Below are 57,671 nucleotides of genomic sequence, written 5' to 3'. Positions count from 1 at the left end.
TTCCAGCGCACCATCCAGTACTTCATTAAGGTCGGTGGGTTCATAGGCATCTACCTTATGCAAACGGGTAAAATTGAGCAAATCCCGCAGGGACTGGCTCATCCTTTTTGCAGTATCTTCTATTTTGGTAAGGTATTGCTTACCACTATCACTCAATTGGTCATACGATGTTTCCTTCAGGAGATCGCTGAATATCATAATTTTTCGCAGGGGCTCCTGCAGGTCGTGGCTCGAGACATGAGCAAACTGTTCGAGTTCACTTTTGCTTTCTTCCAGTGATAGGGTCCGTTCTCTTACCCTGCGTTCCAGCTCTTCGGTCTGCAGGATCTGATCATGAATATCCGTACAGGTACCTACCCAAAAGGCTACTTCCCGGGTTGATTTACGTACCGGAACGGCCCGGACCAGGTGCCAACGGTACGTACCATCATGTTTCCGATAACGGGCCGCCTGCTGAAGCATGGTACCATTGCGAAGGGCATCATGCCACCGATCATGGAGCTGCTGCAGATCATTCGGATGGATAACGCTTTTCCACCCCTCATTTAAGGCTTGAGCCATTGTCTGGCCCGTATACTGGATCCAGCTTTGCGTTATAAAGTTGATAGTACCTTCCGCATCCGTAGTCAAGGCCATCTGGGGAAGTGCTTCCAGAATAGCTCTGATCCGCAGCTCCTCCTGCTTACGTTCTGTAATATCGTTAATGAGCAGAATCCTGTACAGGTTGTCCTCCTCTCCATATACCTCTGACGTTGTTATTTCCAGGTACTTATTCTTGTTTTCAAGCGTGATACACCGGTCATTATGTTCTGATGAACTCAGCAGACTGGTCAACTCCTGCAGGGAAGTGGGTGAAAAGATAGTACGGATATCGGGTTTTGACGAGGCAAGATGAAACATACTCCGGGCGCGGGCATTGACAGCCAGTACCTGCTTGTCCTGATCCAGCAGAATAGCTCCAATCGGAGCCTGGTCCAGAAAAGAGCCCAGGTGCTCAATTTTTACTTTCTGGGAGCTGTGCAGCGAAGGCTTTTGTTGTACCTCCGCCTTAAGGTGATGGTAGCTCCTTTTCTGCAGGGTCCGCTGTATAGCGCTTTCAAGTACAGGCTTCAGCTCGGTACTATCCGTATAGGCGACGCAAAGGGCGTTCTTTCCAACAAAGGGTGCGAATAGCAACGACTGCTTAATACTGGGGTAGTGGATACGCGTAGCCAGAATAATAACTGATATATGTCTGTCCAGGGCGTAGACTTTCTGAACCGCAGCAACAGGATTGACAGGTTCAGGCCCAATCAGTACTAGCTCAGCCTGCTCCAGCGCCTCGCTTACCGACACTCCATCCATATCATCCATCTGCACAAAAGTGAACGTACCACTTCCGGTCAGATCTTCTTCCAGCTTTTCGGCCAGAAGTCCCAGGCCGTAACAGAGAATTGTTGACAAAATAAGGATTGGTTAGTCCGACAAGATAGGTTGGTCTAGCAGGGCTCGCCCAATCCAGGTATACAAGAGGTCAGTAGTAGGTGACATAACATGAGCCGCTCTGGCATCGCGCATCAACAGGCCCAAACGCGAATTAGACTCGTAGCCTCTTCCACCGGCCAGTGTCATGGCTTCATTTACTACATCTATCACACATCTGGCTACCTCTGCTTTGGCAGCCAGTATCTGTGGGAGGGCTCCGGGATCTCCTTTGTCACCATCCATTGCGGCATTATAAATAAGCCTCCGCGTACTTTCGACGCGTGCCCATATAGTACCCAGCCTGTGCTGCAATATAGATACCTCCGCCAGGTTGGTACCGTTGTGCGAGTACGTGCGGCTTGATAGCGTACGCTGGGCTTCTTCCAGGGCGGCATCGGCTATACCCAGATAGGTACCCGCCATTGACATCAGAAAGTAGGGCGCTACTACATTGAATATGTACCACAACTGGTCTCCCTTTTCACCCAGGATGTGCCGACCTGCAATTCTGATATTATTAAGTTGTAATGAGATAGATGAATTACCCCGCATTCCCAGTCCATCCCAACCCTTTCCCCACTGCATACCCATAGTATCCTCATCCAGTACAATGCAGGAAAACTGGTCCATACGGGCTTCATCGCTGGCTCCTACGGTGGATAATACATACGAGTCGGCTTTACCACCGTTGGTTACGAACGTTTTGCCGCCATTGATCAGAAAATCATCTTCATCAAGGGCAATCAGGGTAGTCTGGGGAAAGTAGAAATGGGAACCGGTACCCGGCTCACTTACGGCTAAGGTGGTAATGTGCTCACCGGCAGCGATAGGCTCCAGGTAGTTCTTCTTTTGCCACTCGGTAGCTTTGGCGGCAATGACAGCGGTACCTACACAATGCATGCCATAGCACAGACCAAATGAAGAGTAGGTTTTGCCTAACTCTTCACAGATACGTACCAAAGCATATAATCCCTGCCCGTGTCCACCACATTCGGTGGGTACTACCAGTCCGGTAAGCTTTTCGCTTTGCAGGGCTCTTAGTGTCTTCTCTACCCAGATACCATCTCTGTCAGCCACTGGTGCCTCCTGAGCACCTATGCTCCTGACTATATCGGAGGCTTTCTGAATCAGAGCATCTATATCCATTCTTTCTAGTTTATAATAGGGAGTATCCGTCACCAGCTAGTTAGTATACGTAACTACTGCCAAATTCCGTAAAAGTTTACTATTCAGGAAATTACCGGTAACATTGCCTTCCCCCTCACCGATATACTACAACACGAGGAAAATGTCGTATTTAGAAAGCCCTCAAACCCTGAGTGTCACCTCCCACGGATCGTATTACGGTGGCTGGCTTCTGTAGTTGCTCGGTCAGGCGAGCCATCAATTCCTTTGTAATCGGCTTTGACTGAAAGTCCAGTACCAAAGGGTAGCTTTGAGCCTTACGCTCATCCACGGGATCTACGGATGAAGATAGTACTACCACTTTGGTTTCTTTAAAAAGCGGATAGTAATCTCTTACGAATTCATCCAGAAACTCCCACCCTCCCATAACGGGCAGATACAGGTCCAGGAAAATCAGCCTGGGATAGTTGTCGCCCACCTCTTCTTTACGCTCAGCAAGCTGCCGGTAGTACTCAAGTGCCTGCTTACCATTACCAAAGGATAGGATATTCTGGGCGAAGGAGGCCTTTTGAATCACAATGCCGCTCAGCATCCGGGTGACCTCATCATCTTCAATTAAAACTACGCAGTCTACCATGAGTCATTTCTAAATGTAAGGGTTAGGCTGGTACCTTCATTTACTTTACTATCTATACTGATGGAGCCACCCAGGGCTTCCATCTGCGATTTGATCAGGTATAATCCCAGACCTTTGCTGTCAGGCCGGTCATGAAAACGCTGGTACAGGCCAAACAACCGGTCTTTATAGCGCTCAATATCTATTCCCAGACCGTTATCTTCAAACCTGAGCAGTACCGCCCCATCCGTATGATGCGTACTTACCCTGATCCGCAAAGGACGGGTACCAGATCGGTACTTGACAGCATTCGTCAACAGGTTAAGGAATATACTTTCCATATACGACCGGTTAAACCGGATAACGGGTGCTTCCTCAAAATTGGTCTCTAAGTCGGCATTTACCTCCTCCAGCTGCCCCCTGAACTGGTCCACGATCTGGTCAAATTGCTCTGCCACCAGTAATGGCTCCCGGCCAATTGCCGGATTGTCCTTAATGATCAGTACCTTGATCAGATCATTGATGGTATCGTTAAGGGCGTAAGTCGACTTTCTGAAGCCAATCAACATTTCCTGAAGTAGCGGGTCTTCTACTTGTTCCTCTTCCATCAGACTTAGGAGTCCCAGCAGATTGGAAAGAGGAGCCCGGAAATTATGGGAGGTTATGTAGGTAAACTGCTTGAGGTCGACGTTTGTTTGGGTCAGCTCCTCAATCAGCTTCTCACGTTCCTGCATCTGTACCACCCGATCCGTTACATCTCTGGAGTTGGTCACGATTCCGCCAACTGCGGGGTCATCGGTCAGGTCGGTAGCAACTGTTTCGATCCAACGATAGTTGTTTTCTGAATCTTTGAAACGAAAAGGTGCCAGCTTAACCCTTTTGCTAATCCTTACATCAGCTAACGCATTAAGGATCCGTTCATGGTCCTCTTCATGTACAAATCCTATGGCATGTTTCCCTATAAACTCTTCCGTTGAAAAGCCTAGAACCTGCTGTGTAGATGGACTTGCATACATGAAATATCCATCCACATTCATGATGCTAATCATATCACTACCATCCTGTACCAGCGCCCGGAACCGTTGCTCGCTAAGCATCAGAGATTGCTGCGCTTGTTTCTGTTCGGTAATGTCCCGGAAGAATATGGACAAGCCCACTTCGGATGGATAACCACTTACTTCCACCCATTTTTTTGTGAAGGGGGAGAATTCTTCGAAATATACAGGTACCTGTTCAGCAAAAGCCCGTTGAAACTCTGTATGGAATTGCAGGGCTTTTGCTTCAGGAAAGATGGCCCAGAGCAGTACTCCCAGCGCCTCTTTACGGGCTAGTCCTATAATTCGCTCCGCTTCCCGATTCCAGTAGGTTACTACCCACTGCCTGTCCACCATAATAAACCCTTCGGTAATGCTTTCCAGAATATTTATGATACGCTGGTTGTATTGGGCTACTTCCCCTTCCAGTTTCTTCCTATCGGTGATATTCCTGCCAATGGCAAAGATGATATCTTCATCTCCTACTGATGTACCTGTCCAGGCCAACCACCTCTCTTCTCCTCCCCCCGTAATATATCGGGTCTCGTAGTATCCTGTGGACTTTAAGTTTATCAGCCGTTCCACTGCTCTCTGTGTATTGTCCAGGTCATCCGGATGGACAAAAGATAAATAGGGTCTTGAAAGCAATTCTTCCTGAGAATAATCAAGTATGGTAGTGGCAGCAGCGTTGATTTTCTTAAAATATCCATCTTTGCCGAATACGCACAGAATATCCGGTGAATGGTTGAAGAAGCTATTCAGCTCATCCTCCGTTTTCTTACGCTGGATATTCAGGGCTGTCTGACCGGCTATGAGGCGCATCAGTTCTACCAGTTCCTGCGTATGCTCGATCTGCCGCTCAGCCATAAACGTCAGTACCGCTATGACCTCTCCCTGGTACTTGATGGGGAGGCCAATAGCCGAGTTAAGGCCGGCCTGGCGTACCTGCTCCGTGCGCCTGATCTTGTTATCATCCTGAATATCATTCAGGATCTGGAGCTGGCCTTTCTGCCAGGTGCTGCCCGGTACCCCCGCCCCATAGCTGATGCGCGTACTGTAGTTGTAGCTGAATATATCGGCTACTTTTTCGTCCAACCAGGCACTTTTACGGATCAGTTCTTTTTTATCATAACTTACCAGCCAGGCTTCCCCTACCTTGAAGTCCATAAAGCCTGAGATCAGGCGTAGCGTTTCGGCTAGGGCTTCGTCCAGGGTTTCCAGTTTGCCCAGCGCCGATACTATTTTATATATAAGTACATGCTCCTCCTGCTTCTTATACATCAGGGTCAGGTCCTTGCTGGTACCGGCTATACCAATTATGTTCTGATCTTTGTCGCGCAGGGGTACCTTGGTCGTTACGACACACAGCTTCTCCCCATTTGACAGTATGGTCTCCTCCTTATTGTAGATACCTTCGCCGGTCTGGAGTATCTTCAGGTCATCTTCCCGGATAGCCTCTCCTACTTCACCCGGAAAATAGTAGGAGGAGGGCTTGCCCAGGGTCTCTGCCTCGGTTTGGGCTCCAAGCAGTTTCAGGTTAGCAGTGTTGTTGACAACATGCATCAGATCAAGATCCTTGGCATAGATCATATCCGGTAGGCTATCAATTATGCCCCGGAGTACTTCGCACTTCTTCTGTAGTGCCTGCTCCTGCTCCTTGGCCGTGGTGATATCTTTCAGCGCACCTACGATACGGTTAGGAACACCTCCCTGATCACGAAGTATGATAATATTTTCGCGGACAAAGGCATAGGTACCATCCGCCTTCTGAAAACGGTACTCACCCGTCCAGTTAGGTACCTGGGTACTAGTAAGTGCTTCCTGAATGGAGGCCTGAATAGCGTTCAGGTCGTCGGCATGAACTTTGGATTCCCAGAAGTAGTCCGGCCACTTCTTTCCGAAAAAGTCGTACCCGTACAGGGTACTGTAGCCTTCGCTCCGGTACATACTCCCCTCCCTGATATCCCAGTCCCAGATGGCGTCGGCACTGGCCTGGGTAGCCAGCATGAGGCGCTCCGACAGCTTGAGTACCTCGCTTTCCTGCTTTTTACGACCTGATATATCACGTATAAATGCACAGAAAAACTCCTCCCCCTCATCCTGCTTAATGGGCAGTACCGTCAGCTCAACAGGGAAATCCTTCCCGTTCTTTTTGAGTGCCGAAAGCTCGAGCAGCACGTTGAGAGCAGGACCATGCCCCGTCTGATTGTACCGGTCTATCCCTTTGTCATGGCGTTTGCGGTATACCTGGGGAACAATGACATCCGAAATATTTAGACCCATCACTTCCTTGGCCTTCCACCCGAAAATCTTTTCGGACTGCGGATTCCAATAGGTAATGGAGCCCGCTTTATCAATGCAGATTATAGCATCCAGCGCGGCGTTCATGATGAGGTTAGTCTTCTCCTCATTCTTGATGATCTGCTCCTGAGCTTTCTTTTCAAGCCGGGTCTGATCGGTCACGTCTACCACCATGAGGCAGATGTATTCCACCTGACCATCGCTGTTCAGGACAGGATGAATGTCCAGATTCCAGAATCGGGTCTCGAATTCAGGGGTATCACCAACGGGTATATCGTATTTTTTATTGACGAACTTCTGAGTGGTCCGGCTCGTAACTACCTCCTCGAGTGCGGCCCTCAGATTACTTACCCACAGGCCATCCGGCTGCTCCGGATTAGCCGGAAAAGCGTCGAATATAGATTTATTTAATAAGCTGTCTTTCGAACATCCTGTAGTAGTGAGAAAGGACTCATTGACTTCCTCAATAGTAAAAAAAGGAGAATTGGCTTTTAAAACAAGAAAAGAAACGGATGAATTAGTAAATACTGAAACCCACTGTTCTGCACTCAACATACACGTAAATTAATTACATCAAGCTTCTAAATAACTATATACGAAGGAAATTACCAAAACCAGTAACTCACTAACAGATGACTATTGGGTCAAACAAGGCTTTGATTGAAAGAAGGCCGTGATTTAAAAAATTATTAAAAAATGAATAAAGTTTTCGATCAAGCACAACTACATCAATCCAGGTAAAAAGGTAAAGAAACCATGGTGACATAAACTACTATACTATCTTCAAATGATTATATAATTAGTATTTCAAACTAATCGATTACTCAAAGGTTATGGCTATATAATTTATGGTTTAACACTATGCATGATATAGTACTGGAGTACTTTGACAACGCTTCGGACGCACTACTTATTTGCCAGCTACCCAAAGAAGGTAGTTTTGGGGAATTTGAAGTGAAAGCCATAAACAAACAGGCTAAATCTATACTAGCCTGGACTAAACCTTTATTTGCTCCGGTACCCATTCAGGAGGTTATTCCCTCAAGGGTACTCCTAAATTCAATCGATCAGGCCTATACGTCAGGAGTCAGACAATCCGGAACCACCGAACCCTCACCCCTTCCCGACCGGGAAGCAACCTTCACCTATGAGGTAAAAAAGCTGGACAACACCTTGCTGGTACAACTCAAACAAAAGGAGCCCACCTCTCCCTTTGTCCAGTCACTGGGTGAACATATACTGACTACCAGCCTGACGGGTGTAGTGGTATTCGAAGCCGTCCGGAATGAGGCAGGCCAGGTGGAAGACCTGCGGCTGGTTTTTCGGAATAATACGGCTGAGACTAATCCCTTTCTGGGTTTTAATGCCCCGCTGGGTACCTTTATCATGGACTGGTACCCTGGTACTAAGCAGGTGGGATTATTTGCCCGCTACGTAGACGTCATCGAAACGGGGCGCCCGTTCGTGTCGGAGAAGTACTACCCCGATAAGGACCAGACCTTTCATGTGGCGGTTTCCAGATACGAAGATGGCGTAATCATCAGCTACTATAACCTCACTGAAAAGCAAAAAGCTGAGCAGAAGGTACATCAACATGCCTCCATCCTCCAGCAGATCATTGATAGTAGCCAGGATGCCATTGCCCTTTGGAAACCCGTACTTGATCCGGCGGGACAAATCGTCGACTTCAGGGCGGTACAGTATAACAAAGCCACGCTCTATGCGGGTATGTTTACGGATGAAGATTACCAGCAACTCACGCTGACGCAGATCTCGCCGGGTGCCAGTGAATATATAGCACAGTACGCCAGCGTACTGGAAACGGGGGTACCTATACGTATCGAAAGGTACAACCGCCGTGATAATCAGGAACTGTGGATGGATATTTCGGCCTCAAAGCTGGGCGATCACATGCTCACTATTTTTAAGGATATCACGGCCAACAAGAAAACAACCCAGGAGCTGGAGGCTTATACCCAGCTACTGGATGGTATCCTGGATAGTTCGGACAACTTTATACTGGTATCGGATGCCATCCGGAACGAGTCCGGGCAGATCGAGGACTTCCGGATAACCAAGGCCAACCGGGCTACCACTGAGGCTTTTGACCGTCTCTTCTCTACGAATGCGGTAGGACTTACCGTAAAGCAGCTGATCGGCAATAAGCCCGAGCTACTGCAGGATGCGCTGAATGTTATGGAGTCGGGAGAGCCCCTTAAAATGGAAAACTGGTACGATCCGATATCCAATAAATGGATGAAAGTATCCATGAACAAGCTGAACAATGGCCTGGTGACTACCTACGTGGATATTTCGGATATTCAAAAAGCCTTGCTTGAAGCCCAGGAGCAGAAAGAACTGGTAGAAGGGGTACTGGATAGTTCGATCAATGGCGTTTTTGCGATGGACGTCATTCGGAATGAGCAGGGAGAAATAGTAGATTTCAGGATACTAATGACCAATCAGGCTGGTGCCAGCTTTTCGGGACATGCGTATGAAAACATTGTCGGAAGTACCTATCTCACCTTGTTTCCAATTGTCAAACAAATCGGTTTCTTTGACCGCTACGTGGAAGCGATTGAACGGAAGGAGCCGTTGCGGACGGAGGTGTTCTTCCCTTCACCCGATGGGAAAAGGAAGTTCTGGTACGACCTGTCCCTCATCCAGATGAAAAACGGCCTGATCATACTGACCTTTATGGATATTACGGATCGGGTGGTGCTGAGCCAGAAACAGGAAGCCCTGCTGGAAGAACTCCGTCAGTCCAACAAGAGCCTCGAGCAATTTGCGTATATAGCCTCACATGATCTGTACGAACCCACCCGAAAGATCAACGCCTTCGGAGAAATGCTGGTGAAGCAGTACGCTCACTCCCTTCCATCGGCCGGCATAGACCTGGTGCGGCGGATGCAGTCATCCAGTGTACGGATGCAGGACCTGATCGATGGGCTCCTGATGTACTCACGGTTCTCAACCCAGAAAGAAGCTCATGAGGTAGTACCACTGAATACTATCCTCCATAATATACTACTTGACCTGGAAACGACCATTGAAGAGAAAAAGGCCGAGGTAATCATTGGTACTTTACCCCGCATCAGGGGCAACGCCGTACAGCTCAGGCAACTGTTTCAGAACCTCATCAGCAATGCCCTTAAATTTACGGACGTAACTACCACCCCCCGGATCGTGATAGAGTCAGGTCCTGCCACTCTCAAGGAGATACAGGAAGCAGTACAGTTGACAGCGAGCGGGAACTGGTGTGCCATTCGGGTCAGGGACAACGGGATTGGCATTGATGAAGAGCACCAGGCTAAGGTATTCGAACTATTTGCCCGACTGCACGGCCGCAGCCAGTACCCCGGAAGTGGCCTGGGCCTGGCGATCTGTAAAAAGGTAGCCGAGCAGCACGGTGGTGGCATTACCGTCACCAGCTCTCCGGGCCGGGGCAGTACCTTTGTAGTAGTACTTCCAGGCCTTACCTAGAAGGTCTATCGATTGCCAGTATTACCCCGATGCCCAACAGTCGTACGTACTGTTCGTAATCTATATACTACTCCCATTGTACCTCTCTGCTACTAAACAGTTTTTTACTACTACACTTGGCCTGACCGGGCCCATTTTCTACCTTTACGTACGTCAAAGCTATCCGCTTTTACAGCTCCTATTCCCATTTTAGTAGACGAATACCAAGCCGTACTATCATTCCTAAACCAATCAGGCTCTGCCTGATCAACCACAACTTATCAAAATGCGCCGTAGAAAATTTCTGAAGGCTACCCTGGCCTCGCCCCTGCTATGTACTCCTGCCCAATCTCTGATACATCCATCCGCTGAAAAGCCATCTATCATCAACGCTGGTGTGGGGGGAAATAACACCGCCGACCTACTAGCCCGGATCGAAAAAGACTGTCTGGCTCACAAGCCTAACCTGGTTATACTCAAAGCCGGCACCAACGACATGAACAGCCAGAAGCACATCCCCCTCCCCCAATACGAGAAAAACCTCCGGGAAATAATAACCCGCATCAAGGGCATTAACAGCAACATCCTGCTCATGACCATCCTGCCTGCGCACGAGCCCTACCTGATGACGCGTCACCCCCGCACATTTTATGAGCCCGAAGGACACAGGGTTAGAAAAGAGCAAGTAAATGAAGTAATCAAAAGGTTGGCCGCAGAGTATCAGCTCTCGCTGCTGGACATGCATCACGTATTTGAAACAGTAGGAAACGTTGGGGAAGACGCCGACAGCCTGATCCAGAACGAAGCGAATAGTAAGAAAACAGACGGGATACATCCTACCCCCGAAGGCTACCGTACCATGGCCGTGGCTATCCATCAGCACCTGATCAATAACCGAATCCCACACGACCGCCTGGTGTGCTTTGGCGACAGTATCACCAAAGGCGACGGCAGCCTGGACGGAAAGAGCTATCCGGCTTATCTGAAGAAGTTGCTCCGTTATTAAGATCTATTCAGAATCAGGCTGAATAATAACCTCACCAAAAGAAGTCCAGAAAGTACCAGGGATAACCGTAGGATAAAATTCTCCCCGTACTTCCTGGACTTCTTCGTTCTACTACTACCTTACAACTGACGACGCATCATATCTTAACGTAACCTGCTTTACTGATGAGACCACACCTGCTAGTCCTTTACACTCTGATTTTCTGTATAGCCAATAAAGGCTTTACCCAAAAGCCTACCACCCAGGTAGTGATCAATTGTAAAACCTGTGTAGGACAGAAAGCCTCCGTTTCTGTTGAAGACTTATTTACTGGCGGTACCTCCAAACTGGCCGAGGCAGTGATCAATCCGTCAGGACTTGCTACTTTAAACATTCCTCTTACTGACACGCTACTGACTATTGCCAAAATAGGTCCTGGTGAAATGGGTCAGGATTCGGTGTATACCCTTTTCCTTGTACCTGATCAGACGCTGAAACTTACCATGACCGGATCAGAAACCCTATTTGAAGGTGAGTTGAGCGTCATGAACCAGTATCTGTACCAATCACACATGGTTGCCGGAAAAGTATTGGATAAAGCCAGTGCGGTAGTTAGTCAATTCAGGAATATGTCAAAAGAGGAACAAAAGAAGTTCAAAGCTACTTTTGGTGCTGAGTTTTCCCCTTTACACCAGGCCATCAGGAACGATAAACTGGTTCCGGCCCCACTTAAAGAGTTTATCATCGATAATAATACCTTTCTGGTGCAATGGAGAAGGAGCTGGTTGGGAGGTTTAGATCATGATGCGATTGAAAAAGAAAGTGGCTATAACGCTCCCGCTTTTCTACAAAACCTGCCCATCAAGGCATCCTATTTAAAAGCAAATATGGGTATGTACAGAAGTGTCATTGACTATGAAATCATCACCAATCTTCATGGATCCCTATACTTCGCGTTAAAGAAGGATGGGCAGGAAAAGAATACAGACTCATTGATATACCTCACTGAAAAAGCGATCAAGTCGAACCGGCGTATTGCTCCAATTAGAGAATTTGTACAGGCCTATAATTTTGTAAAGCTCCTAAGCGATTACGGATTAAGACCATCAGTAGCTCAGCTATATGCCAATTTCCGGGAAGAGTACCCTAACTCACCTTACCTATCCAACTTGGCTCCAATTGTTGAAAGATACAATGATCTGGCAGAAGGCAAGCCCGCCAAAGATTTTGTAGCTACTGATAAGCATGGGAATGAGGTCCGTCTATCAGATTTTAAGGGAAAGATCGTGTACCTGGATACCTGGGCTACCTGGTGTGTACCCTGCCTGGCTGAGTTCCCTAACTCGAAAAAGATGATAGAGCACTACCAGGGAAATGAAGAGGTAGTATTCTTATTTGTATCTACTGATAAAGATACTGAGAAGTGGAAAACCTTTCTGAAAAGTGACAAAGCTCCCGGCGGATTTCATGTCAATCAAAATTCACAGGAGGAGGAAGGGGGCATCTACAGTCTCTACCGAATGTCCGGAATACCCCATTACATTCTGATTGATCAGCAGGGTAAGATCAAAGCTAATCATGCTCCACGGCCTTCAGACATGGAAATTTATGGCCTGATTGATGGATTGCTGGCTAAGTAGGTTCTTCCTCAGCTTTACCATTGATTTTGCGAAACTCCCGGCATGGGTTTCCAAAGGCAACGGTGTCCGGTGGGATAGAACGGGTTACCACGCTGCCGGCACCTATTACTGAATTTTTGCCAATAGTAACACCCGGCAGGATGATGGTACCTCCTCCGATCCATACATTGTCTTCTATCCTGACGGGTAAGGCGTAGGTACGGAAGTAGGGGTCACCGGATTCCTCATCCCAGTCTTCCACCAGTCTCTCCACGGTTTCTACCGGATGCGTGGCCGTGTAGATCTGGACATTGGAGGCGATCAGGACATTGTTGCCAATCTCTATGGTGTTGCAGTCAACGAAGGTGCAGTTGATGTTGATGATCACATTGCTGCCCAGATGGATGTGCTGTCCATAATCGCAGTAAAAGGGTGTATCGATGTTTACGTTTCGGCCCATACTCCCAAAGAGTTTGGACAGGATCTGTTGCCGTGTATCGGCATCAGTACTTGCGGTGGCATTATAAGTACTGGTCAGGGCCCTGGCTCGGTGAATGATGTCTGTAATCTCACGGTCTGAAGTATTAAAGAGCTCACCATCCAGGGACTTCTGTATCTCCGATTTCATGAAGGTAGGTAGTTAAGAATCCGTATTTCTTCATCAGTGGACAAAGAAAGGCAATTGGCGCTACTATACTTTTCAACTATCTTAAAATCGTACGTCCGCCCGCAGGTTGCTCAGGTACTGCTGGGTCATACCCAGGTAAGAGGCTATGTACCCCAGGTTCACCCGCTGAAACAGGTCGGGGTTCTCCTGGATAAACTTGTCGTACCGCTCTTTTGCGGAAAGGGAGAGTCTATCTATGCGCAGGGTCTGCATCTTCAGCAGTACTTCCTGATGTATTACCCGTGACCAGTTGGCTATCTCAATGTTGGTTTCATATAGTTCATTGAGTGATTCAATGGGAATGACGTACAGTTTAGAATCTTCCAAGAGCTCTACGTACTCAAACCCTGCAGTCTGGTGATAGAGCGCATTGGATGAAAAGGTGATATCTCCCTCCCGGCTAAACCAGTTCGTGATCTCCTTGCCATCAATGAGCAGGTAGGTACGCGAACAGCCGCTTTCAATAAAGTACACGGAATGGTCCCTGACTCCGGCGCGGGTCAGCAGGTGGTGTTTGGGAAGATACTGCTCCCTGAAATTTTGAGCCAATTGACTAATGGAACGATCTGAAACCGGGTAGTACTTCCTGATTCCCCTGATGACATTTTCCATTTTAGAGAGGATAGTTAATAGATGTGGTACCGGTTGTTTACTACAAGCAAGCTATTCAAGAAGTTCTACCAAACTACTCCAACAGGAGTTGACTCACACAGTTAATTCAATAAAACAAAAAGGAGCCCCAAACTCCTGATCGGCATCGTACAGATCGCTGAGTTGAGGCTCCTTTTATTTCGTACACCGTATAGGTGTACTTTATCACTATTTACTCAGCACCACTACTTGTTGAACTGCATCCAGTCCAGGAAGAACATCTCTTTCTGCCCTCCGCTTTCGTTTTTGAAGACAAAGTACAGGTCATGTACCCCTTTAGTAGGCATCACCGGAGCTACCCTATCTTTCCAGCCTTTGGTGTAGTCAGCGGCCTTCCCAGCCGGTATCTGCAGGCTGCTCACCAGCGGCCCATCTACCCTACCCAGTCGTACCTCCAGAGTACCGCCGGTACCTTCTTCCAGCAACCGGTAGGTAATAGACTTAATATGCGTTAGATCGATCTTGTTGAAGCTGACGTACCGCCCCGGAGTGACCCGGCGGATGTAGGATATAAAACCGGTCATCTCGGTAGCAATCACAACTCCCACGTTGCCCCCTTCGTAATCTTCAAATTCGACCTTGGGGTTCCGAAGTACCATATGGGTCCTCGCCGTCAGAGGCTCTATGCCATTGGCCCCTTTATCCTGGTAGCTGGCCAGCAGTACGTAGGCACCTTCGTTACCCTTTCCAACGTGATCAGTGAGCTTGAGCTTACCACTAAGCGGCAGACTGGAGGGCTTGGCATCCAGAGAAAGTATGTAGTTTACAATGGCTTTGGAATCTTCGACCGGTAGGTCGGGGTGCGCCGACATCGCATAAGCCCCCCAGTTACCGCTACCTCCTTTGATCACCTTATCGACCAGTGCCTCAACTGCACCGGCTTTGCCGTTGTAGCGTTTGGCGATATCTTTCAGGCTGGGACCAATGGACTTAGAGTCCATCGTATGGCAGGCACGGCAGTCCAGGGAGGCATATAGTTTTTCGGCTTCAGCATGCTGGATATTTCCGTGCGTAGCTCCGCTAACGGCGCTGGCTATATCCTTGCCAAAGGGCAGGTAGGTAAATGATACCGTTGCCCGAGCCGGATCAATCTGCTTGTCCTCCGGATCTTTGATAGCTACTTTGTAATCCAGTACGGTATTATCCCAGTAGAAGCTCTGGTTGGCACTGGTACTGATACGGGCATCGGGAGGGGTATTACCTACCTTGATCTGTACTGTGGCTACCCCCATTCCACCGTGCTGATCAGCGGCGGTAAGGGCCACATCATATACGCCTGGTTTAGTGAAGGTATGCTTCACTTCCTTCCCCTGTACCTTCTTAGTACCTATTTTCCATTCAAAAGAGAGCTTATCATCCGGATCATGGTCTTTGGAATCAGCCCCGGATAGTGTCACGGTCAGAGGCGCGGCTCCGTAGAGTTGGCTGGCTTTGATAGAGGCAAGCGGATTACGGTTACCTTCGGTATACTCCACGCGTATAAGTCCGGCATCGGCACTTTTGGCAAACCAGTTGGTACCGTAGGCCAGCAGGTACACCGCCCCGTCGTGAGCAATCTGCATATCCATGGGTGCTACTACCTGCAGGTGGGGCAGGAACGGCTCCATGCTCGCGTAGTTGCCGTTTTCATCCAGCGTAACCGCCATGATCCACTTCCGGATCCAGTCATAGATAAATAGCTTGCCGTTGTAGTAGTCGGGTAGCTTGTAGGGCGCATTGGGGTACAGGTCGCTATAATAGACCGGACCGGCCATGGCACTGGCTCCCCCCTTGCCTACCAGCGGAAAGCGCTTCGATTCACCCTTGGCGTACCAGATCATGGGAGGCTGCGCGGGGGGAAGCTCCCGGATCCCCGTGTTATTGGGCGAGTCATTGATTGGGCGAAGCGGATCTTTCCTGGGTCCCTCTTTCTTGGTTGCGAAATCGTACTTGGGAAAGGCTTCATTGTTACCCAGGAAGTAGGGCCAGCCGAAGAAGCCGGGCTTACGAGCCTGGTTGATCTCATCAAAACTCATTACACCGCCATCGACCGAAGGCACTTTGGTATCAGGGCCTACATCTCCCCAATATACGTACCCGTTCTTGGGATCGATGGATACCCGGAAGGGATTACGGCTACCCATGATGTAGATCTCAGGGCGGCCTTTGCTCCCATCCTTCGGAAACAGGTTACCATCTGGTATCGAATAGCTACCATCCGGCTGGGGCTTGATCCGGAGAATCTTACCCCGCAGGTCATTGGTGTTGGCGGCAGTAGCCTGGTCATCGGACAGTTCACGACCGGGACGCTCGTCTACCGGGGTATAGCCCTCAGTTTCCTCGGCGTTGGTATTGTCCCCGGTCGAGATGAATAGATTGCCGTTGGTATCAAACCGCAGGTACCCCGCCGAATGGCAACAGTACTTGCGCTGGGTAGGAAATTCAAGCAGTACTTTCTCGGTAGACTGCAACAGCTGATCCCCCCGAAGTTCCATCCGGGAGAGGCGGGTAATTGCCTTATCGCCCCCCACTCCGTAAAAGAAGTAGATCCAGCTATTATTCGTATAATCAGGGTCAATGGCAACTCCAAGCAGTCCGTCTTCGATACCGCTGAAAACGTTGAGGTGGGCCAGGGTCTTGAGCTGCTTTTCCTGCGCATCGTACATGCGTACGCCCCCCTTCCGCTCTACGATCACCACGTTCAGGTTGGGCAGGATGGCCATTTCCATGGGTTCATCCAGTCCCTGCGCCAGCATCATGTGGGTGAATCGGCTGCTGTCGGGGATGGCTTCTATCGAAAGGGGTAAGGAGGATAAGGGTTTCTGAGGAGCGGTGAAAGAAGCAAGCAGAAGCCCTCCTCCCACCACCAGGTTTAAGAGTTTAGTAGACATGAGTACTTATAATGTTAAGTACACAAGTACCTTTCTTTTGATTGAGAAAAGCACTTGTATACGATAAGGTAGATAGCTAATATCTATAACAAAGCCCAGAGGCGGTTACGTACCAGTAAGCAGGCACCTATGATGCCGGCCCGTTCGCCCAGCTTCGACATTTTAAGATCGGTATCGTTGTTTACCAGGCTAAGCGAGTACTTATTGATGGCAGTTTTGATCGGCAGGCGCAGGTAATCTTCGGTCGTAGCGAGGCTTCCGCCCAGTACGACCAGCTCCGGGTTAAACAGGTTGATCAGCAGCGCTATACCTCGCCCCAGCTTTTCACCTATTTTGGCAATAAGCTCAATGGCTAATACGTCATCGTTCTTGGCGGCCCAGATGATATCTTCCATCACTACGTCTTCGGGGGCTATATTTTTGAGCGATAGTACCGAAGAAGAGCCTTCCAGGAGCTTCTCGCGGAACATACGGGTCAGCGCCCAGCCTGAGGCTTCGGTTTCCAGGCAGCCTTTCTTCCCGCAGTGGCAGATCTGCTCATTATCAAAGAGGGGCATGTGCCCAAATTCGCCCGCGTAGCCGGACTTGCCGTAGTAGAGCTGGCCATTGAGCATAATGCCCACCGCAATACCATAGCCCAGGTTCAGGTACAGTACGTTCTTTTCATCCTTGACTACCCCCATACAAAACTCCCCGTAGGCCATCGCCCTGGAATCATTCTCCAGGAATACGGGTATACCTACTTTGCTCTCGATGATCTGGCTGAGCGGACGCTCGTCAAAATGGAAAAAGCTGTAGCTGTGCCCGGTCTTGTAGTTGATACGTCCCGACAGGTTGATACCAATGCCCAGTATGTTTGCCTTATTTATCGTAAGGCCGCCGATAAACTGGACGATGGCCTCACAAAGGCTGTCCAGCGACTCCTGGGTATTATCCAGCTTGTATTCTATTTCTTCGGTTACTCTTACCAGTTCGCACTGGAGATTCGACAAACCGATATTGATGTGACTCTGCTTTACTTCGACGCCTATAAAAAATGCCGAATCCGGGATCAGCCCGTATAGATTAGGCCGACGCCCTCCCGTCGAATCCACTTTGCCATAGTCCTGAATCAGGCTGTCCTGAATCAGTTCATTGACAAGCGAAGTGATTTTGGGTACACTAAAATTGAGTTCTTTAGAAAGATCTGGTATGGTGGCATTACCGTTCGTAGCGAAAAAACCCAACACTGATTTTTTTAAATTATTCTGTCTTTGAGCAACTACGGGTACGCTACTAGTCTTGTTCATACAATAACCTTTACATTTTATTCAAACATACTTACTTATTCCAACATTTATCAATAACAAGTGCCGGATCAGGCATTTTTTATACAAAGTTTATACTAATACTATCTAATAAAAAGTAACTAAAAAGAACTTTGTATTAATAAATGGATAGTTACTCCATGACACATGATGTAAAGGTACGGCTGAGCCGCTACTAAACTGGCTGGACCACCCCAATCGGACATCCAGCCAGCTTTGCTACGAGTACGTTTCCTGTAAACAGTAGTTATGATTGCGGCCACTGGGTCTCTACGCCCTGCGCACGTACTACCCGCTGAAACTCCGCAAGTTTTTGCTTGTCTTCCCGTACCGCCCGGGGTATCACATTGTTCTTCAAAGAATGAGCAACCAGCATTCCTACTGCTTCACCAATACTCCACTCCACCGGGTGCAGACGGAAGCATCCGTTGGTGATGTGGGTGGTACCGATGTTCTTGTTGGCAGGCAGGAGGTTTTCTACCCTTTGTGGAATGAGCGAACCCAGCGGAATCTGGAAAGGCAGCGAGCCAAAGTCGACGTAATTGACTCCCATCGAGCTCGGGTGGAGGTCGATGTGGTAGTACCCTACCCCCACGCTGTCGTAGAACTCAGCGGAGGTATTGCCGGTTTTCTTGCCGGTGATCATCGCCCGGTTTTCGGCTCCTACGTGCTCTTCCAGTACCGTAAAGAGTGCTTTGATCCGGCGGGCTTCGCGTACGTAGGGGTATTTGGCCAGGCCATCTTCGGTGCCCATGATATCGTTGCGCAGGCGCAGCCCCGCCCATCCCTGGCCCCCATCGGGACGTGGTGCCTCGGTCTGCAGCCAGTACAGGAGCGACAGGCTCTGCTGCTTGGCCCGGTCTACGTGTTTGTTGAATTCCTTATCGCTTACCTCTACGATGTTGCCCAGTACGTAGTCGTTCTGGGGCCAGTTGACGATGGTAATATCGCCGGGGTAGGTACCGGGATTAAAGTTGTTCTTGTTGATGATCTTCCGGTAGTTCCACAGGTTCAGGTCAGCGTTGGTCTTGATGCCTTCCGGGTGGAAGCCCAGCGCTTTGGGCTCCAGCGTACGCGGGTTGGAGTAGGAAAGGTCCAGCATCCGGCCCGACCAGGCGGGGGTCATTTTGGGCACGAAGTTCCGCCAGAAACTATACTCTTTGGGCTTATCAATGACGTGGTTTTCGCCTTTTACGTAGTCAATGGCGTAGCACATGGTGAAAGCCTGGTTGTTCAGGGGGTTACCTACCTCGGGAGCGTGCAGTTCGCCGGTTTCTTTTTTGGATTCAGTACCCGTCACGAACTCCGTCTTCGTCAGGGGAAGCAGATCACCCAGTTCGGTCGCATCCACAAAATACGGAGCCGTCAGTACTACTTCATTGCCACTGCGGCGGTTCAGGACTTTCAGCGCCCTTACCTTATCACCCGTTACGTCGGCTGCTGTAACCTTGTGCTCGAGCAGCAGGGTTAGCTTACCACTACTCAGGTAGGGAGCGAGCGTGTCCATCAGTACCGCCAGCGCTACGCGCGGCTCGTGGCAGATGCGGGAAACTGAGCCATCACCCGGATTCAGGTTTTTGCGAGCCCGGGCCTCATCCGTCAGTGGGTAGTACTTCCGGTAGTAGTCTCGGACGGCATTGCGGTAGTCGCGGTACGACTGAGGCGCGCCGTGGGTTTCGATCCACTGGTGCTCATCGGGGGGTACTCCCTGCTGCGTGATCTGCCCGCCGATCCAGTCGGTCTCTTCGGTGAGTATTACCGTCAGGCCGTTGCGCAGGGAAGCCAGCGCCGCCGCAAATCCCCCCAGCCCCCCCCCGGCTACCACCACATCGGCTTTGAGCTCACGAGCCCGGGCAGCAGTAGGACTACCGGCTTTCTCTATACTTTCTGCCAGGGCAGAAGAGGGTAGTAACGACCCTGCGGCAAGCATACCTCCACCGGACGATACCAATTCAATAAAGTTTCTACGTTTCATGGATGATGTCACTAGTTATAAAAACATACCTTCACCTTACAAGCGAAGGTGAAGGTATTTATATTCAATTATACTTCACTATTACCAATCCGGATTTTGGGTAAGTCCGGGGTTAATATCCCGCTCGGCCTGAGGCACCGGCAGCAACATGAGCTTGGGGTACCAGAAACGGTTCTCCCGCACCATGCGCAGGCTTTCCTGCCCTTCATAGGTAGGTATGCTGTTCAGGTCGTGCTTGGCCGTCTTCTTGAAATTAGGTACCGGAGGCATAGTAGCCGGATTCTTGGCGATACCCATTACCTGCTGAGGCATGACGATATCGGCAATTTCCCAGCGGCGTATGTCAAACCAGCGGAAGCCCTCTTTGGCCAGCTCAGCCACGCGCTCACGGCGGATCAGCTCACGCAGCTCATTCTGATCGTTCTGAATAGCGGCAGGTACTTCGGGCTGTTTGGCTCTTCTTCTGACCTTGTTGATCGCGTTGATCACCGATGCATCCAGCTCCCCCAGCTCAATCTTGGCCTCGGCGTAGGTCAGCAGTATCTCGGCGTAACGCATCAGGATAAAGTTAACCCGGGCCTGGAAGGCATTCTCGTTGGTCTGGGTGTACTTGGCCCATAGCAGACCTACTCCACTCTTGGCGGGGCCGAAGGCATTGTCATAATCGGCGTTGGCGCGGGTAGTCCAGGTACCATCCGCATTTCGGAACGAGGTAGTTGGTTTGTAGATGTCGTACACTACCGTTGCCAGGTTCATGCTGATGGTATCACCGGGCATGGCCACCGTATACTTGAGGCGCAGGTCGCGGTTGAGACGCGGGTTTTGGGGATCGTATACCGCCGACTCGTCAATACGCTTTCCGTCTTTGGCCTCGAACATATCCACCAGGCGCTGCTGCGGGAAACGACCCGACTGACCTCCGGCCGCCCGGGATATACTACCCAGGGGCAGCCAGTTGGTATTGTTAGGATCAGCATCAGAATACAGGATCTCCCACATGATTTCCTTTCCGGCGTTGGGAGCCTGCCCAACCCGGGTAAAGAGGTCACCGAAGTTAGGGTTCAGGTCAAGTCCGGCGCCATCAATGACCTGCTTAGCGGTACTGGCGGCCAGGGCGTACTCCTTGTTGTAAAGCGCAGCTCTCGATTTGATACCCAAGGCTACTGCTTTGCTGACCCGGCCCCGCTGGGTAGGTGCCCACGCCAGTACGTTTGCAGCGGCATCCAGCTCATCGTAGATAAACTTGATCAGCTCGGCTTTGGGAGTACGCTTCTGGGTGTAGAACTCATCCGGTGTCAGGGGCTTGGTGATCAGAGGAGCTTCGCCGAACATAAAGGTGAGGTAGAAGTACGACCAGGCCCTAAGTACGCGGGCTTCGGCCTCCAGCCGGTTGTAGGTTGCGGCCGGTACCTGATCTTTCCCTTTCGCCATACCATCCAGCATGGTGTTGGAGCGTTGAATAGTCGTATAGGCCAGCCGCCATATAGCCGCCGAGTGCGCATTAAATACGTCGAAGTTACCCTCGCCCAGCTCTACCGCCCGCAGCAGGGCAATATCCGTCCAGCCGTCCATGATAGACTGATAGGCCGTATTACCCGTATTCCAGTAAGCTGACTTATAGATGGCGTTGAGCGCCGCATTCATTTCGGTTTCGTTATTGAAGAACTGCCCGGTGGCGGGAGCATCCAGCGGAACCTGCTCCAGGTAGTCCTGACATCCCTGCGACACGAACATCGTGAGGCAAAGGGCTGCTGCGTATAAAATCTTCTTTTTCATGTTTCTTAGAATTTGAGGTTAAGACCCACCGTGTATGTTCTCATGATCGGGTAGAAGGTACCTCCCGTATCGCGCTGCTCAGGATCAAAGCCGGGGAAGAATTTGTCCCAAGTAAAGAGGTTCTGGCCGCTGGCATAGATACGCGCCGAGCCAATACCGATCTTCTTGCTTACCGCGCCAGGTACTGTATAGCCCAGTACCAGGTTTTTGAGGCGGAGGTACGCGCTCGAACGGATCCAGTACGATGACACCACGTAGTTGTTGGCAATGCTGTTAGCCGTCAGACGGGGATACGCTGCATTGGGATTCTCGGGAGTCCAGTAGTCTTTCTGGTGCTCGTACATGGACCCCTGGTACGCTGCCGAATAGAAAGGCTGCGATCCGGTACCCGACAGGTAGTTGTCACGCTTGCCTACCCCCTGGAAGAATACGGTCAGGTCAAAGCCCTTGTACTGCGAGCTCAGGTTGAGGCTGTACTCATAACGGGGGAAGTAGTTACCGAGGATGGTACGGTCGTAGTTATCGATCCTGCCGTCCGGAGTACCATTGGGACCGCTGATATCGCGGTAGCGAATGTCACCTGGCTTGGTGTTGCCGAAGTGGAAAGGCGCACTTTTAACTTCTTCCTCTGTCTGGAACAAGCCATCCGCTATATATCCGTAGTACGAATCCAGCGCGTAGCCTTCCTGCTGGATACGGGCTCCCGCGATAATAGGCGTACCTCCGTTGTTGATGACTTTATTCTTTACATCCGACAGGTTGAGCTGTACCTGGTAGCTGAAGTCATCGATCTTATCTCTCCAGCCAGCGCCAAATTCCCAGCCGGTGTTACGCATGGTACCTACATTGACGAACGGCGAAGCCAGACCTACGTACGATGGTACAGGTACACGCTGCAGCATGTCCACGATGTCGCGCTGGAAGAAGTCAGCCGTCAGAGTCAAACGGTTGTTGAGCAGGCCAAAGTCAGCACCAAGGTCTAGAATCCGGGAGGTTTCCCAGCGGATGTTAGGGTTAGCGGCCGTAGTCAGGGCATACCCGGCATTGACTGCGTCATTGAAGTAGTAGTTGTAGGCAGGACCGGTTTCAAACAGGGAGTAGGTAGGGTAGTAGCTAGGTTCTCCATTGTTAACCAACGCCTGGTTACCCAGTGTACCATAGGAAGCCCGGATCTTGGCATCGCCTACGATATTGCTGAGGCCCGACCAGAAATTTTCCTGCGAAATACGCCATCCGGCCGATACGGATGGAAACAGCTTCCACCAGTTGTTCTGTCTGAAGCGTGACGAAGCATCCCAGCGACCGTTAACCTCCAGGAGGTACTTCTCCTTGTAATTATAGTTTACGCGGCTATACGCCGATACCATCGAAAACCGGTGTTCACCACCGCCCAGCGTTTGTCCGAGTGGATCACCACTATCCAGATAAGGCCGGTCAGGTGAAAGCAGGTTCTGACGGGATGCGCTGATAAATACTGATTTGAAATCTTCAGTACTGAAACCACCCAGTACGGTGAAGTTATGATCGCCCAGTGACTTGTTGTAGGTAGCCTGCGTACGGAACAGGTTTTGAACGTTTTCGGAACGTCTTTCGGCCAGGGAGTTCAGCGCCGGCCACGGACGGGCGTACAGTAACGTATTATTGGCAGGATCAGCTACGTAGATACGGTACTGATCGGTAAAGGTGCGGGCATTACCCGTGTAGTAGTTGGTACTGTACGTAGCCAACAGCTCCAGGCCTTCGATCGGAGTATAGGTCAGGGTACCTTTCAGGATACGGGAGTCAACGATGTTCCGGCTGAAACCACCGTCTTCGGCCTGAGCCGCCGGGTTGATGTTAGACCAGCCTTCGCCCCACTCGCCGGTATTGTAGCGACCGGGAGCCACCGCCGGATAGCCCAGCATACGGTTGATGATGGTTTCGGGTGATCCCTGACCCGGCCACAGACGGTTGGTACGGTTTAGTACCAGGTCCATAGAAGCCGTCAGCCTTTTTGTAAGGTTCAGATCGGTGTTAAAGCGCATATCTGTACGCTTGTAGTTGGTATTGGCCGTAAGACCGTTCTGATCCAGGAAGCTTCCCGAAGCGAATACCTTGATACGGTCAGTACCCGCCGATACGTTAAGGTTGTGGTTGTGCATCAGACCGTTGTTGGTCAGTACCAGAGCCTTCCAGTCGGTGTTGAAACGAGCCATATTATCGGGGCCCAGCTGCTCATACTCCGCAATCTGCTGGGTAAATGCCGGAGGCAATCCGCTATTTACCTGCGCTTCATCCCACAGCTTCATGTGATCCAGTGCGTTTACCTTCCGGGGAAGGTCGGTAGGCTCCTGCTTGGTAACGTAGGTGTTGTAGCTGACATTGACACCACTGGCGCCCCGCTTGGTCGTTATCAATACTACCCCGTTGGCCGCCCTTGAACCGTACACGGCCGCCGCGGCGGCATCTTTCAGGATGGAGATACTGGCAATGTTGTTAGGGTCAATGGCATCCAGGCTCATCTCCACGTTGTCCACCAGGATCAGCGGGTTCTGTCCGGCATTGATTGAACCAATACCCCGTATACGAATGGTACCGGCATCACCACCGGGTACCCCCGACTGCTGGGTGATCGTAACCCCCGGCGCCGCTCCCTGCAGCGCCAGTGAGGTAGAGGCTACCTGACGGTTGGTAAGCATTTCACCATCTACTACGGATACCGATCCGGTCAGGTTTACTTTCTTCTGGGTACCGTATCCTACTACTACTACTTCATTCAGTGTTTTGAGGTCTTCGGACAGAGATACATTGAACACACCGGGGCCGCTATATGCTAACTCTTTAGATTCCATTCCCATAAATGAAAACACCAGCGTACCGGGTCCGGGGGTTACATTCAGGAGGTACGATCCGTCCGATGAGGTGGTGGTTCCGGTAGTGGTACCTTTTACTACTACAGTCACACCCGGCAGGGCCTCCCCTTTGGGATCAGTCACTGTTCCGCGCAGGGTTTGGGTTTGGGCAGTAGCCAAGTACTGCTGACAAACCGACAATAGCAGGATAAGCAGCCAACTCATCTGCCATTTCTTCGTAAACAGGTTTAGCATAGAAGGTTTGATTAGGGGTTTAGGAAAATAGGGGTCATTAGTGGGTTTGGGTACTTTGGGTACTTTGGGTTTTGTCATTGGCGTCGGTCATTTAAGGTAAAAGGAAGGGTTAGGAAAAGAAAAGTTATAGGTAAGGGTTAGGAATATGCGTTGCTATAAGGCTTTACAGGTAATATCAAAGTGGATATCGGCTTCGAACATCCGGTTCCAGGGCAGCGAAAACTGCATTTCTGATGGTATCTGACACCGCACGGGTATCTGACGACTGGCATTGACGGTACGGAGGTACTGCCGGGTGAAATCTTTGAAATAGGTATCCATCTGTTTTTGGCTGTACACCTGAGCCTGCCGGGTCTTTTCATCACTCATAATGACCGAGCTCCGCTTCCGTTGATCCAGGTACGCATTGGTCTTTTCCCGCACCAAGGTATGGAAGTAGTAGTCGTCCATGACACGGTGGATCAGGAACCAGTGCTGCGCCGACCAGATGCGACTGGCCAGTTCTTTCCTGGATAACAGCTTCTGAGTAGCAAGTGAGAATACGACCCCGTGCGGAAGGGCTGTACCAATGGTATTGCCGGCGGTATTCCAGGAGGCGAAGCCATTCAATCGGGGAAATAAGTTACGCTTCATAAGGGCCAACATAAACTGCGGATCTCCCCCCTGCACATCCCCCACCGGGTCTATATCCGCCACGATGACTTGCCTTCCCTGCCCGATCTTATTTTCTATCTCCCGGGCAAAGGATTCAGAGCGGCCTTCTTCTAACCTGGATGTATATACGTAGAATAATATGTCCGCCTCCTGCTCACTCTCTACCTCCTGAGCTCCCGTGGCCCTGATGTGGTAGCCTACCGTCTGGCGCAGGGGGCGGTCCTCAAAGGGCATGGTTTGCGCGGCCTGCTGAGCGGAGGAAAACACGGCCTTTATCTTTGGCTGGTACGTGTGGTACTGCGTAAGTGCCCGCGCCAGCAGTAACATAGATACCTCATCGGCTCCCGGCTGTACCGCTACCTTCTGGGTCAACCCTTTTTGGTGTACTTCGGCAATGAGTTTTTCCCGATCGGCTACGTGAACTCCCTGCGGCTTGGCATCGTCCTGCGAAAGGATTAGGTAATCAATCACGCCCTCCTGTACCAGCTCAAGGGCTTTCAGGTTGGTCAGCAGGTTACGGCGGCGGGCCATTTTATAATCATTCAGTACCTCCTCCGGTATTTCGCGTTCGAGCGCCGCCGTTTCTTCTTTTGATTTGGCATCATGGGCTACCGATATCTCGGCCCAGTGCTCCAGCTTTACCCGGTAGGCTTCGTTTTTATCGCCGGGGGTTGGGGCCAGCCGCATGACGACGTTCTGCGCGTAGAGTCTGGCCCGTGGCATACGCTGTTTCAGCTCACGCAGGGCTTCTACCCGCTTCAGGGCTTCCTCCGAAGACACCCGGTGCATCCGTGAACCTACCAAACCGCCGTAGGCCAGCATATCCAGAGCTACGATCACCACATCATACGATTGGAGATCCTGCGCTCTGGCCCACTCGATGATCTGGTCAGACTGTCCGGCCGTAGTGAACCGGCCCAGTAATTCGCGCGGCGGAGTGACTACCTCGGCATTGCCAATCAGTCCCATGCGGGTCGTGAACTGGGTACTGGTAGGGCGATCGTCCAGCGGGATCAGCAGTACCCTGGTGCTGAAAGCAGGTGTCTGTGCCTCGGCAACTACTCGTAGGGCAAGCAAAACAGCCAGAAGAAAGGAGAACTTTTTCATAGTACTATGCAGTAAGCCATATACTTAGTTCATTTCACTGTACCTGGACTTGTAGCCGTTCAGGCCGTAAAACAGGATATATACATAGCAGGCCAGTGGTACCATAAAGGCCACCGTCCAGGAGAAATTATCAATCAATACGCCCTGGCAGAACGAGATGATAGCCCCACCGGCAATAGCGGTTGACAGGATACCCGAAGCGCGGGTGGTGTAGGTACCCAGTCCGCTTACGGACAGGGAAAAGATAATGGCAAACATGACCGAATTGCATAGCCCTACCGCGATCATGGTCCATACGGCCAGGTACCCTTCAGCACTGACCGAAACCAGGATCAGCGCTATGGCCAGGGTGGCACAGGCAGCCAGTACCACGGAGGGGCGGTATACCTTTAGCCCAAAGTAGCCGATCATACGCCCGACCATCATGCTCCCCCAGTAAAGCGCCACGTAGGTATTGGATTCGCTCTCTGTAATTTGTAACAGATCAGCTATATAGTTGGTAAGGAATGTACCTACCGACACCTCAGCCCCCACGTATACAAATATGGCCAGCGCCCCCAGGTTGAGGTTTCGGAACGAAAACACCGTTTTAGTATCGCCGGAGGCCTCAACCCGCTTCTCCTGCCGGGTAGCGATCGCAGGAAGCGACAGGAAGTACACAATCAGGGCAATCAGCAGCAATACCAGGCCAATGCCCAGGTACGGAAACCGGACCGCTTCGCTGCCGACCTGCGTATCCTGTAGTGGCGCCAGTATGAAGTAGGCTCCAAACAGGGGAGCTACCGTTGTACCCAGCGAACCCACCCCCTGAATAAGGGTAAGGCGCGAAGAGGCTGTCTTGGCGGGCCCGAGTACCGTAATGTACGGATTAGCCGCCACCTGTAACAGTACGATCCCAATGGCTACCACAAACAGAGCGGCCAGAAAGAGGTAGTACTGATGCAGCAGGGAGGCCGGGAAGAACAGGAACGCGCCCAATGCGGCTATGGCAAAGCCCAGTACCATCCCGTGCTTGTATCCCACCCTCTCGACGATCTTACCCGCCGGAATGGACATGATCCCGTAGGTCAGGAAGAAGTAGAACTGTACCAGTGACGAATCGGTATAGCTCAGGGTAAAGCCTTTCTTGAAAAAGGGGACCAGCGTGTCGTTCAGGCAGGTAATAAAGCCCATCATGAAGTACAGGATCGCCAGCGAGACTAAGGCAGGCGTATAATTCTGCTGCTCCCGGTCGGAGGCATCCGAAACTACTAGGTCGGGTGAGACTATATTGGCCATAGGGGTTAGAAATCTAAAATCTTCGTAGATTTTTTCTCAGCAATGGCTTCCAGCGTCTTCCAGCATTGGTACAGCCCGCGCGGCACGTGGAAGCAGCCTTTCCATTTACCACCCTTCAGCGGTAGCAGAGGCTCTCCCTGACGGTTGAGGTAGCCATACCACTCACCAAACTCAGGATCAGCAAAGTGGCTCCAGGTGTAGGCATGTACCCTTTCAAACCACTCCCGGCACCGCTCGTCTTCGGTATGCAGGTACCCCTTGAGCAGGGTAATGAGCGTTTCCATATGTACCCACCACAACTTCTGATCCCACTCGAGCTGGAGGGGTGGCTGGCCTTTGACATCCAGGAAGTAGAAGATACCTCCGTACTGCTTGTCCCAGCCATACTCCAGCGTATTGATGGAGATGTCCACCGCCTTTTTGATCAGCTCCTGATCCTGGTTTCGAACGGCCAGGTCCATAACAAACCACATGGCCTCCAGGCCGTGCCCCGGATTGACCAGTCGCCCCTCAAAGCTATCAGAAAACGTTCCGTTAGGATTGATATTTTCGAGTATAATACCCATATCGGGCTGGTAGAACTCATCCATTACGGTATGTATACCATTGGAGATGCAGCTCTCCACCAGTTCAGGGTTCAGCAGATGCTCAATTTCCAGAACCAGGTTGCACAGGATCATCGGCAGGGAGAAGCTCTTCAGAGGACGGGTACCCTGATAAGCCTTTGTATAGATTCCCTTGGGATTATCGGCTCTTTTCAGGATGTTGTGAAATGTATCGACGGCAATTTGAGCATACTCTTCGTTCCGGGTAGCCTGATATAGCTGGCCATAGGCCATGCAGGCAAAGCAGTCGGAAAAGATATTGTAGGGTTGGGTAAGCGGAGCCCCTTCCCTATTCAGCGAGAAGTACCAGTTGCCTTCGGCGTCCCTTCCGTGTTTGATCAGGAACTCAGCCCCCTGCACAGCGAAGTCCAGCCACTCCTGCTTTTGTTCCACCTTATTATAGAGCATCGCAAAGCACCATACCTGGCGGCCCTGCAGCCACACAAATTTATCCGTGTCAAATACTTTTCCCTCCCGGTCCAGGCAGGTGAAGTATCCCCCATAGGTTGTATCTCCCGAGTTAGCCATCCAAAAGGGAATGATGTCATCGAGAAGGCTATTCTTGTATTGTTGCAGATAATGGTTAAGATTCATTCTGAACTGGTTAGATAGGTATGAATAGGTAACTGACTAGTTTTTGGGGAACATCACCTCCAGCGTCTGGGGCATCTCCTTCTTGATAGTAGAGTTTTTTGTCAATTCCCAGAAACTTTGATTTTTCGCAGTGAGTACCTGGGTAGCTACGATCCAGCTCTGGGTCCAGCCGGTAAGAGTACCCCAGGCGCCCCAGCCTACATCGGCATTGGATGCCCAGTACTCCCACTTGTCGTAATCAAAAGCCCGAAACCAGGCACCGTCCAGATCTTTATGTTTATCGCTTTTCACCTGGATACGAGTCAGGAAGTCGGCCAGCTTGTTGACGGCCTCTTTGTACTGTTTGTTACCGGTAGCGTGAGCCGCCTCATTCAGGCTGAAGAAAGCGAAGTTGCTGGTGTAAAGCATATCCGCAATGGGATCACCATTCTTGAATATCAGGGGTGCCTCGTGCAGGCCATACTCCTTGTTGGACTTGGTGCGTCCGAATCGCCCCTTGCCTTCACCGCCTAGCTCCTCGCGAATGGCACCGCTTTCCACCTGGTTTTCTAGGAGCTTCTGTACGATGGTGTCCAGCCACTTCCGATGCTCCGGTGTATCCTCCACCCGCACCAGCCACGCTAACGGTAGCACCATACGCGCCCGCTCCTGCTGTATACCGTTGGTCCACCGCCACTCGTGCGGGTAGTCTTCCATGGTCAGACGTATTGCGTTCTTGGTTTTGGCCAGTAAAGGCTCGTAACCTGTTTTCTCGTACAACCACAGGTAACAGGCCCACATCCACGACTCGAAGTGAGGAGCCGGGTGCTGAATATCCCGCTCCCAGAAGTGCTGCCAGCCCAACTTCTGCAGGTCTTTATCCTCCTGGCGCTCTCCGCGGTATCCGTGCTTGCCGGTGGTCCGGAAGTTGGCCAGTATCGCCTCGGCCATTTCCCTATCCCACTGGTTGGTATTCATAAAGGCCGATGCCCCCAGTATGCCTAAGATGGCGCGCGCGTTGTCGTCACCGTAGTATACATGGGGGTGTGTCACCGACCAACCAATCAACCCATAACTGGGACTGCTCTTGTCATTACGTTCCTGCGCTCTCAGATTCGAGTGCCGGAAAACGTAATTTGTCAAATTCGTAGCCTTTGTATAGTAGTCTTTCTTGCCTAAAAAGCTCCCGGCGGCAGCCAGGGCGTAGGCCGCTTCCCCCTGTACGTCAGCCCGCATCCAGAACCGGTACTGCTGCGAACCATCGTGGTAGATATTGGAGGCGTGTCCCTCCAGCAGACCCATGGAACCATCCCCGTTGGGCAGGCCCTGGCTCACTGGCGGCCCGAAGGGCTTACTACCATCTCCCTGGTATTTCAGCAGGGTATCCTCCCAGCTGGGGTGAATATAAAACCGGCCGTTGGCAAACCATTCTACGCCTTTTTCTACGCTCCTGGCCCGGGCGTTTTTGGGCAGAGGCTGAGTTCTGGCATACATGGGTACCACGTACGACGGCCACTCTTTGAACTGGACATCCTTCACGCCAGTAGCCCAGGTCACTATGTAAGAGAAGATATTTTTCCAGGCATCATTGGGGCCGTACCGGCCCGTCGCGAAGTTGCTTAGCTTGGTCGTAGCAATGAGGACATTTCCCCGCTCGAATAGTAACGGGTAGTTGGGAACGTCATCGATCCCGTATTCGGCCTTATCAAAACCGGCTACCTTGGCTAGTATGATCAGCGGGTTATCCGCCTTCACGGGCAGCACATGGCAGTCGTTGATGCCCAGGATGCTCATGGGCTTCAGCTCAGCCCCAAATACCGGGGACGTAATGACTCCCCGCTCCAGACGGGTGTGCAGTGGCTCAACAGGAATGGAAAGTCCCGGGAGGTCTGATGGGTACTCTAGATATAGTCTGATCTTTTTGCGCCCGGCGGTATGTAGTAGATCAGCGCTGATGTTGCTTCGCTTAGCGGGATACCCCTCAGCCATGACAAAAACGGCAGCGCCATTGGGTGCTTTCTGAATGGCAGCAGCTGGGGAATCGAAGCGGTGAAGTACAAAGCCCTCCTTAACCAGTACCGGATACAGGTCATTACGCTGGCTACCGCTAAAGTAGATTTCTTTTTTGGGAGGTACCGCTAAGGAGGCGAGAGTCATCAGGCAAAAGGCCAGACTCAGGAGCATGTACTTTTTATTCATGATTAAGGGTTTAGTATAGTATTTTACCAGCATTTCCCTATTTGTGTGATAGGAAGAGCCACCTACTTAAAAATATTATTTATTAAGTATGCCGTAAAACAAACAATTATATAGTAAGGCTGCAAGACAAATACGAATTTTATTTTTTAATATACCTATTCAACAACACTTATTAAACATATTACTATAATTGCGAAAAGTAAATTCTTTTAATTCTCATAAAGAAGTGTACTTACTACACTTCTTAAGAAACCAAGCATATGCACAACGGTATACTCACCTTCCCTACATAGAGAACAAAAGAGCCCGACTGTAGGAACAAATGAGTAAACCGGCAGATAGCTGAGGTGACAATGAGATAGGAAGGAAACCGACTTTAATATATTTAAGGGGATTTACTAATGAATAAATGCAGGTCTATGCCTTATACCTATTGATTGGCCAACTAAACCTCTATCACTCGTCCTAATCTCACAATCCTTGGCAAACCTTAAAAATTCTATACTGGAATGGGTCCGATCGTTGGGACCTGGTATTATTACAGCGGCTCTGGTATTTGGTCCGGGTAGTCTTACGCTGGCTTCTAAAATTGGCTCCCTGTATGCCTATCAACTCCTGTGGGTAGGAGTGATAGCCGCGGCCTTCATGATTGTATTTACCCGTATGGCCGCCCGCATTGGCCTATCCAACGAGGCTACCCTACTGACCGTAATCCGCGAGAAATGGGGGAAGGTAGTAGCTACCAGTATAGGCATAGGTGTATTTCTGGTGGTGGCTTCGTTTCAGGCCGGCAACTCCATTGGGGTAGGTATAGCTTTTGCCGAGCTCTATAATACCAGCTCCACGCCCTGGATCATAGGTATTACGGCTCTTGGTATCGGGCTTCTGTTTTTTTCTTCTTTCTATAAGATCCTGGAAAAGGTAATGATGGCCCTGGTAGGGCTGATGCTGGTGGCTTTTGTGGGTACCCTCCTGATGGTCAAGCCAGACCTGGGTGGTATTCTTTCCGGCCTGGTACCTACCGTCCCTCAGGGTTCCGAGGTACTGATTATTGCATTTGTGGCGTCGACATTTTCCATAGTAGGAGCTTTTTACCAGTCGTACCTGGTGCAGGAGCGGGGCTGGCAGGCGGATCAACTACCGAAAGCCTCCCGCGACAGTACCCTGGGCATTATTATTCTGGGGCTGATAGGTACGATGGTAGTCATCAGTGCCGCCGCCGTGTTGCATGCGCAGGCCATAGAAGTCAGGAGTGCAACGGACATGGCCAAAGCCCTGGAGCCCCTGCTGGGTACACAGGCCAAGGCACTCTTTATGTACGGCATGTTTGGAGCGTCTTTCTCGTCCCTGATCGGCAACGCCACCATAGGGGGCTCCTTGCTGGGGGATGCGCTGGGCTTTAAGAGTCAGCTCCACTCATTCCGGGTGCGCATACTCATTGCCCTTATCATGGTGCTGGGTGCAACGGTGGCCATTGTATTCGGGAAACTACCTCTCGAGCTCATCGTATTTGCCCAAAGTATTACCATTCTGATCGTACCTTTTATTGGTGTCGCCATATTGGCCGTAGCCAATGACCGGGTCCGCATGGGTCTCCTGAAAAACTCCCCCCTGCAGAACGTGCTGGGAGTACTGGGCCTGCTCATTCTCCTGGGTCTGGCCATTGCCAACGCCCGAACGTTATTTTTCTAACCCATAACTATAAAAGTCATTACGTATGCATGTAGATGTTGATGAAATCTTAAGACCCTCCGAGACCCTCGTAGCCGAGCTGGCTACCCTGGAAGGGGACCTACTGATCCTGGGAGCCGGTGGTAAAATAGGCCCGAGTATATGTAGGCTGGCCAAAGCCGCGTTTACACAGGCCGGCGTGCCCAACCGGGTCATTGGCGTGTCTCGTTTCAGTGAAGATGGGCTTGAAGCTCAACTTAACGAAGAAGGCATTGAAACCATCGCGGCGGATATCTTGGATGATGAGCAGCTACAGGCGCTCCCGTTGGCAAAGAACGTCCTGTACCTGGCCGGTACTAAGTTTGGTACCACCAATCGGGAATCCTATACCTGGGCCATGAATACCTACCTGCCAGGCCGGGTAGCCGAGAAGTACAAAGACTCCCGCATCGTAGTGTACTCTACGGGCAACGTCTACCCCTTTACCCCGGTACTTTCGGGGGGAGCGACCGAAGAAACCCGCCCCGAGCCCGTAGGCGAATACGGGCAGTCGTGCTTGGGCAGGGAGCGGATGTTCCAGTACTTTTCCTCCCTCTATAATACCCCTCTGCTCATCTACCGCCTCAACTACGCCATTGACTTCCGGTACGGGGTACTGCTGGAAGTAGCCAAGTCGGTACAGGCGCAGCGCCCCATTGACCTTACCATGGGCCATGTAAATGTAATCTGGCAGGGCGACGCCAACGAGATGGCCCTTCGCTCCCTGCTGCACTGTGAGGCTCCGGCTAAGATCCTGAATATAACCGGCCCCGAAACAGTGTCCCTCCGGTGGCTGGCGTACGAGTTCGGAAAGATCTTTGATACTACTCCCCAATTCATCAACGAAGAGCACCCCACGGCCCTGCTGAGCAATGCCGCCGAATCGTTCCGACTGTTTGGGTACCCAAGCGTTACCCTCAAGCAGATGATCCAGCTGACGGCCGACTGGCTGCGGAGCGGCGGTGAAACCATCAACAAGCCTACCCATTTCCAGGAACGAAAAGGACAGTTTTAACCTATGGCAGCGAACGTACTACACCCTGAAAAAATAGACTTTCTACGGAAAGGAACCGTAATACCGGCGCATCCCCTGGCGCTAACCGAGCAGCTCACCATCGACGAGAGCCGCCAGCGCCTGCTGACCCGCTACTATATAGCCAGCGGTGTGGGTGGCGTGGCCGTTGGCGTACACACTACCCAGTTCGAAATCCGCAAACCGGAGTATAACATGCTGGAACGGGTACTCGAACTAGCGGCCGATGAGGTACAGAAGGCGCAGCTCAACCGGCCCTTTCTTAAAGTGGCCGGTGTAGTAGGCCCTACGGCTCAGGCCGTACGTGAAGCCGAACTAGCCGTACAATACGGGTACGACCTGGGGCTGGTGAGCATGGCAGGGCTAACTGATCTTTCGGAGCAGGAGGTGATCGGGCACATCAGGACCATCGCTGACATTATTCCCGTGTTTGGATTTTACCTCCAGACCACCATTGGCGGAAGAGCATTCAGCTACGATTTCTGGAAGGAGTTTATGGAGATACCCAATGTACAGGCTGTAAAGGTAGCCGCCTTCAACCGCTACCAGACCCTGGACGTGGTACGGGCGCTTTGCTTTTCCAGTCGGGCGCATGAGGTGGCGCTATACACCGGGAATGACGATAACATCGTAGCGGACCTGCTTACGCCTTACCGCTTTGAGGCAGGTGGACAAACGGTAGAGAAGCGGTTTGTAGGAGGACTGCTGGGGCATTGGGCGGCCTGGACTCAAAAAGCCGTGGAGCTATTCGGGGAGATCAAAGCCTGCGTGAACAATAACTATCAGGACATTGACACCCTGCTCCAGCGCAACATTGAGGTGACGGATATGAATGCCGCCATTTTTGATCCTTCGCACCGGTTCCACGGCTGTATACCGGGCATCCACGAAGTGCTCCGTCGGCAGGGCATCCTGCGCGGGCTGTGGACGCTCAATCCGGAGGAAAAACTCTCGGAAGGCCAGCTGGAAGAAATAGATCGGGTGATTGAGGCCTACCCTCACCTGGTAGACGATGCATTTGTAAAAGAATGGCTGGCTACGGAGCAGTCGCTGGTTTCTTAATTTCCTGATTCATGAGATTAGCCGCTATTGGAGTTATTGCCGCTTCTGTTTCAGTACTAGTTAGTTATCAACCTCCAAAAGAGTACTCACCAGTAAAGCATTATGTACCACAGGACCCGGTCGCGGTTGAGCACTACATTCCGTTAGATTCCAGCGTCCTGGGTACCAATACGGTGGCCTCCGGTCTGGATGTGCCCTGGGAGATAACCTGGGGCCCTGACAACTGGATCTGGTACACGGAGCAGGGGGGCAGGATCAGTAAAGTCCACCCCGAAACGGGGGAGAAAAGGGTGTTGATCACTATTCCGGAGGTACTGCGTAAGCGGTCAACGGGACTGCTCGGGATGGCTCTCCATCCTGATTTCGAAAGGTCACCCTACGTGTACGTAGACTACACCTACCAGAAAGGCGCGGAGATCCGAACCAGACTGGTCAGGTATACATACAGGAATGAGGTACTGCTTGATCCGCTGGTGATCCTGGAGATTCCCGGCAATACGGGGCATAATGGCTCGCGCCTCACAATATCGCCCGACCGTAAGCTTATTTTTGCCACGGGCGACGCGGCTATTTATCCCAATGCCCAAAACCAGCAGTCACCCAACGGTAAGATCCTGCGCCTCAACCTGGACGGCACCATACCGGCTGACAACCCCATCAAAGGGAGCCCGGTCTGGTCGTGGGGACATCGTAACCCGCAGGGCATGACCTATGGCCGTAACGGCAACCTGTACATTTCGGAGCATGGTGACGCCATCGAAGACGAAATCAACCTGATCGGGAAAGGCCTAAACTATGGCTGGCCCCGTGTGGAAGGGTACTGCGACACGCCCGGGGAAGAGCCATTCTGTGACTCAATAGCGGTAGAAGAGCCCCTCAAAGCCTGGACTCCTACCATTGCCCCTGCTGGGCTGGACTTCTACGGCTCCACCCGAATTCCCGAATGGAAGAACACCCTGATCCTGACTACCCTAAAGGACTGTAGCATCCGAATCCTGAAGCTCAACCGGGCCGGTACGGCGGTGATTGATGAGAAGGTATTTCTGAAAGGGGTATATGGCCGAATCCGGGATATCTGTGTTTCCCCGGAGGGTGATATCTACCTCTCCACCAGCAACCGGGACTGGAATCCGGCGAAGGGCTTCCCGAAACCTGATGACGACCTTATTATCAAGGTCACAAAGATCAAAGATGCCGGGAAGCTACTGGCTTCACAAAGTGCACGAACGGGTAATATACCAGCTACCTCAACCAACGCGGAATCAGCAGGAGCAGCTATCTATACGCAGTATTGTGCTTCCTGCCACAAGGCAGACGGCCAGGGCGTGGCCGAAAGCTTTCCTCCTCTTAAAGGAGCAGAGCAGGTACTTGGTCCCAAAAGAGAGCTGATACGTATCGTACTGAAAGGTCTCTCGGGACCGGTCAAGGTAAAGGGTGTTGAATATGACCAGCACATGCCGGCCTTCGCCTTTCTGAAAGATCAGGAACTGGCCGAGGTACTAACCTACATCCGAATGAGCTTTGGGAATCAGGCTTCACCGGTAACTGCTGCCGAAGTAGCCGCTGCACGAAAAGGTAATCCGTAACAAAGCGCCAGAGGCTGGTAGTGGTACCAGCCTCTGGCGCTTTGTTCACAGGAGCTTTCCCGGAAGACGTAAAACCTCGATGTACTTTTAGGATAAAAGCTGTTTCTTTGACTATTGATCCGCTTGAACCACTGCATTAGTCCCTGTAAAATGGTTTGAGAAAGGCTGGCGGGAGTTACATTTTGAAAGCTATAAGATGGAAGAAAAGGACATAAGATGGCAACAACGCTTCATTAACTTCAACAAGGCTTTAACCAAACTTGGTGAGGTTGTGGAGAATAGAAAAGAGGCACTTTCGGAACTTGAAACCGAGGGGCTGATTCAGCGATTTGAATATACGTTTGAACTGGCCTGGAAGACATTGCAGGATCTTTTAAGGTACAAAGGATACATCAACATTGCCGGACCTAATCCTGTTCTGGAACAGGCCTTCAAAGATGGGTACATTACAGATGCAGAAGGATGGAAAAGAATGAAAAAATCCAGAGAGCCATCTTCTCATACGTATGATCCAGAAACAGCAGAGGAAATAGCAGAAAGTATTAAGGATACCTACTATAAATTACTTCGTTCTCTCTCTACAAAACTGGCAGAAGAACAGTATGGGGAACAATCATCTCTTTTTGACGAATGAATTACGGACTATCATCTGCCGACTTAGAAGCCATCATAGAAGTCTTCAAGAATACCCCCGAGGTAGAAGAAGTAATCCTATTCGGGTCCAGAGCCAAAGGAAACTACCAGGTCGGATCTGACATAGATCTGGTCGTTAAGGGGGAGCAGCTCTCCTTTGACAAGTACCTGCAGCTCCTGGTCCTCCTGGAAGAATTGGATTTGCTGTACCACATAGATGTTATTAAGTATAATACCATCAAAAATAAAGAGCTATTAGATCACATCCGACGGATAGGTATACCCATCTACCAGCGAGACCATGAACAGGAGCTTAACTAGGTACGCTAGCCCTATTCGCTACTTCCGCTCCTGTACAAATACAAATACCCCCTTTTTATTGGCTATCACGATATCTATCAGGCCGTCTTTGGTGATATCTTCCGCTACTACGTGTACGCCTACACCCGAACTATCATCAATCAGGTGGGGAACCCAGGTGGGATTCTTGCCCGGCTTGAATTCAAACCAGTACAGTACCGGCGGCTCGTACTCTCCCGGATCCTTACCCATATGGGCGAAGTAACGCTTCCCGGTCACCAGATCGGGATGCCCGTCGGAGTTGATATCTACTAAGGCCAGTCCATGGGTCTGGGTAAACTGGTCCGAAATAAGGTGCGTTTTCCACTGCGCCCCTCCGGTTTCGGTCTGTATCTGCTCGTGCCACCATATTCCTAAGGCATGCGCAGACGAGGATACTACATCCTGATCGCCATCTCCGTCAAAATCGTAGGCGTACATCTGAGCACTGGCCTCACCTAGTTTGGCCGGATGGAACGTCCAGTCCGGCTGTAGACGATCTTTGGGAGCTTCCCACCAGCCATCCTTGATCAGTACATCGGGGCGACCGTCTTTGTTGATATCGCCCAGGCCCAGGCCATGCGAAAAGGGCTCGCTTCCGGGGGTATTCTCCTTGCTGATGGTATACTGTTTCCACCCGGTTTCGCCCTTGGTGACCGGAGCCCGGAACCAGTTCATCTGCCGTACCGACGAATTACCTCCCAGCAGATCCAGTCGTCCGTCTCCGTCCACGTCAAAAAAACCGGCCGATTCATTCCCGACGCTGGTATGGATAGGGTGCACCTTCCAGTGTCCTTCCTTATTCTTTGGATTCTCGAACCATTGCGCTTCCTTACCCGGAAATCCAACCCGGACAAAATCCACCCAACCATCCAGATTCACATCCATACTCTGACTCACGAACGCATCGCTGTACCCCTTGTCGTACTCGAACTTCTGCGGCCTGGTCAGTTCATGCTTTTTCCAGTCGGGTGCCTCAAACCAGTAAGCACCCGCCATGACATCAATTTTCCCGTCGCGGTTTACATCTCCTACGGCTACCCCTTCGGCAATAAACTCGTCGTGCAGGACCATTTTCCTGAATGAGATACCGGTGCTGGCGGCTGGCTTAGGCTTAGCGGCTTTCTGCGCGTATGTATCAGGTATGGTACCTGGTCCGTATGTCAGGAGTATAAGTCCCAGTGCAATTTTTTTCATAGTAGTACCCTATATGTAATTCTAAAACCAATCTATTCCCCACCCAGCTCCATATAGAAACAGGGAGCAACGGGGACGATTTATCCAATGTATATATAAAGTAACTATTCCCGGGGTACCTACTCCATTGAGTGGGTACAGGTTGCTCCGTGGGTGGAAACGGGGGATTAAATTCCTGAGAAAGAGAAGCCTTCGGGAGTGAAGGTATGATCGTATGACAAGGAACGCGGAGCTATTGCTGCCTAGTACTATATACAGCCCGAATAGCCGGAGAAATCAATAATCTAAAGGGACCTACTTCAAATTCGAAGGTACATCACGTGGTACCCATTCGCTGTAATTAAATAAAGTAATCGTAAAGAGATACGTGATGCTTAAGCTCGGTAAGCTCACTGATAAATATAGGCTTACTGATAAATCGGATTACGCTCGAATACTTCTGCGCCCTGAGCTGATCCTGGGGATCTACCGACGACGAAAGGATGCAAATCTGCGTATTGGGAAACAGTACCTGGTACCTAGCCGCGTATTCATCCAGGAAGTCCCAGCCATTCATAACCGGCATATTCAGGTCCAGAAACACCAGTTCGGGCACGATGTTGGTTTCAATGGTCGAAAGCTTTTCGAAAAAATGAATCCCTTCTTCCCCATTTTTCAGTTTGATAACATTGTCAGCAAACTGGTTTCTTTTGATTGTTAGCTCAATGATCCGAAGCGTAATCGGATCATCATCTATTAATACCAGGTTGTTTATCATGATTTATGGGAATAAGTGAATTTTATTTTACAAAACTTGGTGTAGGAAAAAGTCCTTATTTGTATAGTTTTCTTGCAATAATCAAGCCAGCATCAGGTATAAATACGTACTGAAAGTACATTTTCCCAAATAAATCCTAACCCTGTAAAGCGGGTACTTCCTGGTAAAAACTCATTTTTATTCTACTCATTTTTCAACCTGTACAGGCTGAATAGTATGATAATGAGTTCATGAACGGTACTTCATATATGTACTACATTCGCCGCTACTACTATTTACAGAGTTTTGAGGTTCTATGAACTAATTCTGCAAAAAGTTGTATTTATGACAAATGGCATATAAATTAGTGCCAAATGCGTAACTTATGGAAGTGAGATCAAAAATAGCTCGAGTACCTGCCCCGGCCACTGCTCCCCAAACAGGAAAGGCGGGGCCGTATAAACTAATAGAGCGGGCCCGTGAAGGGGTATGGGGGAAGGATGCGGATGATCTGGCGGCTCGGCTGGAGCTCACCGATCAGGAAATGGCCAGGATCCTGGCTATCTCTCTCCGCACCTACCACCGCCGCAAAAGTGATGAAAAGCTGGGCCTGGTAGCTTCGGAGCGCATCCTGTTGCTCCATCGGCTGGCCGAGCACGGCAGGGAAGTATTTGAAGACGATGGGAAATTTAACCGATGGCTCCGGCGCCCCCTGCAGGTACTGGGCGGCAATTCGCCGCTGGACCTGCTCGATACCTCTACGGGTATGGGCATGGTAGATACCCTGCTGGGCCGCCTCGAATACGGTATTCACAGCTGATATGTCCGCCGTTTACCGTATTCAGAAACGACAACATCTGGATGGAATGCTCACCGGCCTGGGTGCCCAACTGTACGGGGGGCGCTGGAACCCCGTGGGGGTACCTCTGGTATATACCTCCTCTACGCCCGAGCTCGCCCTGCTGGAATCACTGGTCCACCTGGAAGGTACCCCCTGGGAAGACCTGCCCCCCCTGGTGCTGGTAGAGCTCGAGATCCCCGATTCCATTCAGGAAATAGACCTTCCCCAACTACCGGACGAATGGCAGTCGCATCCGGTGCCCCCGGCTGTACAGCACTTCCTGGTTCCCCGCCTCCATAGCCGCACGGCCCTTGCTTACTCCGTCCCCTCAGTCATTATGCCCTGGTCACGCAACCTGCTGCTCGATCCCCTGCACCCCCTGATCCGCGAGGTCAGGACCCTTCGGGTGGAGGATTTTACCTATGATCAGCGGTTGATATAGTATAATTTACCTGCTCCCCTACTAACCCCACCAATCCCACCAATATTGGGGATGGTGCCCCTTTTCAGAATTCTTCAACTTTGATACAAACCAAAGTTGAAGAATATGAAACTCTATACCACACCACTATGGCTCGTTTGCCTGACCATGACCTGCTACGCCCAACAAGTAGTAAAAGGGACGGTTCGTAGTACTGATGGCCAGCCACTCGCCTATGCCAATGTGCTCCTGCTCCATGCCAAAGACTCTACCCTGGCAAAGGGAGCCATAGTAAACGAGGGAGGGCAGTATAGCTTTGAGCAGATCCGTCCCGGCCAGTACCTGGTCGCTACTTCTATGGTTGGATACAAGACCTGTTACTCTCCCCTCCTTAAGCTTACCCAATCTGCCGGTAGCCTTGAAGTAGCGCCGCTCGTGGCGGCAACTACCGAAAAGCAGTTGAACGAGGTAACAGTCAGAACCCAAAAGCCCCTGTTTGAACAGCAGGTTGACCGGCTGGTCATCAATCCGGCGAGTATGGTAACCGCTGCCGGCGGGTCCATACTGGACCTGCTGGAACGCTCACCGGGCGTGCAGGTAGACCGGCAAAACGGAGGGGTATCCATGAGCGGACGGCAGGGCGTAATGGTGATGATTAACGGCAAACTCTCGCGGCTCCCGCTGGAAGCCCTGGTTCAGATGCTTAGCGGTATGAATGCCGATAACGTCGAGAAAGTAGAACTGATCACCAGCCCTCCGGCCAAGTACGATGCCGAAGGCAACGCGGGTATGATCAACATAATTCTGAAACGCAAACAGGACGAGGGTACCAATGGGAGCTTTTCATTAATGGGGGGCTACGGCAAGTATGAAAAAGCAAGCGGAAGTATCAATGTGAATCACAACCGCCGCGGAGTCAATTTGTACAGCAGTGTTTCCTTCAATCACGACTATCGCTGGTTTGATTTTCTATCTGTACGTACCCAACCGGTAAGTGGTGAATTATGGCAGAACAGACAGTTTTCGGACCGGTACCTGAAAGATTATAATGGTGATTTCAGGATTGGAGCCGATATCTCCGTAAGCAAAAGCACCGTACTATCCGTCCAGATCCAGAGCCTAGCCAATGGACGTAACGCCACATCCTACAATACCTCCTCAACCCGGCTATTTACCACGGCTCAACCCTTTGCAGAGTCTTCTTTAGTATGGATTGAAAATAATCACTGGCGTAACCTGGGCGGAAACGTGGGACTGGTACATACCTTCCCTAAACAGCAGGTTCTTACCGTAGAGGCCGATTATCAGTACTACACCAACAGCGGACCTAATAGTCTGGAAGTTCTTGACTTCTACTCCACCAACCCCAGGCTACTGCCCGTGCAGGCAGTCACAACAAGCAAAGAGACAGATATCCGATTCTGGGTCGTGAAGGCGGACTACGCGCAGCCACTTGGCAAGAACTGGAAGCTGGAAAGCGGGCTAAAGCTCAACCGTTCCGATATCGAGAACTTCCTGGGCGTACAGCGCCAGATAGAAGGAAAGCTCATCACAGATCCCGAATTAACTAATAATGCACTGTTTTATGAAAACATAGGCGCCCTATACAGCAATGTATCGGGTAAATTAGGGCCTCACACCGACTTACAGGGAGGGCTACGTGCCGAGGCAACCCGTACGCATGTACAAACCCCCGATGGGCGCCCCCTGCTGGACCGTCAGTACCTCAATCTTTTCCCGAGTGCAACCCTCTCGCATCAGCTCAGCAAGGAGCATGCTCTTAACTTCTCGTTCAGCCGAAGGATCAGCCGACCCAGCTATACCGACCTTACCCCTTCGTTTTTCCTGACTGACCCCAATACCTTTTATGTGGGGAATATCAATCTCAAACCATCGTATACAAGGGCCATACGGGCTGGTTATCAGTACAAGGGTCAGTACTTTCTGTGGGTAGGCTACAGCCGTGAGCGCAACTGCATATTCAGGCACCAGCCGGTCATCTATCCGGGTCGCCCCGAACTGATCCATATGGTGCAGAACTTTGACTTGGTTGATATACTTTCGCTGGAAGTAGCCTTTCCCATTACATTTACTCCGTGGTGGACCGCCCAGAACAACCTTTCCGGATTTCACCGGGTCGCCAGTACTCAATTTGTTCTGGGGCCTTTCCACCAGCGGCTCCTGTTCAGCAATATCAGATCAGTGCATACCTTCAGGCTAGGGCACGGCTGGACGGGGGAGCTGAGTGTACTTTATATGTCCCATATACCCGCCGGAGTCATGACTCTGCGTAGCCGAACCAACCTGGTCCTGGGTATTCAGAAAGTATTTACTCAAAACCGCGGCAGGCTAAGTCTAACCATCAATGACCTGCTTTGGACTAACCAATTAAGATGGTACGCCACTTTTCCGGAAGAGGAGGTCAAATTCAATGCTTTGTTACGTGATGCCCCCCGTATAGCAAAAGTCACCTACACCCGAAGCTTTGGTAACCAGAAAGTAAAGACAGCTAGTCAGCGCAAAGGCGCCGAGGAAGAAAAGAGAAGGGTAAGCTTTTGAAAATCAAATTGTTTTGGTTAATTTTCTTTACTTCAAGCTAACTCCGACTCCTATGCGCCCCCTATACATGATAGTACTTGTGGTGATGTGGCTGCCTGCTCTGAGTCAAAAGCCACTGGTCATTACAGATGCGCGAAAAGCTAATCCCGTAGCTCCCTATGTGTACTATCTTGAAGACTTCACTCATAAGCTCACTTATGAACAGGTGTCGAGGTTTCCGCTTGATTCGTTTCAGGCTCTAAACCAACAGGAGGTAGTGCAGTTATCTTACCGAAAAGGGAAGATTTGGATGCGTATCCACATCCACAACCAGACAGGAGCAGACTTGTTTCTTATATCTTCTGTTCGAAAATACCGGCAACTAGATATTTTTATTAAGGATGAAAGTGAGAATCTATCAACCATACAGTCAGGTTTGCAACTTCCGATTGATAAGCAAACTATTCCGACGGTACCTCCGATCATTCCACTAGGAACCACGCCAAAGCTTATTCATATATCATTATTCGCAAGAGATGCTATAGGTGATTATCTGCACATAGGTGATGTCGGTGAAGCGATACTTTATCCCAAAAAGAATGCCCAATGGCAAAATCTGGCGCTGGGAGCTTATTTAATTGTGCTTATTTATTCAATAGTATTCTTTCTACGCCTACGCGATGCTCTGATTGGCTGGTATGCCTTATTGATTCTGAGTTATGTATTATTTTATGTAGACTTTTATGGCTTTATAGCAGAGAAGCTTCCCAGCTCATTTCATTGGAAAAAGTATTTCCCAACTACTTATTTCTATATGTTTTGCTGGTCTTTTTTTCATATTAAATTCCTGAACCTAAAACAGTACTCCAAGACACTCTACTGGTTGCTTTTAGGATTGAGTTTGCTTTGCCTGATAGACTACCCTATATTTTGTGTTTGCATGTATTTTCAGATTCCTTATACATCAGTTATTGATAAAGTAATATTTGGGATAGGAATCGATCATGGCCAATATATTCTGATCGTTTTATTTCTGCAGCTTGTCTGCCTACTATATGTATGCAGTAAAGATTTTAAAAAATTTATGGGCTATGCAATTGCATTCAGCATCAGCCTGGGAAGTATGATTATTAGTATGTTTGCCCTCTATAATATTGAATGGCTGCCACTTGTACCTTACAATAACGCTTTTGTACCCGGTATTTTGGTTGAAGTTGCTATACTTGGCTATATACTTGCCGAACGCGCCAGCGAGCACCGCCGCCAGCAAAACCAGACCCAGCAGGCACTGATTGCTCAACTACAGGAGAATCTCCGTCAGCGCGATAAGTTGCTCCACATCCGCGACGAAATAGCCCGTGACCTGCACGATGAGGTAGGAGCTACTTTGACGAGTATCGCTATTTCTACTAAGCTGGTGCAGAAAAAGATGGGATTGGTACAACCTGAAATAAGCCCCCTCCTGGAACAGATCAAAGTAGACTCGGAGGAGACAATCCATAGCATCCGGGACACGGTGTGGGCGCTGAATCCTGACAACGATGTACCTGAGAAGTTCGTGGAGCGGTTGCGTAATGTAGCGCATCAGATGCTATCTAATGTTGAGGCAACTCTGACTTTTGATTGTGAAGTAGATCCCAAAGAGCTACCACTGTTTTCCATGGAGCAGCGGCGAAATATCTACCTGACCTTCAAAGAATCTATTCACAACATCGTCAAACACGCCCAGGCCAGCAAGGTAGAGGTACGGCTATGGCGCCAGGAAGATACCCTACGGATGCAGATCAGGGACAATGGTCATGGTTTTGAGACTCCCTTTCCCCCTGAAGGGAATGGCCTGATCAATTTTCAGAAACGGGCCGAAGAGGGGGGCTTCTCCGTACGGATTACTTCGTCGATAGGTCAGGGTACTACCATCATCCTGTCGGTACCCATACGCAAGCCTGATGAGGTAGCACTACCCACCCTTGCAGCTCCATGATCTCCGTCCTGCTTTTTGAAGATAATAGGAGCCTTCGGCAAAGCCTGACGCAATACTTTGAAAGTACGAGTGAGATAGCCGTTGCGGGTGCCTATGAAAATGCCAATGATGCTGTTTCCAGAGTTCGAAAGCATAAGCCGGATGTAGTACTGATGGATATTCAAATGCCGGGATTGTCGGGGATAGAAGCCCTGCAACAAATCAAAGTCGCCTATCCACAGACCAAAGTACTCATACATACGGTTTTTGAAGACGAACATCGAATTTTCTCATCCATCTGTGCGGGCGCTTCGGGTTACGTACTTAAGAGTCCGGACCCGGATGAAGTCCTGCAGGCGATACAGGATGTATACAAGGGTGGGGCACATATGTCTCCGGCCATCGCGGCCAAGGTACTACATATGTTTCAGCACCAGTTTGTGCAGGCACAGCCTACCTACGTGGAGCTCACCTCCCGCGAGCGCGAAGTACTTACCTGCATGGTCAAAGGTATGAGCTACAAGATGATCGCTGATACCTGCTCCATCAGCTTCAATACCGTTCACTATCACATCAAGCATATCTACGAAAAGCTGCACGTCAACTCGGCTCCCGAAGCCGTAGCCAAGGCCATTGCCCAGAAGATCGTTTAGCACCCACAGTACAGCTTCATTCCAGGTACGAAACTACTGCTGACACTTATCAGTAATCAACCAAATACCCAATAGTGACTACTTATTTTTTCTGCATTAGGAGCTCGCTAAGCCCATTTTTGAACTTTGCCGTGAAATTAATTAATAAAAGGTAGGTTAAGTTTTCTCTTTTACCGTCTCATAGTACAAAACGCCCTACACCAGAACTATGAGCAAACGACTAGCTCCACAGGATGCCCATGAGCTATGGCAGGAATACCGCTCCGGCGATATCTATGCACTGGCCAAAATCATGCAGGCTTACTACCCCGACCTGTACCATTGGGGCATGCGGCTGCGTCCGGATAAGGATTTTGTCAAGGACTGCATCCAGGAGACCTTCCTGAATCTGTGGAAGATCCACGCTACCATCAACGAAGTGGAGAATGTACGCTCGTATCTGATGGTGATGCTTAAGACCCGAATCCTGCGTGAGCTTTCCGGCAAATATGTCACACACCAGACCAACCTTTCTGACGAGTACGCTTTCTCGGTGGAGTTTTCGGCCGACCTCCGGCTGATTGAAGAAGAAAATGAAGTATACCAGCTTCGCAAGCTGGAACAAATGATAAATACTCTACCCGCCCGGCAAAAAGAGCTCATTTACCTCCGCTTTTACCAGAGCCTAAGCTTTGAGCAGATCTCCGAGGTCATGCAGCTCGGTCGCCAGTCGGTCTATAACCTGCTGCAGAAGTCCCTGAACAGTCTCCGTAAGAACTGGGCCATTGGGTCCTTCCTATTGCCTGGTCTGCTCTGTCTGTAAAGACCAGCCTGCCTTCAAGAAGGCTACCCATTATCCCACTACTACCATAGACACTAGCATGAAAAATTACGAAAAATATACTGTGGAAGACTTTGTCCTGGATGATGACTTCAGAGATTGGGTACAGGGGGTAAGCCAGCAGGAAACCTTCTGGCTCACCTTCGTACAGAGGCACCCGGAGAAAAAGCAGGACCTCCACATAGCCGAGCAGCTGGTACGGGTCGCCACCGTAGCCGCCGAGCGCCTGAGTGAAAAGGAAATACGGGACGAAGTACAGGATTTTATAGAAAAGGCCACTCTACCCACTGATTCGGCGGAGGAGCTGTATGGGGATAGTACCCCTCAAAGAAGCATGGCCTGGAGCGCCTGGGTAGTCGCGGCCTCCATACTGCTGGCGCTGGGCATTGGCTGGTACGTAATTACCAATTCGGACACCACCCAACATAACAGGTATGTCGCGGAGGTCACTGACAACAAACTGGTAGAAACCTTCAATGACTCTTCCAAACCGCTGACGATACAGTTGAGCGACGGCTCCGAGGTGCTGCTAAGTCCGCAAAGCCGCCTGCGGTATCCGTCTCAGTTTTCCGGTAGCAGTCGTACCATCTACCTGACCGGAGAAGCTGTATTCAGCGTGAAACGTCGGCCCGAGCCATTCATGGTGTATACGGGTGATATGGTTACCAAAGTACTGGGTACCCGATTTGTAGTCCGGGCCTTCTACATGGAAAAGAAGTACTCGGTACAGGTGCTGTCCGGTAAAGTATCGGTGTATACCACAAAGTCCAGCCGGTCAATCCAAAACCGGGAAGTAAAAGGGCTGATCCTGACGGCCAATCAGGCAGCCATTTACGAAAAAGAAGCCCAGCAACTGACCAAAACGCTGGTAGCCAACCCCGCTCAGGTCAAGGCCACACCGGCTCCGGTAGACTTCATATATGATGAAGTAGCCCTCCCAGCCATACTCAACGAACTCGAAGTACACTATGGAATCCCCATGCAATATGACAAGCAAAGCTTTAACAACTGCAAAATCACCGCCACCCTGACCAATGAAACCCTCTACGAAAAACTGGACATGCTGTGCAAAACGGTATCGGCCAGCTATGAAATCGTAGATGGACAGATCCTGATCAGCGGAAAAGGCTGTGAATAGCAACACAAAAAAGGCAGGAGCGCCACCCCCTGCCTAGTAAGGTAAAACCACGGGTACCACTCGCCAAAGTAACCACCCGTCGCATAAGTTCCTAGTTACCAGAACCTTTAACCTTAATCAAACCTATGAAAAAACTTCTTACAAGCCAAATCTGGATTAAACTCATGAAGTTTTCCTTAACCCAAAGTTTAGTCATGGTACTCTTCATAGGGGTTTCGTACGCCCACGAAACCAGCGCCCAGGAGTACCTGAAACGCCGGCTCTCCATCAAAGCAGAAGGGAAAGAAGTGAAGAAGGTACTCGTTGAGATCGAGAAAGCCACGGACGTCCGGTTCGTATATAGCTCACAGGTAATTGCACCTACGCAAAAAGTGACCCTGAACGTAAGTAACTCCACGCTGGATGAAGTACTCCGCAAGCTCTTCAACCAGATCCACGTTAAGTATGAGGTAGTGGGCCGGAAGGTGGTACTTTCATCGATACCAGCTCCCCCATCAAGTAGTCTGAACACAGAGTCCGATAGAAAACTGGCCGTCAACGATGCCCTGCGGGCCGTATCGGGTACTGTAACGGATGAAAGCGGAACGGGTCTGCCTGGCGTAAGTGTAGTTCAAAAAGGTACACAGCGTGGTACCACTACCAACGCCGAAGGCAAATTTCAACTGGATATACCTGACAATTCCGCTATTCTGGTTTTTAGCTTTGTGGGCTACCAGAGCAAGGAAGTAGCCATTGGCGGTGAATCCGTACTGACGGTACAGATGTCGCCCGAACTGAAATCACTGGAAGAAGTGGTGGTGGTAGGATACGGTACCCAGCGCAAGTCCGACCTAACGGGAGCCGTAGGTACGGTCAAAGGCGAAACCCTGCAGGAGCGTCCGGTAGCTTCGCTGAATCAGGCGCTGTCAGGACGTATTACGGGTGTGAACGTATCCGTCAACTCAGGCAGACCGGGCGGCCGGGCCAATATCCGTATCCGGGGCAATACCTCGGTGAGTGTAGCTAACAACCCGCTGTATGTTATAGACGGAGTGATTCTCAACGCCGCCGACCTGGCCAATGGTAGTACCCCCATCGACTACATCAACCCCAATGACATTGCCTCCATCGAGGTACTTAAGGATGCTTCGGCTACCGCTATTTACGGAGCCCGGGGAGCCAACGGCGTCATACTCGTCACTACCAAACGGGGCAGCCAGGATGGCGGCCGGGTTAACTACGACACCGACTACGGGATAGGCGTACTGCCCCGTAAGATACCCCTGCTGAACTCGGAGGAATTCCTGCGGGTAGAAGAGATCGCTTATCAGAATGCTCAGAAGTATGACCCAGTAGGCTGGGCCGGTGGCAAGTACACCGATCCCAAAACCAAGCGTACCAATCCTCTCCTGTTTGACGCCAATGGCAAGCCCCTCTACAATACCGACTGGCAGGACGAAGCTTTCCGGCAGGCCCTGATCCAGAACCACCAGCTTTCGTTCGCGGGGGGTAACGGCAAAGACAGCTACGGTGCCTACCTGGGCTACAGAAATGAAGAAGGTCTCATGCACGAGTCGTGGCTGAAGCGCTACGCGGGCCGCTTCGTGTTTGACAGCCAGATCAAAAAGTGGCTGAAAGTGGGAGGTTCACTCAGCTACAACGATCAGAACGAAAGCCAGGTAGACCCGCTGGGAGCCGGAGGTATCATAGCCATGCGTCAGGTACTGGAAGCCCTGCCTATTATACCGGTAAAATATCCCGATGGCCGCTGGGGAGGCAATGAGGACTATCCGGGCATGGAAGGGGGAGGTAACCCCCTGCACGTGGCCAGAGAGCGCCTCTACTACCTCAAGACCCAAACCATGCTGGGTAATATCTACTCCAACATCAACTTTGGGCATGGCCTAGAGCTACGTACTACGCTGGGTACCAACATCATCAACCAGCGTATCGACTACTACGGTGGCCGTACCCTCAACTACATTTCCAGAAACCAGGGCGGAGATGCCTCCATTACCAACGATCGTCACAACTCGTGGCAGTTTGAAAACTACCTGACTTATAACAAGACCTTCGCCAATATTCACTCTTTCAACGGTTTACTTGGTATTGCGTGGCAGCACGTAGATCGCTTTAACAATGTCGCCAGAGCGCAACGCTTCCAGGATGACTACTTCCAGTTCAACAACCTGGGAGCCGGTTCGGTAGTCCAACCAGCCACTTCAAGCACGGTGGCCTATGGTCTTAACTCCTACTTTGGCCGCATCAACTATGGCTTCAAGAACAAGTACCTGGTTACCTTCACCGGTCGTATCGACGGTTCCTCAAAGTTTGGTTCGGCTAACCGGTATGCGGTATTCCCATCGGCAGCACTGGCCTGGCGTATCACGGAGGAAGATTTCATGCAGGCTATACCCGCTATCTCTAACCTCAAACTCCGCACCAGCTACGGGGTAACGGGTAACTCCGAAATTACAGCCTACCAGGCGCTGGCCGGACTGGGTAACTACTCTGTCATTTTCAACAACTCCCGCGAAGTAGGTATCGGGGTAAACCGCCTGGCTAACCCGGACCTGCGCTGGGAGAAAACCCAGCAGTTTGACGCCGGCCTGGAACTGGGGCTTTTAAGCAACCGCATCATGCTGGAAGCGGATGTGTACCGTAAGCTTACTACTGATATGCTACTAAGCGCGCCGGTGCCATCCAGCAGTGGCTATACTACCGTAAGCCGGAACATCGGAAGCATGGTAAACCAAGGCGTCGAACTGGGAATCAACACCGTCAACCTGTCCGGCCGCGACCTGTCCTGGAGCACCAACTTTAATATCTCCATTAATAAAAACAAGGTACTTGCGCTGACCGGCGGTTCGGACATCTTTACCGGATCTACCATTATCCGGGAAGGCGAGCCGGTGGGTTCATTCTTTGGATTTGTACACCAGGGTACCTGGAGTACGGCCGAGGAGTCAGAAGCGGCCAAGTACCTGAAGAAGCCCGGCGATATCAAGTACCAGGATGTGAACAACGACGGCCGCATCAATGACAACGACCGGGTAATCATAGGTAAGGGTATCCCCGATGGCTTTGGTAGCTTTATCAACACTTTTGGCTATAAGAACTTTGAGCTGGTGGTAGATTTGCAGTTTATGTACGGCAATGATGTACTGTTCCGTAGCAAGCACTCCGCCGAAGACCGCCAGGGTATTGCCAACAGCTTCAAAACCGTACTCAACGCCTGGACACCCGAGAACCAGAATACCAACATAGCCCAACTGCGACCCGTATCGGCTGGCTACAACACCAACAACGATTCCGACCGGGTGCAGGACGGATCGTTCCTGCGGGGCCGCAACCTGCTCCTGTCGTACCGGTTCGGCAATAACATAACCCAGAGGCTCCACTTGAACCGCCTGCGGGTATTCGCCTCCGTACAGAACTTCTTCCTGTCTACCAAGTACCCCGGCTACGATCCGGAAGTATCCACTTCGGGCGCGGCCTTTGATCAGGGCGTGGATCTGTACGCGTACCCCAAGCCACGGGTATTCACCGTAGGATTGAACGTAGGTCTTTAGTAGCTAACCTTCTAACAGCAGATACTCATGAAACGTACTATAAAATCATATATCCAGATCCTTCTTACTGGTTCTATCTTATTCACCGGTGCCAGCTGCTCCGACTTCCTCGAAGAGCCTGATCGCTCCAACTTTACGATGGAGAACTACTTCACCAAACCCGAGCACGCGCAGAGTGCCGTCAACTCCATCTACGAGAGTATGCGAGCCGTATTGGGTGGCGGCTTTAACGGGGCCCCCTGGATGATGCTTGAGTTTGCCACGGGACTGGCCAATACCGAACTCGGGCAGGCCCAGAACAGCATCTTCGTGCGTAACCTGGTCAACAACTCAGACAATGAATACGGCGGTACCTACTGGACCAGCAGTTACCGGGGCATTGCCAATGCCAACCTGGCCATTGCCAAGATACCGGGCATCAACATGGATGAAGCAGCCAAAAAACGGTACATGGGTGAGGCCCGGTTCCTGCGTGCGCTCTACTACTACAACCTGGTCCGGATATTCGGTAACATCCCTCTCATTACCGAGCCGGTTGATCTAAAATCGGAGAACCTGTACCCAACCCAGTCAACACCCGAAGAAGTGTACAAGCTGATCGTAGCGGATCTGGTGGAGGCCGAGAACTCGGGACTCCCCTTTACCGATGCCACCGGCCGTGTCAGCACGGGAGCGATCAAGTCGCTGCTGTCCAGCGTGTACCTGACTATGGCGGGATATCCCTTACAGAAGGGGGCCGAATACTACCAGAAAGCTGCCGAAAAGGCCAATGAGGTGATTCAGTCGAGCAAGTACAGCCTGTTCCCCTCCTACGATGACCTGCATACTCCCGCCCGTAAGAACATAGGTGAAAACATCTTTATGGTTCAGTACGCGGCTTTTGTGATGCCTTCTAACTGGCAGACCTCCATCATTCCCTACAACCAGGGCATCTCGGCCTATACGGATGAGACAGGGGCCATCTTTGCCAATAAGGAATTCGTAGAGTCGTATGAGCCGGGTGATAAGCGGGCCGAAGAGAAGCAATTCTACTACTCCACCTTTTCGCTGAGAAGCGACCGGAGCAAGACCCGGTCGCTGGGTGGATACTATCTGTATAAGCACTTTGACCTGGAGGCGCAGCTTTCTACCACCAGCAGTGGCCTCAACTGGCCCGTGATGCGCTATGCGGAGGTACTGCTTACCTATGCCGAAGCAGCCAACGAAGCGGGCGGTCCCTCACAGGCAGTGTATGATGCGGTAAACCAGGTACGGAAGCGGGCCAACCTGCCTGAACTAAAAGGCATGACCAAAGAGCAACTGAGGGAAGCCATCTGGAAAGAGCGCTGGCATGAGCTGAGCTTTGAGAACATTACCTGGTACGATATGGTCCGGCTCCGCAAGGCCTTCAACGTTAGTACCCGGAAGTTCGAAGACTTTGTGGGTCACAAGTTCTCCTACGGGCCGGTCCTGAAGGAAAGAGAGCTGTTGTTCCCCATCCCGACCGCTGAAATCCGTAACAACAACAAGCTCAAGCAGAATACCGGATACTGATCCATCACTCCCAGCGTTTGTTTTTCCTATACCGTAGGTGTCAATTTAAAACTACCTACGGTATAGGATGCTATTCTACTGCTTTCTATAGTTAAAAATGTTGCCTGATTAACTCATGGTTAGTTACTCAAACTTCGTCTCTGGTACTAACTAACGTTACATCCTAACCTTATTATTACGTATGCCTATTCAAGTAAAAAGAAAGCGTTTAGATCTGAGATGGATAACAGGTTTGTTTCTCCTGGTACTGGCCGGCCTATCAGCCGCTTTTGTAACCCGGCAGCAACCGACTCAAAAACAACAGCCTCTGGTCGTCTTTGTTACCGGTGACCACGAGTACAGCGGCGAACAAACCCTGCCCCTGCTCGCGGCTGAGCTTGAGAAAAATTACGGGCTACGTACCAAAGTACTGAAGGCATCTCCCAATCAGAATGCCGAGCAGAACATCCCCGGCCTGGAAGCCCTGGCCCAGGCAGATATGGCGGTGTTCTTTCTGCGGTGGCGCCAGCTTCCTCCCGATCAGCTCAAGCATATCGATGCCTACCTCAACTCGGGTAAGCCGGTGATGGGCTTCCGTACCTCTACCCACGCCTTTAACTTCCCCAAGGGGCATGAATCCGAAGTGTGGAATGCCTTTGGCGAGCGGGCTTTTGGTACCCCTCCGGGCTGGGGCAGAGCTGGTCATACCCACTACGGTCACGAAAGTACTACGGACGTCACCATCATTCCCGAGGCAGCCAAGCATCCCATACTGACGGGGGTAGCCCCTGCTTTCCACGTACCATCCTGGCTGTACCGGGTGCGCCCTGATTATCCACCCAAAGACGCTACCCTGCTCCTGATGGGCAAATCGGTGAATCCGGACAAGGCCGCCATTGAAAATCCGGTAGCCTGGACCTGGAAGAATAAGCACGGTGCCAAAGTATTCTTCACGACACTGGGACATCCCGAAGACTTCAAAGATGAGAGCCTGCAGCGCATGACGGTCAATGCCATTCACTGGCTGCTCGACAAGCCCGTTCCTAAAAAGTGGAAAGGCAAGATTGACATAGATGTACCTTACCGGGGAATCGTAAAGTAGACAAGCCGGGTCGGTACTCGGTCCAGCCGCAGATTCGCAGAGAAATATAAAATTCCTAACTCCATGACTATAAAACTTAAAGGATTGATCCTGACCGTTGGACTGGCACTGGTTGCTTTCAGTGCCTTCCAATTCACGCAATCCAATGCACTTAAGATCAGCAATGGGTCCCGCATTGTCCTGATCGGTAACAACCTGGCCTCCAGAATGATCAACTACGATCATTTCGAAACGGAGCTACAGGTGCGCTACCCTGACAACAAACTGGTCGTGCGCAACATGGCTGACGGAGGTGATACCCCCGGTTTCCGGCCCCATTCGGCCCGCTTCTCGCCCTGGGCATTTCCGGGAGCCGAGCGTTTTCAGACTGAGTATGCCAATAATTCGGGCAGTGAGGGACACTTTGAATCCCCCGACCAGTGGCTAAGCCGCCTTAAAGCAGATGTCATTATTGCCTTCTTCGGGTATAGTGAGTCGTTTCAGGGCAAAGCCGGTTTGGACAACTACAAGGCCGAACTGGAAGCTTTCATCAAGCATACACAGAATCAGAAGTACAACGGAACCGCCGCCCCACAGTTAGCCCTGGTATCGCCCATTGCCTTCGAAGACCTTTCGGCCCGGTACGACCTGCCAAACGGTAAGAAGGAGAACGAAAACCTGCTGCTGTACACCCGGGCCATGAAGGAAGTGGCAGACAGGAATGGCATTCTGTTTGTGGATGCCTTTGCGCCTTCTCAGAAGTGGTATGAGGCCAGCAAAGAGCCTCTGACCATAGATGGTTTCCAGCTCAACGACGAAGGCTACAAAAAACTGTCGCTGCTACTGGCTGATCAGGTATTTGGAAAAGTAGCCCCTAAGTCCCAGTCGAACAGACAACTGGTATACGATGCCGTCATGGAGAAAAACTGGATGTGGCACAACGACTATAAAATTCCGAACGGAGTACACGCGTATGGCCGTCGCTACAACCCGTTTGGCCCCGACAACTACCCGTTCGAGATTGAGAAAATCCGGCAGATGACTGCTATCCGGGATACCGCCATCTGGCTCGCAGCCACCAAAGGGCAGAAGATGGATCTGGCGGCGGCGGACAAAAATACCAGAGAACTGCCACCGGTAAAAACTAACTTTAACCCCGAGAAGAACGGTAGCCTTAAGTACCTGTACGGTCAGGAGGCCATTGATAAGATCAAAGTAGCCCCCGGCTATAAACTGGAGCTGTTTGCCTCCGAGGTAGAATTCCCCGACCTGGCCAATCCGGTACAGATGAGCTTTGATAACAAAGGCAGACTATGGATAGCTACCATGCCTACCTACCCCCACTACAAGCCGGGAGATGCCAAGCCCAATGATAAGATCCTGATCCTGGAAGATACCAACAACGACGGCAAAGCGGATAAGCAAACCATATTCGTGGAGGGTCTGCACGTGCCGGTAGGTTTTGAGTTAGCGCCCGAAGGCGTCTACATCTCCCAGGGTACTAACCTCAAGCTCTATACCGATACCAATGGCGACGATAAGGCAGATAAGGAAGAGATTATCCTGAGTGGCTTCGACGACCACGATACCCACCATACCATCAGTGCCTTCGCGGCCGATCCGTCCGGTGCTATCTATATGGGAGAAGGTGTCTTTTTGCATACCAACGTAGAGACTCCCTATGGACCGGTACGGGCAACCAACGGAGGCTTCTATCGCTACAATCCGCAGCGCCGCCACCTGGAGCGCACCGCTCAGCTGGCCATTCCAAACCCCTGGGGTATTGCCTTTGACGAATGGGGGCAAAACTTCTTCGCCGAAACATCCAGCCCGGATGTACGCTGGATGATGCCGGGTTCGGTACTGCCCCGCTACGGTGAGTCTACCCACAAGTCAAAGCAGCTGATTGAGAAAGATCACATGGTACGTCCAACCTCCGGTCTGGAATTTGTATCCAGCCGCCACTTCCCCGATAATGTGCAGGGCGATATGCTGATCAACAATACCATTGGTTTCCTGGGTATGAAGCAGCACGCGGTAGAGGATGACGGTACCGGCTTCAGGACTAAGCACCGGGTAGATCTGGTAAGCAGCGAAGACCGTAACTTCCGTCCGGTGGATATGGAGTTCGCTCCGGATGGCTCCCTGTACTTCATCGACTGGCACAACATCCTGGTGGGTCACATGCAGCACAACGCCCGCGACCCCCTGCGCGACCACGTGCACGGCCGGGTATACCGCATCACGTATCCATCACGCCCGCTGGTCAAACCAGCTAAAGTGGCCGGAGCCAGTGTAGAAGAGCTGCTGGATAACCTGAAACTACCCGAATTCCGCACCCGCTACCGGACCCGCCGCGAGCTGAGGGGCCGGAATGCCTCAGAGGTACTACCTAAAGTAACCAAGTGGGTAGCCAGCCTGGACAAAAATGATCCGCAATACGAGCATCATGTACTGGAAGCTCTTTGGGTAACCTGGGGCTTGAATAAGGTAGATCAGAAGCTCCTGCGCCAGACGCTTCAGGCCAAAGACTACCGGGCCCGGGCCGCCGCGGTAAGGGTGCTCCGGTACACGGGCCATCAGGTAGCGGATCAGGCCCAGCTACTCACCCAGGCCGCCCGTGATGACAACAGCCGGGTGCGCCTGGAAGCCATCGTAGCGGCCTCCTGGATTGGCAAAGAAAAGGGACTACCCGTGCTGGCGGAGGCTGAAAAGAAGCCGCTGGATGACTGGATGGTACACGCTCACGAAACAGCCGTGGCGCATCTAAACGACAGACCCGTCAAAAAACAGAAGGAAATTGCCGTCACCTCACACCTGAAAGGCGCTGACCTTGAACTCTATACGCAGGGAAGGGAAATCTTCTCCCGTGAAGGTTTCTGTATTACCTGTCACCAGCCCGATGGCAAAGGACTTACGGCCTCGGGCTTCCCTCCCCTGGCAGGTACCAAGTGGGTAACCGGAAACGAGGAGCGTCTGATTAAGGTGGTACTGAAAGGCTTGCTGGGGCCTCTGGAGGTAAATGGTGTCAAGTATCCCGGACAAGTACCTATGACCCCATACGCTGGTATGCTGGACGATAAGGGTGTAGCTGCGGTACTAACCTACGTGAGAAACTCCTTCGGCAACCAGGCACCCCCTATCTACCCCGAAAAGGTAAAGCAGGTAAGGGCTTCAATCGACAGCAAGAAAGACTTCTATTCGCCGGATCAGCTACTCAAGGAGCATCCGATGGAAAGCATGTAGTGTACCTATCAATAGCTAAGAATAATTCTACCGCCCCTGCATTGTTGGATGCAGGGGCATTTTTTTTAGTTATGTAAACTGCTGGAACTTCCTGCTGCTTTACACCCACCTGCCCATCTTACCGATCAGACCTTCCCCCCTTCAAGGCTTTTACCTGTTAGCTGTATTGGTTAACTAGGTTATTGCAAGGGCAAAATTTGTCCACAGCGGATGCTGTTTTTGAGCCATTTGGATGGGTGTCATATTATTAATGCCTTGAT

At 50.9% G+C, this 57,671-nt stretch carries 37 protein-coding genes (1 of these 37 running past the window's edge); 20 read left to right on the top strand and 17 right to left on the bottom strand.

The window, feature by feature from the left end:
• From JTN23_RS18825 to JTN23_RS18810, 4 genes are all read right to left on the bottom strand, one after another.
• Positions 1-1,443: the 5' portion of a PAS domain-containing sensor histidine kinase gene (locus tag JTN23_RS18825; RefSeq protein WP_247236578.1), read on the bottom strand. The gene continues 450 nt to the left of window position 1, outside the view; 1,443 of the gene's 1,893 nt are visible here — the first part of the coding sequence; its start codon is at positions 1,441-1,443; its stop codon lies beyond the left edge, outside the window.
• A 12-nt stretch (positions 1,444-1,455) separates the two neighbouring features.
• A complete protein-coding gene (locus JTN23_RS18820; protein ID WP_247236577.1) occupies positions 1,456-2,610 on the bottom strand; it encodes an acyl-CoA dehydrogenase family protein in 1,155 nt (384 codons plus the stop codon).
• 151 nt (positions 2,611-2,761) lie between these two features.
• The gene (locus JTN23_RS18815; protein WP_247236576.1) at positions 2,762-3,226 is read right to left on the bottom strand and encodes a response regulator; all 465 of its coding nucleotides are present in this window, start codon (positions 3,224-3,226) and stop codon (positions 2,762-2,764) included.
• Complete coding sequence (locus JTN23_RS18810) at positions 3,220-7,095, bottom strand: PAS domain S-box protein (protein ID WP_247236575.1); 3,876 nt, start codon at positions 7,093-7,095, stop codon at positions 3,220-3,222. Before JTN23_RS18810 ends, JTN23_RS18815 begins: the two co-directional genes overlap by 7 nt.
• A gap of 306 nt (positions 7,096-7,401) precedes the next feature.
• On the opposite strand from JTN23_RS18810, the gene JTN23_RS18805 reads away from it, so the two are divergent.
• The 3 genes from JTN23_RS18805 to JTN23_RS18795 all read left to right on the top strand — a co-directional run bounded on the left by JTN23_RS18805 (position 7,402) and on the right by JTN23_RS18795 (position 12,627).
• Complete coding sequence (locus tag JTN23_RS18805) at positions 7,402-10,023, top strand: PAS domain-containing sensor histidine kinase (RefSeq protein WP_247236574.1); 2,622 nt, start codon at positions 7,402-7,404, stop codon at positions 10,021-10,023.
• Between the two features lie 265 nt (positions 10,024-10,288).
• Positions 10,289-11,008 carry an SGNH/GDSL hydrolase family protein gene (locus JTN23_RS18800; RefSeq protein ID WP_247236573.1) on the top strand — a complete coding sequence of 240 codons (720 nt, stop codon included), beginning with the start codon at positions 10,289-10,291 and terminating at the stop codon, positions 11,006-11,008.
• Between the two features lie 164 nt (positions 11,009-11,172).
• Positions 11,173-12,627 (top strand): TlpA family protein disulfide reductase, encoded by a 1,455-nt coding sequence (locus JTN23_RS18795; RefSeq protein ID WP_247236572.1) that lies wholly within the window; start codon positions 11,173-11,175, stop codon positions 12,625-12,627.
• Here JTN23_RS18795 and JTN23_RS18790 read toward each other — a convergent pair.
• The 11 genes from JTN23_RS18790 to JTN23_RS18740 all read right to left on the bottom strand — a co-directional run bounded on the left by JTN23_RS18790 (position 12,620) and on the right by JTN23_RS18740 (position 31,354).
• The gene (locus tag JTN23_RS18790; RefSeq protein ID WP_247236571.1) at positions 12,620-13,234 is read right to left on the bottom strand and encodes a sugar O-acetyltransferase; all 615 of its coding nucleotides are present in this window, start codon (positions 13,232-13,234) and stop codon (positions 12,620-12,622) included. The two genes, JTN23_RS18795 and JTN23_RS18790, sit on opposite strands and share 8 nt — an antisense overlap.
• 81 nt (positions 13,235-13,315) lie before the next feature.
• Positions 13,316-13,885 carry a Crp/Fnr family transcriptional regulator gene (locus JTN23_RS18785; RefSeq protein ID WP_247236570.1) on the bottom strand — a complete coding sequence of 190 codons (570 nt, stop codon included), beginning with the start codon at positions 13,883-13,885 and terminating at the stop codon, positions 13,316-13,318.
• A gap of 224 nt (positions 13,886-14,109) precedes the next feature.
• Positions 14,110-16,794 carry a PQQ-dependent sugar dehydrogenase gene (locus JTN23_RS18780; RefSeq protein WP_247236569.1) on the bottom strand — a complete coding sequence of 895 codons (2,685 nt, stop codon included), beginning with the start codon at positions 16,792-16,794 and terminating at the stop codon, positions 14,110-14,112.
• A gap of 83 nt (positions 16,795-16,877) precedes the next feature.
• A complete protein-coding gene (locus JTN23_RS18775; protein ID WP_247236568.1) occupies positions 16,878-18,083 on the bottom strand; it encodes an ROK family protein in 1,206 nt (401 codons plus the stop codon).
• Between the two features lie 265 nt (positions 18,084-18,348).
• Positions 18,349-20,076, bottom strand: a complete 1,728-nt coding sequence (locus JTN23_RS18770; RefSeq protein ID WP_247236567.1) for an FAD-dependent oxidoreductase — start codon at positions 20,074-20,076, stop codon at positions 18,349-18,351.
• Between the two features lie 81 nt (positions 20,077-20,157).
• A complete protein-coding gene (locus JTN23_RS18765; protein ID WP_247236566.1) occupies positions 20,158-21,852 on the bottom strand; it encodes a RagB/SusD family nutrient uptake outer membrane protein in 1,695 nt (564 codons plus the stop codon).
• Positions 21,853-21,857: 5 nt separating this feature from the next.
• Positions 21,858-24,938 (bottom strand): SusC/RagA family TonB-linked outer membrane protein, encoded by a 3,081-nt coding sequence (locus JTN23_RS18760; protein WP_247236565.1) that lies wholly within the window; start codon positions 24,936-24,938, stop codon positions 21,858-21,860.
• 153 nt (positions 24,939-25,091) lie between these two features.
• Complete coding sequence (locus JTN23_RS18755) at positions 25,092-26,699, bottom strand: DUF4127 family protein (protein ID WP_247236564.1); 1,608 nt, start codon at positions 26,697-26,699, stop codon at positions 25,092-25,094.
• 24 nt (positions 26,700-26,723) lie between these two features.
• A complete protein-coding gene (locus JTN23_RS18750) occupies positions 26,724-27,977 on the bottom strand; it encodes a sugar MFS transporter (RefSeq protein ID WP_247236563.1) in 1,254 nt (417 codons plus the stop codon).
• 5 nt (positions 27,978-27,982) lie between these two features.
• Positions 27,983-29,176 (bottom strand): n-acyl-d-glucosamine 2-epimerase, encoded by a 1,194-nt coding sequence (locus tag JTN23_RS18745; RefSeq protein WP_247236562.1) that lies wholly within the window; start codon positions 29,174-29,176, stop codon positions 27,983-27,985.
• Positions 29,177-29,212: 36 nt separating this feature from the next.
• A complete protein-coding gene (locus tag JTN23_RS18740) occupies positions 29,213-31,354 on the bottom strand; it encodes a hypothetical protein (RefSeq protein WP_247236561.1) in 2,142 nt (713 codons plus the stop codon).
• A gap of 480 nt (positions 31,355-31,834) precedes the next feature.
• Here JTN23_RS18740 and JTN23_RS18735 point away from each other — a divergent pair, with 480 nt between their 5' ends.
• The 6 genes from JTN23_RS18735 (at position 31,835) to JTN23_RS18710 (ending at position 37,699) form a co-directional block, all read left to right on the top strand.
• Positions 31,835-33,046, top strand: coding sequence for an Nramp family divalent metal transporter (locus tag JTN23_RS18735; protein ID WP_247236560.1), 1,212 nt, complete (start codon positions 31,835-31,837; stop codon positions 33,044-33,046).
• A gap of 25 nt (positions 33,047-33,071) precedes the next feature.
• A complete protein-coding gene (locus tag JTN23_RS18730; RefSeq protein ID WP_247236559.1) occupies positions 33,072-34,079 on the top strand; it encodes an NAD-dependent epimerase/dehydratase family protein in 1,008 nt (335 codons plus the stop codon).
• A gap of 3 nt (positions 34,080-34,082) precedes the next feature.
• Positions 34,083-35,159: a dihydrodipicolinate synthase family protein gene (locus tag JTN23_RS18725; protein ID WP_247236558.1), complete on the top strand. Its 1,077-nt coding sequence runs from the start codon at positions 34,083-34,085 to the stop codon at positions 35,157-35,159.
• An 11-nt stretch (positions 35,160-35,170) separates the two neighbouring features.
• A complete protein-coding gene (locus tag JTN23_RS18720) occupies positions 35,171-36,745 on the top strand; it encodes a PQQ-dependent sugar dehydrogenase (RefSeq protein ID WP_247236557.1) in 1,575 nt (524 codons plus the stop codon).
• Between the two features lie 196 nt (positions 36,746-36,941).
• Positions 36,942-37,379, top strand: coding sequence for a nucleotidyltransferase substrate binding protein (locus JTN23_RS18715; RefSeq protein ID WP_247236556.1), 438 nt, complete (start codon positions 36,942-36,944; stop codon positions 37,377-37,379).
• A complete protein-coding gene (locus JTN23_RS18710; protein ID WP_247236555.1) occupies positions 37,376-37,699 on the top strand; it encodes a nucleotidyltransferase family protein in 324 nt (107 codons plus the stop codon). Before JTN23_RS18715 ends, JTN23_RS18710 begins: the two co-directional genes overlap by 4 nt.
• A gap of 18 nt (positions 37,700-37,717) precedes the next feature.
• Here the strand turns inward: JTN23_RS18710 and JTN23_RS18705 are convergent, their stop codons facing one another.
• Both JTN23_RS18705 and JTN23_RS18700 read right to left on the bottom strand, forming a co-directional pair.
• Positions 37,718-38,914 (bottom strand): FG-GAP repeat domain-containing protein, encoded by a 1,197-nt coding sequence (locus tag JTN23_RS18705; protein WP_247236554.1) that lies wholly within the window; start codon positions 38,912-38,914, stop codon positions 37,718-37,720.
• Positions 38,915-39,254: 340 nt separating this feature from the next.
• Positions 39,255-39,671, bottom strand: coding sequence for a response regulator (locus tag JTN23_RS18700; protein ID WP_247236553.1), 417 nt, complete (start codon positions 39,669-39,671; stop codon positions 39,255-39,257).
• Positions 39,672-40,035: 364 nt separating this feature from the next.
• Between JTN23_RS18700 and JTN23_RS18695 the strand changes: the two genes are divergently transcribed.
• From JTN23_RS18695 to JTN23_RS18645, 11 genes are all read left to right on the top strand, one after another.
• Complete coding sequence (locus tag JTN23_RS18695) at positions 40,036-40,470, top strand: Xre family toxin-antitoxin system antitoxin (protein WP_247236552.1); 435 nt, start codon at positions 40,036-40,038, stop codon at positions 40,468-40,470.
• 1 nt (position 40,471) lies between these two features.
• Positions 40,472-40,933, top strand: a complete 462-nt coding sequence (locus JTN23_RS18690) for an RES family NAD+ phosphorylase (RefSeq protein ID WP_247236551.1) — start codon at positions 40,472-40,474, stop codon at positions 40,931-40,933.
• Between the two features lie 105 nt (positions 40,934-41,038).
• Complete coding sequence (locus tag JTN23_RS18685) at positions 41,039-43,471, top strand: TonB-dependent receptor domain-containing protein (RefSeq protein ID WP_247236550.1); 2,433 nt, start codon at positions 41,039-41,041, stop codon at positions 43,469-43,471.
• 52 nt (positions 43,472-43,523) lie between these two features.
• Positions 43,524-45,431 carry a sensor histidine kinase gene (locus JTN23_RS18680; RefSeq protein ID WP_310586730.1) on the top strand — a complete coding sequence of 636 codons (1,908 nt, stop codon included), beginning with the start codon at positions 43,524-43,526 and terminating at the stop codon, positions 45,429-45,431.
• Positions 45,428-46,063, top strand: coding sequence for a response regulator transcription factor (locus tag JTN23_RS18675; RefSeq protein WP_247236549.1), 636 nt, complete (start codon positions 45,428-45,430; stop codon positions 46,061-46,063). The genes JTN23_RS18680 and JTN23_RS18675 overlap by 4 nt, the downstream gene beginning before the upstream one ends.
• Before the next feature lie 208 nt (positions 46,064-46,271).
• The gene (locus JTN23_RS18670; protein WP_247236548.1) at positions 46,272-46,865 is read left to right on the top strand and encodes an RNA polymerase sigma factor; all 594 of its coding nucleotides are present in this window, start codon (positions 46,272-46,274) and stop codon (positions 46,863-46,865) included.
• Between the two features lie 58 nt (positions 46,866-46,923).
• Entirely contained in the window at positions 46,924-48,021 is a 1,098-nt protein-coding gene (locus JTN23_RS18665) for a FecR family protein (RefSeq protein ID WP_247236547.1), read from the top strand.
• Between the two features lie 164 nt (positions 48,022-48,185).
• Positions 48,186-51,572 (top strand): TonB-dependent receptor, encoded by a 3,387-nt coding sequence (locus tag JTN23_RS18660; RefSeq protein ID WP_247236546.1) that lies wholly within the window; start codon positions 48,186-48,188, stop codon positions 51,570-51,572.
• A 27-nt stretch (positions 51,573-51,599) separates the two neighbouring features.
• The gene (locus JTN23_RS18655) at positions 51,600-53,105 is read left to right on the top strand and encodes a RagB/SusD family nutrient uptake outer membrane protein (RefSeq protein ID WP_247236545.1); all 1,506 of its coding nucleotides are present in this window, start codon (positions 51,600-51,602) and stop codon (positions 53,103-53,105) included.
• A 181-nt stretch (positions 53,106-53,286) separates the two neighbouring features.
• Positions 53,287-54,186 carry a ThuA domain-containing protein gene (locus JTN23_RS18650; RefSeq protein WP_247236544.1) on the top strand — a complete coding sequence of 300 codons (900 nt, stop codon included), beginning with the start codon at positions 53,287-53,289 and terminating at the stop codon, positions 54,184-54,186.
• Between the two features lie 63 nt (positions 54,187-54,249).
• A complete protein-coding gene (locus JTN23_RS18645) occupies positions 54,250-57,411 on the top strand; it encodes a PVC-type heme-binding CxxCH protein (RefSeq protein ID WP_247236543.1) in 3,162 nt (1,053 codons plus the stop codon).
• The last annotated feature ends 260 nt before the right edge of the window (positions 57,412-57,671 follow it).

The organism is Telluribacter roseus (assembly GCF_017355915.2).
Classification (GTDB): Bacteria; Bacteroidota; Bacteroidia; order Cytophagales; family Spirosomataceae; genus Telluribacter.
The sequence above is the reverse complement of the archived record's forward strand: the minus strand, read 5'-3'. Positions and strand labels throughout refer to the sequence as shown.

What these genes read in the sequence shown, in the direction of transcription:
- JTN23_RS18650 (WP_247236544.1), top strand. Translation starts at nt 53,287, where the DNA reads ATGCCTATTCAAGTAAAAAGAAAGCGTTTAGATCTGAGATGGATAACA.
- JTN23_RS18665 (WP_247236547.1), top strand. Translation starts at nt 46,924, where the DNA reads ATGAAAAATTACGAAAAATATACTGTGGAAGACTTTGTCCTGGATGAT.
- JTN23_RS18800 (WP_247236573.1), top strand. Translation starts at nt 10,289, where the DNA reads ATGCGCCGTAGAAAATTTCTGAAGGCTACCCTGGCCTCGCCCCTGCTA.
- JTN23_RS18670 (WP_247236548.1), top strand. Translation starts at nt 46,272, where the DNA reads ATGAGCAAACGACTAGCTCCACAGGATGCCCATGAGCTATGGCAGGAA.
- JTN23_RS18710 (WP_247236555.1), top strand. Translation starts at nt 37,376, where the DNA reads ATGAATTACGGACTATCATCTGCCGACTTAGAAGCCATCATAGAAGTC.
- JTN23_RS18700 (WP_247236553.1), bottom strand. Translation starts at nt 39,671, where the DNA reads ATGATAAACAACCTGGTATTAATAGATGATGATCCGATTACGCTTCGG.
- JTN23_RS18755 (WP_247236564.1), bottom strand. Translation starts at nt 26,699, where the DNA reads ATGAAAAAGTTCTCCTTTCTTCTGGCTGTTTTGCTTGCCCTACGAGTA.
- JTN23_RS18750 (WP_247236563.1), bottom strand. Translation starts at nt 27,977, where the DNA reads ATGGCCAATATAGTCTCACCCGACCTAGTAGTTTCGGATGCCTCCGAC.
- JTN23_RS18790 (WP_247236571.1), bottom strand. Translation starts at nt 13,234, where the DNA reads ATGAAATCGGAGATACAGAAGTCCCTGGATGGTGAGCTCTTTAATACT.
- JTN23_RS18720 (WP_247236557.1), top strand. Translation starts at nt 35,171, where the DNA reads ATGAGATTAGCCGCTATTGGAGTTATTGCCGCTTCTGTTTCAGTACTA.
- JTN23_RS18815 (WP_247236576.1), bottom strand. Translation starts at nt 3,226, where the DNA reads ATGGTAGACTGCGTAGTTTTAATTGAAGATGATGAGGTCACCCGGATG.
- JTN23_RS18645 (WP_247236543.1), top strand. Translation starts at nt 54,250, where the DNA reads ATGACTATAAAACTTAAAGGATTGATCCTGACCGTTGGACTGGCACTG.
- JTN23_RS18765 (WP_247236566.1), bottom strand. Translation starts at nt 21,852, where the DNA reads ATGAAAAAGAAGATTTTATACGCAGCAGCCCTTTGCCTCACGATGTTC.
- JTN23_RS18680 (WP_310586730.1), top strand. Translation starts at nt 43,524, where the DNA reads ATGCGCCCCCTATACATGATAGTACTTGTGGTGATGTGGCTGCCTGCT.
- JTN23_RS18795 (WP_247236572.1), top strand. Translation starts at nt 11,173, where the DNA reads ATGAGACCACACCTGCTAGTCCTTTACACTCTGATTTTCTGTATAGCC.
- JTN23_RS18745 (WP_247236562.1), bottom strand. Translation starts at nt 29,176, where the DNA reads ATGAATCTTAACCATTATCTGCAACAATACAAGAATAGCCTTCTCGAT.
- JTN23_RS18660 (WP_247236546.1), top strand. Translation starts at nt 48,186, where the DNA reads ATGAAGTTTTCCTTAACCCAAAGTTTAGTCATGGTACTCTTCATAGGG.
- JTN23_RS18725 (WP_247236558.1), top strand. Translation starts at nt 34,083, where the DNA reads ATGGCAGCGAACGTACTACACCCTGAAAAAATAGACTTTCTACGGAAA.
- JTN23_RS18705 (WP_247236554.1), bottom strand. Translation starts at nt 38,914, where the DNA reads ATGAAAAAAATTGCACTGGGACTTATACTCCTGACATACGGACCAGGT.
- JTN23_RS18760 (WP_247236565.1), bottom strand. Translation starts at nt 24,938, where the DNA reads ATGCTAAACCTGTTTACGAAGAAATGGCAGATGAGTTGGCTGCTTATC.
- JTN23_RS18780 (WP_247236569.1), bottom strand. Translation starts at nt 16,794, where the DNA reads ATGTCTACTAAACTCTTAAACCTGGTGGTGGGAGGAGGGCTTCTGCTT.
- JTN23_RS18820 (WP_247236577.1), bottom strand. Translation starts at nt 2,610, where the DNA reads ATGGATATAGATGCTCTGATTCAGAAAGCCTCCGATATAGTCAGGAGC.
- JTN23_RS18785 (WP_247236570.1), bottom strand. Translation starts at nt 13,885, where the DNA reads ATGGAAAATGTCATCAGGGGAATCAGGAAGTACTACCCGGTTTCAGAT.
- JTN23_RS18810 (WP_247236575.1), bottom strand. Translation starts at nt 7,095, where the DNA reads ATGTTGAGTGCAGAACAGTGGGTTTCAGTATTTACTAATTCATCCGTT.
- JTN23_RS18730 (WP_247236559.1), top strand. Translation starts at nt 33,072, where the DNA reads ATGCATGTAGATGTTGATGAAATCTTAAGACCCTCCGAGACCCTCGTA.
- JTN23_RS18775 (WP_247236568.1), bottom strand. Translation starts at nt 18,083, where the DNA reads ATGAACAAGACTAGTAGCGTACCCGTAGTTGCTCAAAGACAGAATAAT.
- JTN23_RS18740 (WP_247236561.1), bottom strand. Translation starts at nt 31,354, where the DNA reads ATGAATAAAAAGTACATGCTCCTGAGTCTGGCCTTTTGCCTGATGACT.
- JTN23_RS18685 (WP_247236550.1), top strand. Translation starts at nt 41,039, where the DNA reads ATGAAACTCTATACCACACCACTATGGCTCGTTTGCCTGACCATGACC.
- JTN23_RS18675 (WP_247236549.1), top strand. Translation starts at nt 45,428, where the DNA reads ATGATCTCCGTCCTGCTTTTTGAAGATAATAGGAGCCTTCGGCAAAGC.
- JTN23_RS18655 (WP_247236545.1), top strand. Translation starts at nt 51,600, where the DNA reads ATGAAACGTACTATAAAATCATATATCCAGATCCTTCTTACTGGTTCT.
- JTN23_RS18805 (WP_247236574.1), top strand. Translation starts at nt 7,402, where the DNA reads ATGCATGATATAGTACTGGAGTACTTTGACAACGCTTCGGACGCACTA.
- JTN23_RS18690 (WP_247236551.1), top strand. Translation starts at nt 40,472, where the DNA reads ATGTCCGCCGTTTACCGTATTCAGAAACGACAACATCTGGATGGAATG.
- JTN23_RS18695 (WP_247236552.1), top strand. Translation starts at nt 40,036, where the DNA reads ATGGAAGTGAGATCAAAAATAGCTCGAGTACCTGCCCCGGCCACTGCT.
- JTN23_RS18770 (WP_247236567.1), bottom strand. Translation starts at nt 20,076, where the DNA reads ATGAAACGTAGAAACTTTATTGAATTGGTATCGTCCGGTGGAGGTATG.
- JTN23_RS18715 (WP_247236556.1), top strand. Translation starts at nt 36,942, where the DNA reads ATGGAAGAAAAGGACATAAGATGGCAACAACGCTTCATTAACTTCAAC.